The 43,463-nt window shown below is 73.3% G+C and carries 41 protein-coding genes and 1 pseudogene; 17 read left to right on the top strand and 25 right to left on the bottom strand.

What is annotated here, in order from left to right; all coding sequences use genetic code 11:
• Positions 1-19: 19 nt before the first annotated feature.
• The 4 genes from WN71_RS37860 to WN71_RS37845 all read right to left on the bottom strand — a co-directional run bounded on the left by WN71_RS37860 (position 20) and on the right by WN71_RS37845 (position 3,769).
• Positions 20-1,471, bottom strand: a complete 1,452-nt coding sequence (locus WN71_RS37860) for a hypothetical protein (protein WP_046592412.1) — start codon at positions 1,469-1,471, stop codon at positions 20-22.
• A gap of 133 nt (positions 1,472-1,604) precedes the next feature.
• A complete protein-coding gene (locus tag WN71_RS37855) occupies positions 1,605-2,426 on the bottom strand; it encodes an SAM-dependent methyltransferase (protein ID WP_046592378.1) in 822 nt (273 codons plus the stop codon).
• A gap of 222 nt (positions 2,427-2,648) precedes the next feature.
• Positions 2,649-2,900 carry a DUF397 domain-containing protein gene (locus WN71_RS37850; protein WP_046592379.1) on the bottom strand — a complete coding sequence of 84 codons (252 nt, stop codon included), beginning with the start codon at positions 2,898-2,900 and terminating at the stop codon, positions 2,649-2,651.
• Positions 2,897-3,769 carry a helix-turn-helix domain-containing protein gene (locus WN71_RS37845; protein ID WP_046592380.1) on the bottom strand — a complete coding sequence of 291 codons (873 nt, stop codon included), beginning with the start codon at positions 3,767-3,769 and terminating at the stop codon, positions 2,897-2,899. Before WN71_RS37845 ends, WN71_RS37850 begins: the two co-directional genes overlap by 4 nt.
• Positions 3,770-4,180: 411 nt before the next feature.
• On the opposite strand from WN71_RS37845, the gene WN71_RS37840 reads away from it, so the two are divergent.
• The 3 genes from WN71_RS37840 (at position 4,181) to WN71_RS37830 (ending at position 7,155) form a co-directional block, all read left to right on the top strand.
• Complete coding sequence (locus tag WN71_RS37840; protein ID WP_338058726.1) at positions 4,181-4,534, top strand: ATP-binding protein; 354 nt, start codon at positions 4,181-4,183, stop codon at positions 4,532-4,534.
• Between the two features lie 135 nt (positions 4,535-4,669).
• Complete coding sequence (locus WN71_RS37835) at positions 4,670-5,926, top strand: serine/threonine-protein kinase (protein WP_046592382.1); 1,257 nt, start codon at positions 4,670-4,672, stop codon at positions 5,924-5,926.
• A 251-nt stretch (positions 5,927-6,177) separates the two neighbouring features.
• Positions 6,178-7,155 (top strand): NAD(P)-dependent alcohol dehydrogenase, encoded by a 978-nt coding sequence (locus tag WN71_RS37830; RefSeq protein WP_046592383.1) that lies wholly within the window; start codon positions 6,178-6,180, stop codon positions 7,153-7,155.
• A gap of 41 nt (positions 7,156-7,196) precedes the next feature.
• Here the strand turns inward: WN71_RS37830 and WN71_RS37825 are convergent, their stop codons facing one another.
• Positions 7,197-7,853 carry a hypothetical protein gene (locus WN71_RS37825; RefSeq protein ID WP_143074933.1) on the bottom strand — a complete coding sequence of 219 codons (657 nt, stop codon included), beginning with the start codon at positions 7,851-7,853 and terminating at the stop codon, positions 7,197-7,199.
• Positions 7,854-7,898: 45 nt separating this feature from the next.
• Between WN71_RS37825 and WN71_RS37820 the strand changes: the two are divergent.
• Positions 7,899-8,369: pseudogene (locus tag WN71_RS37820) on the top strand (dihydrofolate reductase family protein); the annotation flags it as partial.
• Between the two features lie 272 nt (positions 8,370-8,641).
• On the opposite strand, the gene WN71_RS37815 reads toward WN71_RS37820, so the two are convergent.
• The 3 genes from WN71_RS37815 to WN71_RS37805 form a co-directional block, all read right to left on the bottom strand.
• Positions 8,642-10,504, bottom strand: coding sequence for a M1 family aminopeptidase (locus tag WN71_RS37815; protein WP_046592385.1), 1,863 nt, complete (start codon positions 10,502-10,504; stop codon positions 8,642-8,644).
• A 261-nt stretch (positions 10,505-10,765) separates the two neighbouring features.
• On the bottom strand, positions 10,766-11,479 hold the full coding sequence (locus tag WN71_RS37810) for a hypothetical protein (protein ID WP_046592386.1): 714 nt from the start codon (positions 11,477-11,479) through the stop codon (positions 10,766-10,768).
• Between the two features lie 118 nt (positions 11,480-11,597).
• Positions 11,598-12,803, bottom strand: a complete 1,206-nt coding sequence (locus WN71_RS37805; protein WP_046592387.1) for a cysteine desulfurase-like protein — start codon at positions 12,801-12,803, stop codon at positions 11,598-11,600.
• 473 nt (positions 12,804-13,276) lie between these two features.
• Between WN71_RS37805 and WN71_RS37795 the strand changes: the two genes are divergently transcribed.
• The 4 genes from WN71_RS37795 to WN71_RS37780 are packed head-to-tail and all read left to right on the top strand — an operon-like array spanning position 13,277 to position 17,301.
• Entirely contained in the window at positions 13,277-13,960 is a 684-nt protein-coding gene (locus tag WN71_RS37795) for a hypothetical protein (RefSeq protein ID WP_052743237.1), read from the top strand.
• Positions 13,957-14,526: a hypothetical protein gene (locus tag WN71_RS37790; protein ID WP_046592388.1), complete on the top strand. Its 570-nt coding sequence runs from the start codon at positions 13,957-13,959 to the stop codon at positions 14,524-14,526. The genes WN71_RS37795 and WN71_RS37790 overlap by 4 nt, the downstream gene beginning before the upstream one ends.
• Positions 14,526-15,896, top strand: coding sequence for an MAB_1171c family putative transporter (locus WN71_RS37785; RefSeq protein WP_046592389.1), 1,371 nt, complete (start codon positions 14,526-14,528; stop codon positions 15,894-15,896). The genes WN71_RS37790 and WN71_RS37785 overlap by 1 nt, the downstream gene beginning before the upstream one ends.
• Positions 15,889-17,301: an FAD-dependent monooxygenase gene (locus WN71_RS37780; RefSeq protein ID WP_046592390.1), complete on the top strand. Its 1,413-nt coding sequence runs from the start codon at positions 15,889-15,891 to the stop codon at positions 17,299-17,301. Before WN71_RS37785 ends, WN71_RS37780 begins: the two co-directional genes overlap by 8 nt.
• A 7-nt stretch (positions 17,302-17,308) precedes the next feature.
• Here the strand turns inward: WN71_RS37780 and WN71_RS37775 are convergent, their stop codons facing one another.
• Positions 17,309-17,764: a hypothetical protein gene (locus WN71_RS37775; RefSeq protein WP_046592391.1), complete on the bottom strand. Its 456-nt coding sequence runs from the start codon at positions 17,762-17,764 to the stop codon at positions 17,309-17,311.
• Positions 17,765-18,107: 343 nt separating this feature from the next.
• Between WN71_RS37775 and WN71_RS37770 the strand changes: the two genes are divergently transcribed.
• The 3 genes from WN71_RS37770 to WN71_RS37760 all read left to right on the top strand — a co-directional run bounded on the left by WN71_RS37770 (position 18,108) and on the right by WN71_RS37760 (position 21,785).
• The gene (locus WN71_RS37770) at positions 18,108-18,575 is read left to right on the top strand and encodes a hypothetical protein (protein WP_046592392.1); all 468 of its coding nucleotides are present in this window, start codon (positions 18,108-18,110) and stop codon (positions 18,573-18,575) included.
• Positions 18,576-18,792: 217 nt separating this feature from the next.
• Positions 18,793-19,953 (top strand): 4-hydroxybenzoate 3-monooxygenase, encoded by a 1,161-nt coding sequence (locus WN71_RS37765; protein ID WP_046592415.1) that lies wholly within the window; start codon positions 18,793-18,795, stop codon positions 19,951-19,953.
• Between the two features lie 143 nt (positions 19,954-20,096).
• Entirely contained in the window at positions 20,097-21,785 is a 1,689-nt protein-coding gene (locus tag WN71_RS37760) for a methyltransferase (protein ID WP_046592393.1), read from the top strand.
• 66 nt (positions 21,786-21,851) lie between these two features.
• Here the strand turns inward: WN71_RS37760 and WN71_RS37755 are convergent, their stop codons facing one another.
• From WN71_RS37755 to WN71_RS37745, 3 genes are all read right to left on the bottom strand, one after another.
• A complete protein-coding gene (locus WN71_RS37755; RefSeq protein WP_046592394.1) occupies positions 21,852-22,766 on the bottom strand; it encodes a hypothetical protein in 915 nt (304 codons plus the stop codon).
• Between the two features lie 336 nt (positions 22,767-23,102).
• Complete coding sequence (locus WN71_RS37750; protein WP_046592395.1) at positions 23,103-23,465, bottom strand: DUF952 domain-containing protein; 363 nt, start codon at positions 23,463-23,465, stop codon at positions 23,103-23,105.
• Between the two features lie 20 nt (positions 23,466-23,485).
• A complete protein-coding gene (locus tag WN71_RS37745) occupies positions 23,486-23,944 on the bottom strand; it encodes a MarR family winged helix-turn-helix transcriptional regulator (RefSeq protein ID WP_206300248.1) in 459 nt (152 codons plus the stop codon).
• 195 nt (positions 23,945-24,139) lie between these two features.
• Between WN71_RS37745 and WN71_RS37740 the strand changes: the two genes are divergently transcribed.
• The 3 genes from WN71_RS37740 (at position 24,140) to WN71_RS37730 (ending at position 26,699) form a co-directional block, all read left to right on the top strand.
• The gene (locus WN71_RS37740) at positions 24,140-25,108 is read left to right on the top strand and encodes an alpha/beta hydrolase (protein WP_046592396.1); all 969 of its coding nucleotides are present in this window, start codon (positions 24,140-24,142) and stop codon (positions 25,106-25,108) included.
• Positions 25,109-25,207: 99 nt separating this feature from the next.
• Entirely contained in the window at positions 25,208-26,032 is an 825-nt protein-coding gene (locus WN71_RS37735; RefSeq protein ID WP_046592397.1) for an MIP/aquaporin family protein, read from the top strand.
• A gap of 94 nt (positions 26,033-26,126) precedes the next feature.
• Entirely contained in the window at positions 26,127-26,699 is a 573-nt protein-coding gene (locus tag WN71_RS37730; RefSeq protein ID WP_046592398.1) for an Rv1733c family protein, read from the top strand.
• Between the two features lie 31 nt (positions 26,700-26,730).
• Here WN71_RS37730 and WN71_RS37725 read toward each other — a convergent pair whose 3' ends face one another.
• The 3 genes from WN71_RS37725 to WN71_RS37715 form a co-directional block, all read right to left on the bottom strand.
• Positions 26,731-27,441: a DUF998 domain-containing protein gene (locus tag WN71_RS37725; protein WP_052743238.1), complete on the bottom strand. Its 711-nt coding sequence runs from the start codon at positions 27,439-27,441 to the stop codon at positions 26,731-26,733.
• 171 nt (positions 27,442-27,612) lie between these two features.
• Complete coding sequence (locus tag WN71_RS37720; protein ID WP_046592418.1) at positions 27,613-28,281, bottom strand: response regulator; 669 nt, start codon at positions 28,279-28,281, stop codon at positions 27,613-27,615.
• Between the two features lie 50 nt (positions 28,282-28,331).
• On the bottom strand, positions 28,332-29,615 hold the full coding sequence (locus WN71_RS37715) for a sensor histidine kinase (protein WP_240529904.1): 1,284 nt from the start codon (positions 29,613-29,615) through the stop codon (positions 28,332-28,334).
• Positions 29,616-29,857: 242 nt separating this feature from the next.
• Here WN71_RS37715 and WN71_RS37710 point away from each other — a divergent pair, with 242 nt between their 5' ends.
• Entirely contained in the window at positions 29,858-30,463 is a 606-nt protein-coding gene (locus WN71_RS37710; protein WP_046592399.1) for a DUF4328 domain-containing protein, read from the top strand.
• Between the two features lie 90 nt (positions 30,464-30,553).
• Here the strand turns inward: WN71_RS37710 and WN71_RS37705 are convergent, their stop codons facing one another.
• Positions 30,554-31,069, bottom strand: a complete 516-nt coding sequence (locus tag WN71_RS37705; protein ID WP_046592400.1) for a hypothetical protein — start codon at positions 31,067-31,069, stop codon at positions 30,554-30,556.
• A 156-nt stretch (positions 31,070-31,225) separates the two neighbouring features.
• Positions 31,226-32,173 (bottom strand): helix-turn-helix transcriptional regulator, encoded by a 948-nt coding sequence (locus WN71_RS37700; RefSeq protein ID WP_206300246.1) that lies wholly within the window; start codon positions 32,171-32,173, stop codon positions 31,226-31,228.
• A gap of 248 nt (positions 32,174-32,421) precedes the next feature.
• On the opposite strand from WN71_RS37700, the gene WN71_RS37695 reads away from it, so the two are divergent.
• Both WN71_RS37695 and WN71_RS37690 read left to right on the top strand, forming a co-directional pair.
• A complete protein-coding gene (locus WN71_RS37695; protein ID WP_046592402.1) occupies positions 32,422-32,670 on the top strand; it encodes a hypothetical protein in 249 nt (82 codons plus the stop codon).
• A 225-nt stretch (positions 32,671-32,895) separates the two neighbouring features.
• The gene (locus WN71_RS37690) at positions 32,896-33,138 is read left to right on the top strand and encodes a response regulator transcription factor (RefSeq protein ID WP_046592403.1); all 243 of its coding nucleotides are present in this window, start codon (positions 32,896-32,898) and stop codon (positions 33,136-33,138) included.
• 98 nt (positions 33,139-33,236) lie between these two features.
• Here WN71_RS37690 and WN71_RS37685 read toward each other — a convergent pair whose 3' ends face one another.
• From WN71_RS37685 to WN71_RS43070, 8 genes are all read right to left on the bottom strand, one after another.
• Positions 33,237-34,373: an LLM class flavin-dependent oxidoreductase gene (locus tag WN71_RS37685; protein ID WP_046592420.1), complete on the bottom strand. Its 1,137-nt coding sequence runs from the start codon at positions 34,371-34,373 to the stop codon at positions 33,237-33,239.
• 13 nt (positions 34,374-34,386) lie between these two features.
• A complete protein-coding gene (locus tag WN71_RS37680) occupies positions 34,387-35,946 on the bottom strand; it encodes an amino acid adenylation domain-containing protein (RefSeq protein WP_046592404.1) in 1,560 nt (519 codons plus the stop codon).
• Entirely contained in the window at positions 35,943-36,851 is a 909-nt protein-coding gene (gene kamE, locus WN71_RS37675) for a lysine 5,6-aminomutase subunit beta (protein ID WP_063777746.1), read from the bottom strand. The genes WN71_RS37680 and kamE overlap by 4 nt, the downstream gene beginning before the upstream one ends.
• Positions 36,848-39,730, bottom strand: coding sequence for a lysine 5,6-aminomutase subunit alpha (gene kamD, locus WN71_RS42400; protein ID WP_206300245.1), 2,883 nt, complete (start codon positions 39,728-39,730; stop codon positions 36,848-36,850). Before kamD ends, kamE begins: the two co-directional genes overlap by 4 nt.
• Positions 39,727-41,121, bottom strand: coding sequence for a KamA family radical SAM protein (locus WN71_RS37665; protein WP_046592405.1), 1,395 nt, complete (start codon positions 41,119-41,121; stop codon positions 39,727-39,729). Before WN71_RS37665 ends, kamD begins: the two co-directional genes overlap by 4 nt.
• A gap of 188 nt (positions 41,122-41,309) precedes the next feature.
• A complete protein-coding gene (locus WN71_RS37660) occupies positions 41,310-41,804 on the bottom strand; it encodes a GNAT family N-acetyltransferase (RefSeq protein ID WP_046592406.1) in 495 nt (164 codons plus the stop codon).
• Positions 41,801-42,847 (bottom strand): pyridoxal phosphate-dependent aminotransferase, encoded by a 1,047-nt coding sequence (locus WN71_RS37655; RefSeq protein ID WP_046592407.1) that lies wholly within the window; start codon positions 42,845-42,847, stop codon positions 41,801-41,803. Before WN71_RS37655 ends, WN71_RS37660 begins: the two co-directional genes overlap by 4 nt.
• Positions 42,844-43,380, bottom strand: coding sequence for a cupin domain-containing protein (locus tag WN71_RS43070; RefSeq protein ID WP_240529903.1), 537 nt, complete (start codon positions 43,378-43,380; stop codon positions 42,844-42,846). The genes WN71_RS37655 and WN71_RS43070 overlap by 4 nt, the downstream gene beginning before the upstream one ends.
• Positions 43,381-43,463: the final 83 nt, after the last annotated feature.

The raw sequence follows: 43,463 nt of genomic DNA, 5'->3' as shown, positions 1-43,463 counted from the left end.
GGGTGGGGCGCCGCGGCCGTCAGCGGGCCATGGCGTGGCGCGGCCGGGAGCGCGGCACTTGGGCGAGGGTGCGGGCGCGGCGCCGGGGTGCCGGAAGGCGTACCCGCCGGGCGTCGGAGTACGTCAGTCCCGCCCTGAACAGGCCGTGGATGACGCGTCGTTCGGCCGCCGCCACCAACTCCTCGCGCAACGGCCCGTCGCGGAGCACCGCGTCGGGACCGAGCAGCCGTTCCACGGCGTCGAGCGCTCCGGTCACGTCTCCGTGGCGCAGGCGTTCGCGGACGTCGGGCAGGCAGTGCGGTGCGCGGAGGGCCCGGTCGACGGCCGCGAGGCAGGGCAGTTGCGGTCCCCCGAACGCCCTCAGCAGTTCCTCGCGACGGATCTCGTCGGGATGGTGGTCCGGTGCGGACAGCACTCCGTCGACCAGCCCGATCCGGTGCAGCGCGCCCTGGCACTCCACGAGGTACGGATCCGATTCGCCTGCCGCGGGTGGCAGTTCGGCGACGTGGCCCGGGGCGAGGGCGGCGGCGACGAGCGGATGCAGCCGGCCGGGCTCGATCAGCCCCGCGGCGAGCAGTTCGAGATCGGGCGGCAGCCAGGTGGCGGCGTCCGGCAGCACCGGCAGGCCGTCGGGCATGCCGTCCGCACGGGTGATCGTCAGGGCGGGCGGAACTCCGGGGTGGCCGGCGGGGCTCATGTCGTGGTCGCCGGGGTGCAGTTCCAGGATCAGCCGGTCACGGCGGCTCAGCCGTACGGCCACCCGGCGGGCACCGGTCGGCCCGCATGCGGGGGCGCGCCCGCGCTCGCGCTCGCGGGAGGGGCCTTCGGCGGACGCCTCGGCGCGCAGCAGGATCAGCGCCTCCTCGGCCCAGCGGTCCACCGCGGGACACGGCTCACCGTCCGGGATCCCCGCGTTCGGGTCGAAGTCCCCCGCACGCAGGCGCAGTTCGTGCGCCCGGCCGGCGTCCCACAGATGTCGGTGCAGGTCGAGGCGGAAGCGCCGGCTGGGATTCGGGTGCGGATGGGCGCGGTCGGCCGGAGTGGAGCGCGAGCCGTCCCGGACGGTGAGGCTGACGCGCTGCCCGCCGTCGGCCCAGGCCGGTGGGGTGCGGACGACGAGGTGCACCGGGCGGGTGCGGTCGCCCTCGATGTCGTAGCGCGCGAGGGCGATGGTGAGTTCCGGGCGCAGCAGTCCGTCCGGGGCGATCCTCGGCAGGTGCCAGCGCAGCAGGTCCGGTGCCAGGCGGCGCAGGTCCGCGCGGATCCGGCCGGCCAGGTCCCGCCCCCAGGTGCGGGCAACCGTACGCAGGTCGAGGTCGACGTCGAGACGCGCGGCGGCGCAGGCCCCGGCCCAGTCGCCGACTGTCCGCCGGGCGGTCGCGGTCTCGATCATGGAGGGCGGCACGGCGAACTCGCGCACGCGCAGCCAGCGGGTGAGACGGGTGTCCCCGTTCGCGACGGGAGTGCTCATCAGCACTCACCTTGCGCGGACGGGACCCCCATTCCTTGAGCGGAGTGAGTGGTCATCGCGGCGAGCGTAGCGCCCGCCGCCCGGCCGTGTCGTGCGGTTTTCCGCCCGTGACCACTCCGCGCCGTCCGCGCCGCTACGGCTTGATGCCCACGCCCACCCACAGGCTGACGTGCGCGTCGCTCGGGGAGTCCGGGTCGTCGACCGGGTCGGTGTCCGGACGCCAGCGGTGCGCGACGGAGACGCCGGGCTCGATCAGGTTGAGTCCGGAGAAGAAGCGGGTGACCTCCTTCTTGGTCCGGAACTGCACCGGGGTCCCGGCGCCGGTGTAGATCTCGGTGATCTTCCCCCAGGCGATCGGGTCGAAGTCGGGGGTGCAGTGGCTGAGCGCGAGGGCGCTGCCCGAGGGCAGGACCTCGAGGAACCGGCTCACGATGCCGTACGGGTCCTGGTCGTCCGTGATGAAGTGCATGAGGGCGTTCATCGACAGGGCGACGGGCTGGTCGAAGTCGAGGATGTCGGCCAGCTCGGGCGCCTCGATCAGCGAGGCCGGGTCGTTGACGTCGGCCTCGATGTACGTGGTGCGGCCCTGCGCGGTGCTGCGCATCAGACGCTCGGCGTACTTGAGCACCAGGGGGTCGTTGTCGGCGTACACGACCCGCGCCTCGGGCACCACGGACTGGGCGACCTGGTGCAGGTTGGGCTCGGTGGGGATGCCGGTGCCGATGTCCAGCCACTGCCGGATGCCGTGCTCGCGGGCGAGCACCCGCGTGGCCCGGTGCATGAAGGCCCGGTTCTCCCGCGCGGCCACGTAGACGGCCGGGAACGCCTGGGCGGTGGCCTCGGCCGCCAGCTTGTCGACCTCGAAGTGGTCCTTGCCGCCCAGGTAGTAGTCGTACATGCGGGCGGAATGGGGCTTGCTGGTGTCGATCTCCCGCGCGGCCCGGGTGCTGGTCATCCTGTCCCCTTCAAGTGAAGTACACGGAATCGGTGGGGGGGTGTACATCGGTGCGAGGGTCAGGCCGTGGCCCGGGGGCCGGGTCCTTCCCGCTCTGGTGCGGCCCGCCGGGTGGCGGGCCATCGGGTGGCGGGCCGCCGGGTGACGGAACGCCGTTTGGCGGGCCGCCGGTTGGCGGATCGCCGGGTGACGGCCCGCCGGACGGCGGGCCGCCGGTGCGCCTCAGCCGACCATGAGATGGTCCGCCAGGCCTCGCTTGACCCCGAGGACGAAGGCCCTGATCTCCTCGGGTGTGTAGATCAGGGCCGGACCCGCGGGGTCGGTCGACTGCCGGAGCGCCACCCGGCCGTCGGCGAGTTGCTTCGTCTCCACGCACTGACCTCCGTTGGGGCCGCTCCACGGGCACTCCCAGCCGTGTTCGCCGAGGTCCGAGGCGGGCATGCCGTTGTAGAAGCGGCCGTCGGTGGGGGTCATGAGTACTCCTTGCGCATACGGTTCAGGAGTGCCTTGCTGTCCGCCGACGAGGTCAGCAGCGACATCCGGTTGTGCGCCTCCAGGTGAGCGACGACATCGGCGCGCTCGTCCAGATATACGGACGCGGACAGGATTTCGCTGTAGACGATGTCGGGCAGCTCCGGCTCCTCGAACCGGAAGTAGGTGAACGGGGCGCACGCTCCGACGTGGGCACCCGCGGTGAACGGCACGATGTCGACGCTCACGTGCTCCAGTTCCGAGACGGCCAGCAGCTTGTCGATCTGCTCACGCATCACCTCGGAACCGCCGACCACCCGGTGCAGCACGGCTTCTTCCATCACCACCCACAGGGTGGGGGCGTCCGCTCGTTCCAGCAGACTCTGGCGGCGCAGCCGCAGGTCCACGCGCTTCTCCAGCTCCGCCTCGCTGCCGTTGGGGAAGCCGCCGCGCAGCACGGCGCGGGCGTACCCGTAGGTCTGGAGGAGGCCGGTCACGTAGTGGGGTTCGTACGTGCGTAACATCCGCGCGCCCGTCTCGAGGCTGACGTACGCGGTGAACCAGCTGGGCACCACATCGCGATAGGCGTGCCACCAGCCGGGCTCGTTGGCGCGCTCGGCGAGCTCGACGAACTCGTCGATCTCCTGCCGGCCGGCGCCGTAGGTCTCCAGCAGTTTCTCGACGTACAGCGGCTTGAGACCGACCTCCGCCTTCTCCAGCCGGCGGATGGTCAGGGGCTTCACCCGCAGCGCGCGGGCGGCGTCGTCGAGCGACACGCCTGCGGCCAACCGCATGTCCTGGAGCCTTTTGCCCAGGATCATGCGCAGCACTGTGGGGGCACTTGTACCGGCACCCGGACGGGCCTCGCTCACACCCACACCTCCTGAGTGACCGTCATCAGTGCGCGCGGTCACGCGACTTGATGATGCCACCATGCGGACATCTTCTCGATGAAATTATCAGGGAGACGGTTGCATCGTGAACTCCCCTACGAGCATAGTTACTTCTGTGAGCGATCCAACCGAGCGCGCGCACTTCGTCGACAACTCCCGTGACATTGGGCGTAGTTGGCGTGATCGGTCGCTCCTGAGCGGGGCCTCCGCCCGGAGGCGTCCCGGTCGGGTCCATCGCCCGCCGTCGCCACCCGGCACTCCCCCGTCTCGAACCGCGCCCGATGGAAGGCGAACACCTTGACCCCCCACACCGCTTCGTCCCTGCTGCCGTTAGCACCCGCGCACCCCGGCCGGTCGCACTGGCTCGACCTGCCGACGCACCGGGCGAGTGTGAAGGCCGCGCGGGACGCGGTGCGGGAGCGGCTGTTCGCCTGGGGGCAGCCGGGTGATCTGTGCATGGACGCGGTGCTGCTGGTGTCGGAGCTGGCCACCAACGCCGTGCTGCACGCCGCCGGCGGCACCATGCTGTGCGGGCTGGTCCTGACGGGGGACGGCTGCCTGCGCCTGGAGGTCCACGACGAGGAGCACGAGCGCATCGCTCTTCCCGACGGACGGCCGGACCGCGACGCCGAGAACGGCCGCGGACTGCTGCTGGTCCGTCAGATAGCCACCGCCTGGGGGGTACGCCGCTCCACACGGACGACGGGGAATGCCGTGTGGGCGGTGTTGAGGGCGGGGGGGTAGGAGGCGGGCACCGGGGCCGCGTACACGTGAGCGCGATCCCGGTGCCCGCCGGGGCCCTCGGGCCCGTCCTCCGGATCGGGTGCCGCGGGCAGCCGCCCCCGCTGACCCGGAGCGACCGGTCGTCATACTGGGCGCATGGAACGCATTGGGGGGTATCTCGTCGAGCGCAAGCTCGGTGAGGGCGGGATGGGAACGGTGTTCCTGGCCCGCACACGGGGCGGACGCGCGGTGGCCCTGAAGGTCGCCAAGCCGGAACTCGCGGAGGATCCCGTCTTCCGCGAGCGGTTCCGCACCGAGGTGGCGGCCGCCCGCTCCGTCGGCGGTTTCCACACGGCGCCGGTCGTCGACGCGGACGTGCACGGCAATCCTCCCTGGCTCGCCACCGCCTACATCGCGGGGCCGACCCTCGCCGCGCGGCTCGCCGCCGAGGGGCCCATGGACGAGCCCCGGCTGCGCGCGCTGGGTGCCGCGCTCGCGGAGGCGCTGGAGTCCATCCACGCCTGCGGGCTGGTGCACCGCGACCTCAAGCCCGGCAACATCATCATGGCCGAGGACGGGCCGCGCGTGCTCGACTTCGGCATCGCCCGCGCGGTCGAGTCCACCCGCCTGACCGCGACCGGGTCCGCCTTCGGCACGCCCGGCTATCTCGCCCCGGAACAGGCGCTGGGCGAGGACGTCAGCGGGGCGACCGACGTCTTCGCGCTCGGCGTGGTGCTCGTCGCCGCGGCGGGCGGCGCCGCCTGGGGCGAGGGCACCCCGATGGGTCTGATGTACCGCGCGGTCCACGAGGCGCCGGACCTGGCGGCCGTCCCGGCGGCGCTGCGGCCCACGGTGGCGGCGTGCCTGGCGAAGGACCCGGCCGCGCGCCCGACGCCGGCCGCGCTGCTGGACCGGCTGGCCGGGGCGCCCGCACCGTACCCGCCCACGCTGCTCGTGCCTCCGCCGCGACCCGACGTGCCGCCGCGGCCGGTCGCTCCGCCGGGGTTCCTGCCGGTGGGCCCACCCGCCGACGCGGTACCCACGACGGCCGACATGATGACCACGACGGCCCACGCGGTACCCACGACGGCGCACGCGGTGCCCTCGACCGCCGACGCACCGCCCACGACCGTCGAAGCACAGGAGCTCGTCATCGCCGACGGCACCGCGAGTCTGATCGCCGACGGCGACGGGATCGTGCTCGAAGTCGACGGGGTGGAGGCCGACTTCGACTGGCCGGAGATCGCCTCCCTGCACTATGCGGCGGCCCGCCGCGGCCACCGGCTGACGGTGACCGTGGCCCTGACCGACGGCACCTGGTACCCGTGCGAGATCAACGCCCGCCGGGCGGAGGTCCTCCACGAATGGATGTGGCAGCTCGGCCATCTGGTCGCCCGGCGCTTCGGCCGCTGACCCCCGCGCCCCGGTCCCGGCCCGACGCAGCCCCACCCGGCTCCACTCCTTGGCGCGGCCCGACCCGGCCCGGCTCGCCCCCTTGGCGCGGCCCGCGCCGGGCGGCATCCTGGCAGCACGCCGCCGCGCCGACAGGGCCCGGCCGCGCGGATGTTCAGCGTCAGCCGCCCGTCGGGCGCCGCACGTGGCTCCGGCGCCGCATGGCAACTCCGCACCTCCACCGCGCTCCACCCCAGCGGGAGGCAACCGCCGTGAAAGCCGTCGTACAGGACGTCTACGGGGACGACGTCCTGGAGCTCAGGGACATCGAGCGACCGGTGCCCGGCCCGGACGAGGTGGTGCTGCGGGTGCACGCGGCGGGCGTCGGTCCGGACGTGTGGCACCTGGTCACCGGGCTGCCGCTGCCCATGCGGCTCGTCTTCGGACTGCGCAGGCCGCGCAACCCCGTCCCCGGGTGGGACGGCGCCGGCGAGGTCGCGGCGGTCGGCACGAAGGTCACCCGCTTCAAGCCCGGTGACGCGGTCTTCGGCCAATGCCGGGGCTCCTTCGCCGAGTTCGCCCGCGCCAAGGCCGCCAGGATCGCGCCGAAACCGGTCGGCACCACCTTCGAGCAGGCCGCCGCGCTGCCGGTGTCCGGCGTCACCGCCCTCCAGGCGCTGGAGGGACACGGCCGCATGACGGACGGTCAGAAGGTGCTGATCGTCGGCGCGTCCGGCGGCGTGGGCAGCTTCGCCGTCCAACTCGCCGCGGCGCGCGGGGCGGAGGTCACCGGTGTCTGCGGTACGGCCGCGGTGCCCTTCGTGCGGTCCCTGGGCGCCCGGGACGTCATCGACTACACCAGGGACGAGATCACCGCGGGGCCCGGCCCCTACGACATCGTCCTGAACGCGGCCGGCAACCGTCCCCTGGCGACCCTGCGCCGCGTCCTCGCCCCGGACGGCACCCTGGTCCACGTCGGCGGGGAGACCGGCGGCCGCTGGAACGCCGGCGTGGGCACGCAGCTGCGGCTGGCCCTGCTGTCGCCGCTCCAGCGCCAGACACTTCGCGGTCTCGTCGCCTCCGTCCGCCACGAGGACCTGCTGGCGTTGAAGACACTCGTCGAGGAGGGCGCCGTCGCACCGGTGGTGGACCGCACCTTCCCGATGGAGGAGGCCGTCGCGGCGGTCCGCCACCTGCGCACGGGACACCCGCGGGGCAAGGTCGTGCTCGGCATCCCGCTGGACGGCTGAGGGGGCCGGCCGGGCGGCTCGGGGGCAGCGGGTCCGGCAGTTCAGCGGCGCGGCGTCACGCCCGGCGGCAGCGGCCCGCGCCATCCGCCGCCCAGGGCGCGCGGCCGTCGCCGTGCCGGGGTGACCCGGTCCGGCGGGCAGCCCGTGTGGGTCACGAACGCCTCGGTCACCTCGGCCGCCGGCCGGTGCGGCGCCACCGCCAGCAGGACCGCGTCGTAGCCGTCCGGCAGCGGGGCCGCCACCAGGGCGACCTCGTCGCCGGAGCGCAGGCGCAGGACGACCGCGCGCAGCCCGTGCGGATCGTCCGGCACGGTCCGCAGGCGCGCGTGCAGCACGTCCTGGCTCGGGGCGCGCAGCCGTACGTGGGCCAGCGGGGTGCCGCAGCGGTACGCGTGCCACCGGTCGAGGCCGAGCGCGCGGTACGGCGGCTCCGCCCAGGGGCGCAGCGCGTCCAGCCGCGCCAGCAGACGCCGCAGGAACTGCCGTACGGACGCGGCGTCATGGGGCTGCCAGGCGAGGTCCCGCTCCCAGTCGTCCGTCGCGAGCGCGGCTTCGAGGTCCGCGTACTGCTCCTCGGCGGTGAGGTCGGAGAACGGGCGGTCGAGGACGGTCCGGGCGATCCGCTCGACCTCGGCGTCGCCCAGTTCCCGGCTGAACTGGAGGCAGTACAGGACCGCCGTGAGCACTCCGCGTGACATGGGCCCAGTATGACCGCGCGGTGGCACCCCTCACCGACGAGCCTGGTCGACTTCGTCCCCGAGTCGTTCGAGATCAAGGGCCGGGAGCAGGCGGAGGCCGGCGCGATGCTCATGGGCCGGGTCAGCTACGAGGCGTTCAGCCCCGTGTGGCCGGCCATGGAGGAGTTCGCGCAGTACAAGGTCATGCCGAAGTACGTCGTCTCCACGACCCTCACGGAGGACCGGCTGGTAGCGGACTGGGGCGGGACGACGATCCTGCGCTCGCTCGACGACGTCGCGGCGCTCAAGGAGACCGAGGGCGGGCCGATCATCGTCCACGGGAGCGCGTCGCTGAACCAGGCGCTGTCGGACGCGGGGCTGATCGACCGGTACCACCTGCTGGTGTTTCCGCTGCTGCTGGGGGCCGGGAAGCGGATGTTCAGCGTGGCCGATGTGGATTCCGTGGCGCTGGATCTGGTCGAGCACGAGGTGTACGGCAACGGGGTGCAGAAGCAGGTCCTCGACGTCCGCCGGTGAGCGGAGCGGGTCGGCCGGCGCCGGGCGAGGGTGCGTTGCTGCTGTCCGCGCGCGTGCGGGTCGAGTGGGGCTGGTCGCGCAGTTCCCCGCGCCCCTTGGGAGTGGCGCCGGACGTCAGCTTCACGCCGAGGCCCCTCGGAGCTCGCTCGACCGCCACCCCCTCAGGGGCGCGGGGAACTGCGCGACCGGCCCCACGCGACCCGCAGCCGAACCGGCGGGGCCGCCCCGCGAGGTCCGGCCGGAACCGGCAGGGTTCCGGCCGGACCGCGGCATCAGCCGTCGATACGGTGCGTCGTCCAGAACGACGTCAGATCCGTGCTCGTCGCGGCCTGCGCGGCCGCCTTGAACTCGGCCGTCGTGGAGACGCCGTACCAGTGCGCCGAGGCGTAGTTCTTCAGGAGCGTGGTCATCGCGGTGTCACCGATGGCCCGCCGCAGGTCGTGCAGCGCGCACTTGCCGTACGTGTAGACGACGGTGGAGTAGCGCGAGGAGTGGGCGTCCCAGTAGGCCATCGAGTTGGTGATCTTCTCCGCCGTGGAGGCCCAGGAGACGCTGTTCCAGCAGTTGGTGCCGGTGATGCCCTGCGCGAGGTCGGTCGCGTAGTCGGTGAACGCCTCGTCCAGCCAGGGGCTGTTGTACTCGTCGTCGCCCACGATGCCGTACCACCACTGGTGTGCGATCTCGTGCGTCAGCGCCGTGGTGCTGACGAGGTCGAGGACGAAGCCGGGGTACTCCATGCCACCGAACCAGTAGTTGTTGTCGATCACGGCGTCCAACTCGCCGTACGGGTAGGCCCCGAAGCGGCCCGCGTGCGCGTCGACCGCGGACTTCGCGGTACTCAGCATGGACTGGGCGCTGGAGGAGCTGATCCCCGTGACGGAGTAGATGTTCACCGCGACACCGTTCGGCGAGGTGCCGGAGATCTTGGTGAACGGCCCCGCGGCCCAGGCGAAGTCGCGCACCTTGGTGGCGGTCGCCGTGGTGACGGTGCGCCCGCTGGAGCCGGCGGCGTCGGTGGAGGTGCCGGTGGCCGGGACCAGGAGGCTCGTCGGGTGGTCGAGGGTGACCTTGAAGTCGGCGGCCAGGGAGTAGAAGGACTCACCGTTGTTGGTGTACGGGTCCAGGTGCCAGCCCGACCCGTCCTTCACCGCGAGCACCGGAAGGGCGTTGCCGATGTTGACGAACGACCCGTCGTAGCCGAACCGGTCGGCGCCGCTCGGCACGGTGATGCCGAGGTCGAAGCCGATCGTGGTGCTCTGCCCCTGTGCGAGTGGCGAGGACAGCGAGACCTGGAGGGCCGTGCAGGACACGGAGAGCGAACCGGCGGTGCCGCCGGTGACGTTGGTGACCGTGATCGGCATCGCCGAGCAGGTGCCGTGGTAGTTGTCCCACAGCCTCAGGTACACCTCGCTCAGCGCGGTGGAGGAGGCGTTGGTGAAGGTGACGCTCTCGTGTCCGGTCCACACGGTGCCGCTGGTGTTGCTCGTCAGACTGACGGTGTACGACGGCGAGGCCGGGGTGCGGGTGGAGTCGGCCGGCGGGGTCGTGTCGCCCGAGGTGTTCAGGGCGATGTCGTCGAGGACGAAGCTGGTCTGGAGGCTGGAGTCCTCGGTGCCGGTGAAGGCGACGGTCACCGTCTGCCCGGCGAAGGAGGAGACGTCGAACGTCTTCTGCACGTACCCGGTGTTCTTGTTCAGGTTCGAGTACGTCGCGAGCGTGGTGCTGCCGATCTTCGCCGTGAGCTTGTCGTACGCGGTCGACGTGGTCGTCTCGGCGGTGTCGATGTGCAGCCAGAACGTGAGGCTGGCCGAGGCGCAGCCGGTGGGGATCGTGACGCTCTGCGAGAGCGTGTCGGTGTGGGTGCTGCCCACCCCGTCCAGCCAGGCGTAGCTGCTGCCGGCGTGGGCGCTCTGGCCCGTGCGGCTGGTGATGACGGTGGACGACGACTGCGTCCACGGTGAAGTGCCGCTCTCGAAACCGCCGTTGGTCACGGCCTGGGCCGGGGTGCAGGCGGCGGCCGCCTGGGGGGCGGCCTCCGTCCGCGCCGACGCCGGGGTGGCGGGCAGGGAGACGGCGGCCAGCGCGAGGGCGGTGATCGCACCCATCGCGAAGGCCTTGTGGGGGATGGATCTCACGCAGAACTCCTTTACGGCGACCGGGGTTCCGGTCTGCTCGGTGACCGCCCCGTCGGCTGGGGTCGCGTCGGCGGGCGGTCGCGGGATGCGCGATCGGCCAGGCGATCGCTGGGGTGAGATGTCCGCCGCGCCCTCATGGGGTCAGGACGTGGCTGCGGGAAGCGTGCCAGATTTGACACGCTCATGCCATGAGGATGAAGAAAACGGCCGTGACCTGCCGTTGTCCGGAAGATGACCTTCCCCTGGACGACAGCCGTCGGATCAGGCGTCCTGCACCGTGAAGACCGTCAGCCACTCACCGTCCGCCGCGTGATAGCCGAGGGCCGTCAGGGCCTCGCTCGCCGCCCGCATGTGGACGGCTCCGTAGACCACCCCGACGGTGAACGGCACCTGCCGGTGTCCGTGCGCCCGGTGCTGGTCGGTCAGGGCCTTCACCAGCAGCTGGTCGCGGCGGCGCACCAGCAGGTCGTCGAGGCCGGGCCAGAAGTCGGCCGCCGTCTCCTCGGCCTCGCTCAGCAGGTCCTCGGTGGCCAGATGGCGGGCCACCCAGTGCCGGGTGCCCAGCAGCCGCATCCCCGCGGTGATCGCCGGGACCACCGTCGCCACCAGCGCCCGTTCCTTCAACGGCAGCCGCTTGAAGCCGCGTTGGAACTCCGCTCCGGCCATGTCGGGGTTGACGACGGGCACCCCGAGCGCGTCGAGGTCGATGTCCTGGACGACGAGCCCCATGCGTTCGTTGCCGCTGAGCCGCTGGTACGACGCGACCAGGGCGTCCGCGCCGGCGGAGCCCTCGCCCACCCCTTCGGCGATCACCAGGTCGCAGCCGCGCAGCCGCGCCCCCACCTCGCGATAGAACTCCGCCTCGCCCAGGTGGATCATCGGGAAGAGCAGGAAGGCGAGTCCCGTGCCCGGCCTGGTGAAGCGGATGACCGCCGACCGCACCCCCGCGAGCCCCGTCACCTCGATGAACTGCACACCGACCGCCTCCCCTCGCGCCGCGGCGGTCGCACGGGGCGCCGCTCACGGCGCCCCGCCGACAGGCCCCTTGCCGACCATCACGCACACCGGTGGGCGGGAGGTTGCACCCGGCCGGTCAGGAGCGGAGAAAGTCCGCGAGACCCGTCAGGAGGCGGTCGACGTCCGAGGTGTCGTTGTAGGGCGCGAGGCCGACACGCAGTCCGCCGGTGTCTCCGAGACCGAGCCTGCGCGATGCCTCGATGGCGTAGAACGACCCCGCGGGCGCGTGCACTTGGCGCCCGGCGAGGAAGTGGTAGGCGTCGGCGGGCGCACGGTCCTCGAAGGTCAGCAGGACGGTCGGCGTGCGGTCGGCGGCACGGGAGTGCACGACGACGCCGTCCAGTTCCGCGAGCCCCTTGTCGATCTGCGCGCGCAGCACGGCCTCGTGCGCTTCGAGCGCGGCGGAGCCCGCGACGAGGCGCGCGCGGCGCGAGCCGGTGGCGTCGGCGTCCAGTCCGGCGAGGAAGTCGACGGCGGCGCGCGTTCCGGCGAGGAACTCATAGGGCAGGGTGCCGAGTTCGAAGCGCTCGGGGACGGCGTCGGTGGAGGGGAGCAGCTTGTCCGGGTGGAGGGTGGCCAGCAGCTCCGGCGCGGCGGCGAGGACGCCGTGGTGCGGGCCGAGGAACTTGTAGGCGGAGCAGGCGTAGAAGTCGGCGCCCAACGCGCCGATGTCGACCGAGGCGTGGGCCGCGTGGTGGACCCCGTCGACGTACAGCAGGGCACCCGCGTCGTGGACCAGGCGGGAGATCTCCCGGACCGGTGGGCGGGTGCCGATCAGGTTGGAGGCGGCGGTCACGGCGACCAGCCGGGTGCGTTCGCCGAGCACGGCGCGGATGTCGTCGGCGGTCAACTCGCCGGTCGCCGGGTCGAAGTCGGCCCACCGGACCGTGGCGCCGGCCTGTTCGGCGGCCTGCACCCAGGGGCGGATGTTGGCGTCGTGGTCGAGCCGGGTGACGACCACCTCGTCACCGGGCGACCAGTCCTTGGCGAGGGTGCGGGAGAAGTCGTAGGCGAGCTGGGTGGCACTGCGGCCGAAGACGATCCCCGCCGGGTCGGCGGCGAGCAGGTCCGCGACGGCCCCGCGGGCCTCGGTGACGATCGCGTCCGCGTTGCGCTCCCCCGCGACCTCGTGGCCACGGTTCGACAGGGGCCGCGACATGGCATCGGAGACGGCCCGGACGACGGACAGCGGGGTCTGCGTGCCGCCGGGCCCGTCGAAGTGGGCGATGCCCGCGGTCAGGGCGGGGAACTGGGCGCGAACGGCGGAGACGTCGTAGCTCACGGGGCTCCTGTCGGGGACTCGGGGGTGGTACGGCCGTGCGCACGACGGTAGCCGAGGCCGAGGGGGCGCGCCGCGCCGGGTGACCTCGGGCGGGGCCTCGGGCCGGCGCCACACGGGGGCGGTCGGGGGCGGTCGGCAAGACGCGTGGGCGATCGGCCGGTCCTCCGGCCGGCTCGGCACGCGGGCGGTCGGCCGGGACGCTTGGGCGGTCGGCTGGGACGCTTGGGCCGTCGGCCGGAACGCTTGGGCGATCGGCCGGGACCTCCGTAAGGACGCCAGGTGACCGCGGGGCACGGTTTCAGGGAGCCGGGGGGAACCCGGTCCCGGGAGTCCGCCGAACACCCCGCGCTCCGACGATCGTTCGTTCCCGGCGGCAAGGAACGATCGTTCCCGCTCGCGGCGCTGGCACCCGAACAGGCAAGGCAATAAGGTCTGTCCGTGCCTCGCCCCCTCGGAAGACAGGAGGTCTGTCCGTGAGCCACTTGCCGCCGTCGTCCCAGCCGCTGCCCGAGGCGACGCTCGCGACCCTGGACCGGCTCGGCCACCCGGGTGAGCCGCTCAAGGCGCTCGACGTCGCGGACCTCGCCCGACGCTCGGCCCTGACGCCGCACCAGGTGCGGTCCCTGCTCGAAGGCAGGACCGTGCGGGAGCCGAAGACGCTGGAGGAACGGGTCGCCCGGCGCATCAAGCAGGTCTTCGACCTTCATGTGAAGGAGACGGCACAGACCGAGGGCGCCGTCCGCAAGGAACTGGCACGGCATCTGAAGATCTCCGAGAAGTGGGCGGCGGCCCTGTGCACGGGGCGGAATCTGCCCAACGTGCGCGCCCTGTACGAGCTGGAGCGGTTCTTCGACGTCGGGCGCGGCTTCTTCACCCTGACCGCGGCCGAGGCCCTCGATCTCGCCCTGGCGCCGGTGCTGCGGGAACTGTGCCCCCCTGCCTTACCGGAGTCCGGGCCGCCGCCCGAGGCCGACGCGGCCGAGACCCTGCAGGCCGTCCTGCGCCGCTTCCGCGACCTCCCCGAGGACGAGCAGCTGCGTGCCCTGATGCAGCAGCTTCAGGTCGACCCCCAGACGGTCGCCTTCCGGGGGACCAAGCGCCCCTCCTCCAGCCAGATGGCCGCGCTGCTGATCCTCGCCCTGGGAGACGACGAATGAGCCAGAGAAAGCCGAAGGCCTTCATCGACCGGCTGTTACGCAGTACCGCGCCGACACTGCCCCGGGCGTCGAACCCGCGAGACGTCCTGCAGGCCGTGTGCACCACCCTCAGCCCCCAGCTGGACCGGCCGATCCGGCTGAAGTTCGTGGAGTTCCCCGTCGGCATGGACGTATCGGGGATCACTCTGGCCAAGGACGACGAGTACATCGTCGTCGTCGAGCGGAACGCCCCTCCGAAGCACCAGTTCGTGATCGCCGGACACGAGTACGGCCACTGCTACTACCGGACGCTCAACGTGCACTACCCCGGAAGCCTGCCCACCGCCGCGCGCCGGCTGCTGGACCAGGCCGACGACGACATCCCCTGGGACGAGGTCATCGCCATGGCCACGCGGTCGGCCGACGCGCTCGACCCGGCCGCCGAATGGGAGGCCGAGCAGGTCGGTCTCCACCTGGCGTCGAAGTTTCCGAAACTGGTAGGCCCGCAGGCCGGAAGGGACCCGCTGGCACAGCAGACGCTCTCGGACCGGCTGTCGTCGTCACTGGGCCCCCTCGGCGGCCTGTGATGCCCCACGACATAACCGGCTCCTTTCTCGCCTACGCCATCCCCGCGGGCCTGCTCGGCACCGCGTTCGTCATCAAACTGCCGGTGCTGAGGCGGGCCTGGCGCGATCCGATTCTGCGCGCCACCGCCCTGCTGCTCGCCATCGGTGCCGTCGTCTTCGCCTCGCTGCCCCCGAGCAATCTGCACCGCATCAACGAGATCACCGGCGTGCCCAACTTCGCCGGTGTGTGGGTCTACTCGCTGCTGTCGGCGTACTGCGGGGCCTGTCTGTGGCTCATCATCGTGTGGCGGGAGCCGCCCTCACCGGCCCGCGCGCGGCGCACGCGGATGGTCTGGATCGTCTACGGCTTCATCATCCTCGGCCTGTGGGTGACGTTCGCCCTGGGCCACCCGCGCGTCGAGCGGCTCCGTGACCTCGACACCTACTACGCGAACACGCCGTGGATGCGCGAGCACACGATGCTCTACCTCGTCGCCCACATGATGTCCGCCGTGGTCGCCGCCGCCATCCTGTGGGCCTGGTTCAAGGAGCTCACCCACAACAAGTGGCTGCGGCGGGCCGTGGTGTCGCTGCAGACGGCCTACGCCCTCGGCTTCGTCTTCGACGTCTGCAAGATCATCGCGGTCGTGGCGCGCTGGACCGGCCACGACCTGGACTGGCTGTCCACGTACGTGGCTCCGCCGTGGGCCATCGCCGAGGCCGTCCTCGTCGCCGTCGGCTTCATCGCGGGGCAGGCCGGACCCGTGGTGGAGACGTACTGGAGCGAGCGCCGCAGTCACCGCAGGCTGGAGCCGCTCTGGAGCCTGATGGCGACGGTCTGCAAGCCCCCGGCCACCGGCCGGATCAGCGGCGCCTCGCTCAAGCTCGAACAGCGCAAGGCGCACATCAACGACGGACTGCTGCGCATCTCCCCGCAGTTGAACGGCGCCCGCCGGGACACGGCCTACCGCGACGCCCTGGCCGCCGGGCACTCCGAGTGGGACGCCCGGGGCATCGCCGGTGCGGTGGACATCCTGGTCGCCGTCGACCTCCTGAACAACCGGGCCGTGAACCACCAGGCCCTGAGCCATCGGGCCGTGAACCACCAGGACATGAACCCCAAGCCCCTCGAACACCAGGCCGTGAACCACCCATCCCTCGACCACCAACCCCTGAACCACCAGGCCGTGAACCACCAGGCCGTGAACCACCAGGCCGTGAACCACCAGTCGGCCGACGACGCGGCCAAGGACGCCAGGCATCGCGAAGAGGGACTCCTGCCCGACAGCGACCTGGAGGCCGTGGCCCACGCCCTGCGGGCCCACTCCCACACGATCGACCCGTTCCGCCGGCAGGCGGCCGCCTCGGAAGGTCTTGCCTCCCATGTCTGACGGACTTCACGACCGCCCCAGATCCGCCGTCGTCATCGGCGGCAGCACCACTGGGATGCTCGCGGCCTCGGTCCTCGCCACACGCTTCGACGAAGTGACCGTCGTCGAACGCGACCGCACACCCTCGGGAGCCGAACGACGCAAGGGAGTACCGCAGGCCCAGCACGCCCATCTGCTGTGGTCCGGTGGGGTCGACGCCCTCGACGACATCCTGCCGGACATCACCGGGGCCCTCGTGCGCGCGGGCGCCGAGCGCATCGACGTCATGACGGATCTCGTCAGCAAGGCCCCCTCGGGCCAGTGGTTCCGCAGGTTCGGCCACTCCCGTCACCCCGTGATCACCTGCAGCCGGGATCTCCTCGACGCGGTCATCCGCGGCGAGGTGCTGGGCCGCCCGGGCATCAAGGTCATGGACGCGACGGCGGTCGACGGTCTGCTCGGCACCAAGGAGCGCGTGACCGGTGTCCGGGTGTCCGCCGGCGACGGCACGGCCGGCACGCTCGCGGCGGACCTCGTCATCGACGCCGGCGGCCGCGGCTCCCGCTCCGGCACCTGGCTGGTCGAGCTGGGCCACGCCCCGGTCCTCGAACGGACCGTGGACGCCGGTGTCGTCTACGCCAGCCGCATGTACGAGGCACCCCACAAGACCAGGTCGATGCGCTACCCGGTCGTCAACGTGCAGGCCGATCCGCGCAGCGCTCCCGGCCAGGGCGGCATCATCGTGCCGATCGAGGACGGCCGCTGGCTGGTGACCCTCTCCGGGACGCGCGGCGGTGAACCCACCGCCGATCCCGACGCGTTCCGGACCTTCGCCCTCACGGGCCTGAAGGACCCCATCATCGGGGAGCTCATCGGACGGGCCACTCCGCTCACCGACCCGGTCCTGAGCCGGAGCACCGCCAACCGGCGGCGGTACTACGAGAACGCCTCCAGTTGGCCGGAGGGTTTCGCCGTGCTCGGCGACGCCGTGGCGGGCTACAACCCCGTCTACGGCCACGGCCTGTCGGTGGCCGCCCAGAGCGTGATCGCCCTGCGCAAGGTCCTCGACCGGCACGGCCCGCTCGCCACCGGCAACGGACGGCGTATCCAGCAGGCGGCCGCCAAGCCCGTCTCGCACGCCTGGAACCTCGCGGTCGGCCAGGACTCCTTCTACCCCGGAGCGGCCGAACAGCCCCCCACGGCCCTCGAGCGCGCGCTGTCGTCGTACGTCGACCGCGCGGTCGCGGCGGGTTCGGAGAACCCGCGGGCGCTGCGGGGGCTGCTGGACGTCATGAGTCTGAAGACGTCTCCGGCCCGCCTCTTCGGCCCCGACATGCTGTGGAACATCTTCTTCGGCAGCCGGAAGGGTCCGCTGGCCGGCCCGCCCCTCAGCCAGGAGGAGCGGGAGGCCGCCGGTCTGACCTGACGGATGCTCAGGCGCCGTCGAAGGCGATCGGGACGCAGCGGACGCGGTCGTCGAAGATGAGGTCCGTCTCGGCCATCGACTGCCACGGCGCGATGATCAGGCCGGCGGCGCCGCCGCTGCGAACTGCCGCGCGCCAACGGCTGCTTGTCTCCATCGTGCCCTGGTAGAGGATCTGCCGGTCGGGGCGGCGGATCAGCAACGCGCCCGACGGCAGGTCGAGTCGGCCGGACCAGCCCGGTACCGGCCGCAGGGCGACGGCCCCCTGCCAGATGGCGCGGTAGGCCACCGCCGCCCGCTCCCACTCGTCCAGGGCGGCTTCTGGCGCCTGCGCCGACGGCGCAGGCGCCAGAAGCCGCTCCGGCAGCATGATGAGGGGGTGCAGGGGAGGATCGGGCGAGCGCCGGGATAACGGGCCGCATGCCGTCAGGACGACCGCGATCGGGCCGTCCACGCAGGTGTGCACGGGAGTACTCCTTCTGCCGGGTCGCTCAACCGGCGAGCCGGTGCCGTATTCCCATGATTGTCGCCGATGGCCCGGCCGATCGAAAGATCGGCCCCGGCGGCGATCGAGACACCCCCGTGACCGCCCGCCTCATGCCCGCCACGCCTGCCGCGCGCCCTCCTCTCGCACGCCTCACGACCGCCTCTCGCCCGCCGCTCACCTCCCCGCATGCGGGCGTGAGGGGATCCGGCGTGCGCCGGGCGTTTTGAACCTGTTGCGCCGTACGGGTGGTGTTGACCGTCTCGAACCTTTAGCGTTTCAGTTGAAAAGCCGCCAAGCGGACATCAAGCGGCCGGGAGCACCTATGTCACGACGCACTCTGGCGACCGCCGTCGCCCTCACCACCACGGCGCTGCTGACGGCAGCCATGACGACGGCCGCGCCGGCGGCGACGCGAACCGTGCCCGCGGCGCACCCCGCGGCCCGGCAGAGCGGCCCGACCGTGCTCGTGGACTGCGCCTTCCACCCGAAGGTCAAGCCGGCCCAGTTCATCCTGGCCTGCGGCGACGGAAACAGCCGCCTCGGCTCCCTGCACTGGTCGCACTGGGGCCGGTACTCGGCGTCGGGGTCGGGCGTGAACGTGGTGAACGACTGCAAGCCCTACTGTGCGGCGGGCAAGTTCCACTCCTACCCGGTGTCGGTGCGGCTCGACAGCCCGCGGCCGTGGAAGGCGCACCCCAGGGAGCTCCAGTACAAGCAGCTCACGCTCACCTACACGCACGGAAAGCCCCCCGGTTTCCCCCGCGTGCTGACGCTGCCGCTCTGGAGCTGACCTCGCCCGGCCGGACCCTCCCCGCCGCGCCGCGGAGAAGCGTTTTTCTCCGCGGTGCGGCATTCGGGTGACTGCTGCCGGTTCACGTATTTTCCGGTGATTAAGATCCACTTCCGTGACGGAAGGCCACCATCTCCGGGCTGCCGACGACGGCTCCCCCACGTCCACCTCCACTTTCACCTCCACCCCGGGCTCCGACCCCGAGGTCGCCGACGTCGTGATCCTCGGCGCCGGGCCGGCCGGGCTCGTGCTCGGCAATCTGCTCGTCGCGGCCGGGATCGACTGCGTCGTCCTGGAGCGCGCGAGCCGCGACCGGGTCCGCACCCGCGCGCGGGCCGGGTTCCTCGCCGCGCACACCGTGCGGATCCTGGAGCGGCACGGCCTCGCCGAGGGCCTGCGCCGGCACGGCCGGCCCCACGCCACCTGCGAGTTCCGCACCGACGACGGCCGCTTCGTGCTGGACTACGGCGCCCTCGGCCGGGGCGAGCGGCACACCGTCTACCCGCAGCAGGACCTGGTAGCGGACCTGCTGGGGCGGTACCTGGCGGCCGGCGGGCGGATCCGCTTCGAGACCGAGGCGGTGGCCGTACGGGACGCGGACGGGCCGCGGCCCGAGGTCGCCGTGCGCGACGCGGAGGGACGCCCCGGCCGGTGGCGGTCCCGCTACGTCGCCGGATGCGACGGACAGCACGGCGCCGCCCGGCGCTCGCTGCCGCCCGGCGCGGTCCGCCACCACCGCGACCACGGCGTCTCCTGGCTCGGCCTGCTCGCCGAGGCACCGCCGAGCCTGGACGCGGTCGGCTACGCGACGCACACGCGCGGCTTCGCCGGGCACATGGCCCGCACTCCCGAGATCACCCGCTACTACCTCCAGTACGCCCCCGGCCGCCCGGCCGACGCCTGGTCCGAGGAGCGGATCTGGGACGAGCTGGAGCTGCGGATGCGCGCCGCCGAGCACGGCCCGCTGCGCCGCGGCCGTATCGTCGGGCGCCAGGTCGTCGATCTCCGGTCCGACGTGCTCGAACCGCTGCGCCACGGGTCGCTCCTGCTCGCGGGCGACGCGGCCGGGCTGATCAGTCCGTCCGCGGCCAAGGGGGCGAACCTCGCGGTGCTGGAGGCGGAGATCCTGGCCGAGGCCCTGATCGACGATCTCACCCACGGTGACAGCGTGGGTCTCGACCGCTACTCCGCGCGCTGCCTGACCCACATCTGGCGGGCGCAGGAGTTCTCGCAGTGGATGATCCGGCTGCTGCACAGCCCCTCCGGCGCCGGTGGCGAGGCGTCGTTCCACGATTCCCTGCGGCGGGCCCGCATCGATTCCCTGCGCACCTCGCGCAGTCAGCAGGACTGGTTCGCCGAGCACTACGTCGGTGTGTGACCGCGAACAGCACGCCTGCGGACGTACTCGGGCACCGAGTCGTGCCCTCCCTCCGGCCGGCGGCACGCCACCGTGCCTTCCGCCGGTGCGCGCGCACGGCCGCGCTCGTCCCCTCCCCGTACCGAAATGAGGATCCCCCCTCGATGATGACCACGATGGCAGGCGACACCGCGCGTCTGCGCGCGACGGTCGACTTCGTCCGCGAGCAGGACAGTGCCACCCTGCTCTCCCTCCTGCTGCCGGGCCTCGACGGCCCGGAGCTGCGGATGCTCACCGACCGCTGCCGCTTCGCGCACGCCGCGGTGCTTCTCTGCCCGCCCGATCAGGGGGCGCTGCGCGCCGCGCTCGCCGACTGCGGGCTGTCTGCCGACACTCCGGTACGGCCGAGTGTCGTCGTCCGGGACCGGCTGGCCGCGCGGCACGGGCGCGCGGCCTCGGAACTCGACGTGGGGATCCTGCGCCCCGCGGTGGTCGGCCCGGACGGATCGCCGCGCACGGTCGAGGTGTTCGCGCTGGCCGTGCCACCCGGCTCGCCGCTCGCCCCGGTCGCCGAGCGGGAACGCGCCCGGCAGCACGAGTCGCATCTCGCGTTCGAGGTCGACCGGCCCGACCCGCTGACGCTGCGCGGGCTGTGCGCACTGTTCGCCGCGCACGGCGCGCTGCCGGACGGCGGCGGCTACAACCCGCACGAGGACGGCACCGTCTTCTACTTCACGGCGCCCGCCGACTCCAAGTCCGGTTACGGGCGGGTGGAGTTGTACGTTCCCGGCGACCACCAGGACGTGCTGGCCGCCCATCTCGACGAGCACCGGGCGCGCATGCCCGCGGAAGCCCTCCTTCGGCTGCTGACCGGAGCCTGGACCACGCAGGCTCTGGCCGCCTGCGCGCAACTGCGCCTGCCCGACGCCCTGTCGGAGGACACCGCGACCGGAGTCGCGGCGCTGGCGCGGGAGGTGGGCGCCGTCCCGGACCACCTCGCCACGCTGCTGCGCCATCTCGCGATGCTGGGCATGGTGGTGGAGGAGCACGACGGTTTCCGTCTCACGGGGACCGGGGCGCTGCTGCGGGCTGACGCGCCGGGGTCGATGCGGCCCCTGGCGCTGCTGTACGGCGGGCCGTTCTACGAGTCCTTCGCCGGGCTCGGGCACACCGTGCGCACCGGGCAGGTCGCCTTCGAGCACCGCTTCGGCGAGAACCACTTCGACCACTTCGCCCGCCACCCCGAACTGGCCGCGCTCTTCGACGAGTCCATGGCGGCGAGTTCCCCCATGTTCGAACCGCTGCCCGCGCACCCGGCTCTGGTGGCCGCGGCCGAGGGGCCCGGTCCGCGCACGGTCGTCGACGTCGCGGGCGGCAACGGGGAACTGCTCGGCCGTGTCCTCGCCGCCCATCCGGGTCTGCGCGGGGTGCTGTTGGAGCGCCCGCACGTCGTCGAGTCCGCGCGCAGGTCGCTCGACGCGGCGGGCGTGGGTGACCGATGCGCCACGGTGGCGGGCGACTTCGCGGACGTACCGCCAGGCGGGGACGTCTACGTCCTCTCCCGTGTGCTGCACGACTGGGACGACGACCGCTGCCGGGAGATCCTGCGCCACGTCGCGCGGGCGATGCCCGGCCACGCCGACCTGCTGATCGTGGAGCGGGTGCTGCCGAGCGACGGCTCGGCCTCGCTGGCCACCGCGTGGGATCTGCACATGATGTGCAACGTCGGTGGCCGGGAACGGCGTTACGAGCACTTCGCGCGCCTGCTCGGCTCCGCGGGGCTCGTGCTCATGGGCCGTACGCCGCTGCCGTTGGACGGGAACGTGCTGCACGCACGCCGCGCGGCGCGATAGCGGACCGCGCCGGACGGCATCCCGGGTCCGCGCCGCCGCTTCGGCGGCGCGGACCCGGGAGTTCGGTCAGGCGCGGCGCTTGCGGGTGGACATCCACACGGCGCCCGCACCGGCGACGACGACGGCTCCCGCGACGCCCCCGATCAGGCCGAGCGGGGCGCCGGCGCCGGTCTCGGCGAGCGGCTTGCTGCCACCGTTCGCGGAGGGCGACGGGCTGGCCGACGGCGTCGAGTCGAGCGGCGGCACCTTGGAGGTGGTCGTCGGCGTCGAGACCGGCGTGGGCGTCTTGGAGGCCGTCGCCGGGGTGGACGGGGCCTCGGTGGTGGGCGTCGCCGACGCGCCGCCGGGGGTCGACTCCGACGCGCTGGGGCTCGGGGAGTCGGAGGCGCCGGTCGTGCACGCCTTGTCGCCGCCGTTCCAGGCCGCGATGAGGTGGTAGGGGGTCAGGACGTTGTCGGGCTGGGAGGGCGCCGGGCCGTGGCCGTCGCCCGTCTTGCCGTCGTAGGTGACGTCGTCACCGTAGAGGTCGATCTGGCCGTAGCAGTCGGGGGACTTGACGGACAGCTTCTGCCAGGTGTGCCCGGAGTCGTCGTTGCCGGCGACGTCCGCGGAGGTGAGCCGGACGGTGGCCTTGTCGACCAGGGTCTGGTGGCCGGAGGTGTTCCAGTTGGGGCCCTCGGTGGTGTACTCGGCGAGGGAGACGGGGTAGGTGCAGCCGTCGGCGACGGTCTGGCCGGGGGCCAGCCGGACCTCGACGGTGCCGGGCACGGTGTCCCAGGCGTGGAAGCCGCCCTGCGAGGTCCAGTCCTGGCCGACGACCTTTCCGTCGGAGTCGACCAAGCGGTACTGGACGGTGGCGGACTGGCAGCCGCCGGACGTCTCGGCGCTTGCCTGGGCCGCCCCGAGCAGGGGTATGGCGGCGCCGGCCAGAGCGGTCACGGCGAGCGCGGAGAGGGTTCTGGTCTGTTGCGAACGCGACAAGATGTGCCTCTGTCAAGGTGGTGTGGGAGGTGGCAGAGCGCGTGCGACCGTCACGGGGCAGACGCCAGGGGGACGTGTGCGGCGAGGTCACGCGCGCAGCTTCGCGCGCCTCGGCCGATGTGACGCACACGGCCGCCGCAGGCACGGCGTAGCAAGCGGAATTCTTGTCACCTTTCACAACCCCCGTCAATCCTGCACCAGTTGAGCACACAGTGCGGGATTCACCGGGGCGCACCGACCGGCCCGCTGGACGAAACTCCAGCGAGGAAAGGCAAGTTGGCCGACCTGGCGATCATACGACGGTGCCTGTCGGCCTGTTCGTCCGCCCCCACGCCGTCACCCGGCGTCCCGCAGGGCGACGGCGCGTCCGTCCGCGCCCCACTGGACCTCCTGGATGCGGACGACCGCGTCACGGTTGACGGGACCGAGGACATGGGGGAACAGGGCGCCCGCCGCGACCCCGGGCGGCGGCACGGGCGCGGCCTCCTCCCAGACGCACTGAGCGGTGAGCCGCTCCTCGTCCAGGAGCAGCGCGAGCAGCGGCCGGGGCGCGTCCCGGTAGAACGCGTTGACGACGGCGAGCGTCACCTCGGTGTCGGGCGAGCAGTGCACGAAGCCCTCCTCCTCGAGGGAGGCGGGGGCGTACGGGCGGTCGGGGGCGGCGGCCCATTCGGCGAGGGGCACGACGTGGTAGATCATGGCCGCATTGAACAGCAGTGTCAGCCCGTGGACACGTTGGCGGTGACGAGTCGCAGCAACTCCTTCGCCGCGGTGTCCTGTTCGGCCGTCAGTCCCATGGCGTCGCCGATCGCGCAGGGGACCGCGCGGGCCCGTTCCCGGAGGGCGGCGCCGGCCTCGGTGAGGCGGATGGCGACGGAGCGCTCGTCGTCCGCGCGGCGCTCACGGCTGAGCAGGCCGCTCGCCTCCAGGCGCTTGAGCAGCGGAGAGAGGGTGCTGGACTCCAGCTGGAGGGCGGCGCCCACCTCGCGCACGGAGACGGCGTCCCGCTCCCAGAGCACCAGCATCACCAGGTACTGCGGATAGGTCAGCCCGAGCGCGTCCAGGAGCGGCCGGTAGCGGGCGGTGACCGCGCGGGAGGCGGCGTAGAGGGCGAAGCAGAGCTGGTCCTGAAGGAGCAGGGAGCGTCCGGCGGTCGGCTCGGAGTCGTTCGCGGTCATGTCATCCTCCCGTTGCCCCGGCGCGGCTCACCGGGCAACGGGGCCAGCCTACCGTTTCGAGTCTCTCCGACTCCATCGAACACGAATAAGTTGTGCACGACTTAATCGAGCGCTACTGTTACGTCCGTGCCGCCGCCTCCGGCGCAGGCCCCACCCCGCCTGCCCCGCGCGGCGCCCGACGCGAGGAGAACCGTCATGACCGACGACACCACCCGGCGCCCCGTCCTCGAACCCGCCGCCCAGGCGTTCGCCGACGCCACCGCGCATCCGCCCTACCTCTTCGACCTCGGCCCGGTCGAGGGCCGCAAGACCGTCGACGAGGTGCAGTCCGGCGAGATCGAGAAGCCCGCCGTCGACGAGGAGTGGATCACCGTCGCCGGCGGCCCCACCGGCAGCGTCCGCGTCCGCGTCGTCAAGCCCGCCGGCACCACCGGGAGCCTCCCGGTGATCCTCTACATCCACGGCGCGGGCTGGGTGTTCGGCAACGCCCACACCCACGACCGCCTGGTGCGCGAACTCGCCGTCGGCGCGGGCGCCGCGGTCGTCTTCCCCGAGTACGACCTCTCCCCCGAGGCCCGCTACCCCGTCGCCATCGAGCAGAACTACGCCGTGGCCCGGTGGATCGTCACCGAGGGCGACGCGCACGGCCTGGACGGCGGCCGGCTGGCGGTGGCCGGCGACTCCGTCGGCGGCAACATGAGCGCCGCGCTCACCCTCATGGCCAAGGAACGCGGCGACGTGCCGCTGGTGCAGCAGGTGCTGTTCTACCCGGTGACCGACGCGAGCTTCGACACCGGCTCCTACCACGAGTTCGCCACCGGCTACTTCCTGCGCCGCGACGCGATGCAGTGGTTCTGGGACCAGTACACGACCGACCCCGCGGCCCGCGCCGAGATCACCGCCTCCCCGCTGCGCGCCACCACCGAGCAGCTCACCGGACTGCCCCCGGCGCTGGTCGTCACCGCCGAGGCCGATGTCCTGCGCGACGAGGGCGAGGCGTACGCGGCCAGGCTGCGCGAGGCGGGCGTACCCGTCGTGGCCGTGCGCTACCAGGGCGTGATCCACGACTTCGTCATGCTCGACGCCCTGCGCGTGACCCACGCGGCCGGCGGCGCGATCGCTCAGGCCGTGGCGGTGCTGCGCGACGCGCTCCACGCCGGCTGAGTTCGCTCCAGTTGACGCCGCACCTCTGGACGTCCAGCATCAAATCAGCAGACTCGTAGCCAATGCGCCCATCCTCTAACAAGTGGAAGGCGGTGCCACATGGCAGGCGGGACGCCCAGACGGCAACTGATCGGCGAGCTCCTCGCGGAGTTCCTGGGCACCATGGTTCTGATCCTCTTCGGCGTCGGCGTGGTGGCCCAGGTCGTCGCCGCGGGGATCGGAGATCACGACAGCATCACCTGGGCCTGGGGCTTCGGTGTGACCCTCGGTGTGTATGTAGCCGCACGCACCAGCGGCGCTCATCTCAACCCGGCGGTCACCGTCGCCCTGGCCACGTTCAAGGGTTTCTCCTGGAAGAAGGTCGCCCCTTACTGCGTGGCCCAGACGATCGGCGCGTTCGTCGCGGCGCTGCTGGTCCGCTGGAACTACAGCGAGGTGCTGGCCAAGGCCGACCCGGGTCACACCATCAAGACCCAGGGAGTCTTCTCGACGCTGCCCGGCAACGGAGCGCTGCCGATCAGCGAGTGGGGAGCTCTGCGCGACCAGATCATCGGCACGGCGATCCTGCTGATGCTGATCTTCGCCATCACGGACCTTCTCAACACCCCGCCCGGCGCCAACCTGGCCCCGCTGATCATCGGGTTCCTGGTGGTGGCGATCGGCATGGCCTGGGGCGCCGACGCCGGGTACGCGATCAACCCCGCCCGTGACTTCGGCCCCCGGCTGGCGAGTTATCTGACCGGATACGGCACGGCCTGGCGGGACCAGTACGGCAATCTGTATTTCTGGGTGCCCATCGTCGGACCGTTCATCGGCGGTGTGATCGGTGCCGCCGTCTACCGGCTGGTCATCACGCCCTACCTGCCCAAGCCCGGGGACGAACTTCAGGAGCCGGGCCGTGTCCCGGCCCCCGACCGGGAGTAATCGGATCCCAGCGGCACCATGCGGAAGCCATTGATCGCCGGGAGGCGCACACTGGTCACTGAGGGCCGTCGGTACTCACGAGGGGGTGTCGAAAATGGCACGTCGTACGGGAGTCTGGCTGTGGCGGTGGCGGCGCAATCCACTGCGGCGGCGCAGTGACGTCGTCGAGGGCTGGATCGTGGCGGTGGCCTGCCTGCTCGCCTTGGCCGGTGCAGTGTTCGCGGGGATGCTCACGGCGGGCGCGATGGAGCACAGCTTCGATCGCGCCCGCACCGAGAGTCACGCCGTCTCGGCCGTGATCGCCAAGGACGCGGCCAAGCGGTCCGCCCAGTCGGCGAGCGGAGCGGTGGTCTGGGCCTCGGTGAACTGGACCGACACGCACGGTACAGCGCACAACGGCCGGGTCGAGGTGCCCGCGGCCGCCGCGCCCGGTTCCCATGTGACCGTGTGGACGGACGCACACGGGAACCTCACGGCCAAGCCCTCCTCTCCCGGCGACGCGGCGATCCAGTCCGCGCTCGGCGGGGTCTGGTCCGCCGCGGCGACCATCGCCGTGGTGTTCGGCCTGGCCCGGATCGCACGGGCCCGGCTGGATCACCGGCGGATGCAGCAGTGGGCCGAGGAATGGGCGACGGTCGGGACACGCTGGGGCCGCAAGACGGGCTGAGGCGCCCGGCGGAAGCCGCCGGCCCACGAGGTCAGCGGGTGCCGGCCGTACGGCGGCGGATGCCGACGGCCAGCGCGCAGAAGGCCGCGGCGCCCGCCGCGGCGAGCAGGCGCTCGGCGAGTCCGTCCAGCTCGACGGCGTTCGACAGTCCGTCGAGGAGGAGCAGCGCGAACAGGCCCGTCGCCACCCACCGGGTGGGGCGGGCCCAGTCCTGCCAGGCGGGCAGTCGCCGCATCGCCGCGGCCAGGAAGAAACCGGCCGCGATCAGCGAGAACACCCCGGCCGTGCTCAGCACGTTGTCGAGCGTGCCGCCCGCGTTGGCGAGCTGGTCGGAAGCGCTGCACCCGGCGTCCGCCTGACGGCACGCCTCGCGCTCGAACGGGGTGAGCAGGTCGCCGAGGCCGTAGATCGAGGTCGCGAGCAGGATCGTGCCCACGAGGGCGGGACGGCCGGCTGCCCGCAGCGCCGGCCAGACCGACAGGCGGACGAACAGCAGGGTCGCGGCGCCGCACAGGGTGATCACGACGACGAGGAAGGCGCCGCCGGGTGCGTGCTCGGCGTACATGTCGCTGATGGTGTGGGCGGTCACGCTGTAGCGCGCCCCCTGCCAGGACGCGGCGAGCAGCCAGGACGCCACGAAGGCGATGTTCGCCGCGACGACGACGGCCGCCCAGCGCCGTATGCGGGCCGTGCGGAGGGGCGGGGTGTGCGGTGCGGCTGACACGGCGACGGGGTCCGACACGATGACGGGTCCTTCCTCGGAAGTGCGGCCCGCTGGGGCGGGCGCGCGGTGCATCCGCACGCTACGAGCCCACGGCACCGCCGCGCCGCCCCCCGGGGTGGGCAGTGCGCTGTAGCTCGCACGGGGGACACCCGCGGTCCGGGTCCCCCTGACCGGGACCCTTGTCCGCCGTCAACTCCCGCCGTCCGCCAGCCCGGTGCGGTAGGCGAGGACCACCGCCTGCACCCGGTCCCGCAGATCGAGCTTGGTCAGGATGCGGGACACGTACGTCTTCACGGTCTCCGGGCTGAGCACCATCGCCGCGGCGATCTCCGCGTTCGACAGGCCGACGGCGATCAGCCGCAGCACCTCGGTCTCGCGGGGCGACAGCGCGGCGAGCGCGGCCCCCTCCGGCGCGGTCCGGTCGGCGTGGGCGGGCCCGGCCGGGGCAGGTGCGGGCGGGCTCACCCGGGAGGCGAAGCTGCCGACCAGACGCCGTGTCACGGCGGGCGCGAGCAGGGCCTCCCCCGCGGCCACCGTCCTTACGGCGCCGACGAGTTCGGCGGGGCCGGCGTCCTTGAGCAGAAAGCCGCTGGCACCGGCCCGCAGCGCCTCGTAGACGTACTCGTCGAGGTTGAAGGTCGTCACGACGAGCACCTTCACCGGGTCCGTGACACCAGGCCCGGCGAGCAGCCGGGTGGCCTCGATCCCGTCCAGCCTCGGCATCCGTACGTCCATGACGACGACGTCCGGGCGCGCGGCCGCGGCCAGGTCCACGGCCTCCCGGCCGTCCCCGGCCTCGCCGACGACCTCGATGCCCGGCTGCGCGCCGAGGATCGTGGCGAAGCCCGCGCGCACCATCGCCTGGTCGTCGCAGACCAGGACCCGGATCGGGGTGGTGGGCGCGCCGGTCACCGGTCCTGCCCCAGCGGCAGCCGGGTGTGCAGCCGGAAGCCACCGCCTGGACGGGGGCCCGCGGTGAGTTCTCCGTCGAGTACGGCGACGCGCTCGCGCAGTCCGGCGAGACCGCGGCCGCCGCCGGCGGGGGTGGGCGTGGATGCGGGGGCATGGGCGTGGGCGGATGTGGGTGCGGGCGTGGATGCATGGGCGTGGGCGGATGTGGGTGCGGGTTGGGGTGCCGGCGTGGTGAGCGCGCCCTCGTTGCTCACGTCGATCTCGATCCCGTCGGCGTCGTAGCGGATGCGCACCTCGGTGGGCCGGCCGGGCGCGTGCTTCACGGCGTTGGTCAGCGCCTCCTGGACCACGCGGTAGGCGGCCGCGGTCAAGCCGCCGTGCTCGGCACGGGGTTCGCCCTCCTCGACGAACTCCACGGGCTGACCGGCGGCCCGGGTCGCCTCCACGAGGTCCGCGGGGTTGCCCGGCACCGGTCCGGTCGGCGCGGGGCCGCGTCCGGTGGGGGTGTCCAACACGTCGAGCAGACAGCGCAGTTCGACCAGTGCGCGGCGGCCTGTGCGGCCGATCGCGGCAAGCCCCTCGGTCGCCCGGTCCGGGCTGTCCGGGAGCAGGAACTGCGCCGCGTCGGACTGCACCACCATCGCGGTGACGTGGTGCGTGACGACGTCGTGCAGCTCGCGGGCGATCCGCGCACGTTCCTCCGCCACCGCCAACTGCGCGCTGTGCAGGCGCCGTTCCTCCTCGCGCGCCTGCCGGCCGCGTATCCACGCACCGGCCGCCCAGCAGCCCGCCAGCACCATCCAGAAGGTCACGAAGTCCATGGGGCGTTCCGGTGATCCGCGCAGCCGCAGGGCGAGCGCGAGGACCGCGTACGCCGTGCTCGCGGTGACGGCGGCCGCGGTGCGGTGCCGCCCGCCGCGGGAGCCGGTCGAGTAGAGGGCCACCACGAGACCCTCGCTGCCGAATGACGGCGGATAGCCGATGAGCTGGTCCACCGAGAACGCGGCGGCCACCAGGGCCAGGCAGAGCACGGGCCGCCGTCGGCGCAGCACGAGGGGCAGACACTGGGCGAGCCCGAGGAACACCCCCCAGCCGTCGAGCGGGCGACGGGGCAGCAGGCCCAGCGCGATCCCGTTGGCGGCGAGACCCGGCAGGAAGGCCGCCGCCGCGAGGGTCAGCGCGAGGATGATGTCCTGCGTGAGCGGGCCGCGGGCCCGCCACCGATCCGACACCGGGCGCAGCGCGCGCTCCAGCGAAGCTTCCCGTCGTTCTCCCGGCACGGGTCCAGCCTAGAGCCAACTCCCTTTCGGGCGGGCGGCGTCGGGATGCCGACCGGAGCGGGAGACCCGGCCGCGGGGCTCGGCGTGCCCGTGCCCCTCGGCGTGGCCTACGATCCACACGCTCGCCCCTGCCGTCCCCGAGATCTCTGCCGTCTCCGCCGTCTCTGTCGTCCCTCCCCTCCCTGCCGTGCACACCGCACCGCCCCGGCGCCCGCCGGATGCGAGAAGAAGGTTCCCCCGACGTGAACAACCCCGCCATCCAGAGTCCCCGGCTCCTCGCCCGCCTTGCCCAGGTGGCGGTGGCCGCCGCCGCGGTCGCCGAGGTCGGCCGCGCGGTCTACCTCCACCAGCACCGCCTGCTCTCCGGTGACGACTCGTCCGGCGAGCCCCGCCTCACGCTGCTGCTGTACTCGTACGCCCTGATGGCGGCGATCGTGCTGTTCCTGCTGTGGTTCGCCCGCTGCCGCGACAACGCGGCCGCGCTGGCCCCCGAGAGCATCAAGGGAACCGGTTTCCGGGCCGTCGTCTGCTGGCTGATCCCGGTGGTCAACCTCTGGATGCCGCGACAGCTCCTCCTCGAACTGCGGCGGGCGAGCGCCGCGGCCGACACCGCGGCGGGCCGCGCGGAGGCGGTCGTCAACCTGTGGTGGGTCGCGTGGGCCGCGCACATGGTCCTCAGTGTGGCGCTCCAGGCGACCGGGGGGACGTCGCCGCCGCTGCTCGCCGCGGCCCAGGTGGCCAACCTCGCCGCGGCGGCCCTGGTGCTGTGGCTGATCGAGCACATCACCGGCCTTCAGAGCGAGCGCGTCGCGGAGGCACCGGCCGCGGAGGCGCTCTCCGAGCCGTGACGGGAGGCGCCTTCCGAGCCGTGACGGGGGGCGCCTTCCGAGTCCTCACGGGGGCGCTCACGAGGCATGACGGAGGCGCCCCGCGCGCCGTCACCAGGAGGGCGGGTGCAGCGCGAGGACGAGCAGCGTGCAGGGTGAGCGGGTCCCGGCGAGGGTGTAGCCGAACCCCCGGGGCACGTAGAGGGCCTCGCCCACGCGCAGCCGTACCTCCAGGGCGCGGGTGAGCGCGGCGCGGGCGCGGCCGGGCGGTGCGGGGTCGACCCGGCCCGCGCAGCCGCCGAGCACGGGCAGCACCACGAGGTCGGTGGCGGCCGTCGCCGGGCCCTCCGCGCCCGTGGGCAGCGTGACGTAGCGGCTGCCGACGCGGCAGCCGAGCAACTCCCCGAGCCCGGTGGTCAGATCAGCCGTTCCGGCGGCCACGCCGGGCAGTTCGGCGTCCGCCCGCTGCCGCGGCACGCCGCGCATCCCGGCCAGTACGGTGTCGACGCCGTCCGGCCACACGAGGGCCGGGCTCCGGTCGCGGTGCACCGACAGGCACAGGGCCAGGTCCCTGACGAAGAGATCCAGGCCGGCGCCGTCCTCGACCCAGGCCCATCCGTTGTCCACGTCCGCTCCCGCTCCGCCTCGCACCGGGCGAGCGGCGCCATCGCCCCGCCCCGCGAGCGTTGTGCGCAGAACTCTGCTGCACGGGCGGGGGTTTGCGGTAGTCCCGAGTTCACGGTACCGAGACGGATGACGGCCTGTCGCCCGAACTCCCGCAGCTCACGCGCCCGTCGCGGCCTCCGGGCTTCCCGGCGAGTCGTCGAGCAGGCCTTGCTGTGCGGCGAGCACGCCCGCCTGGAAGCGGCTCTCCGCGCCCAGCGACTCCATGATGTCGGCGATGTGCTTTCTCGCGGTCCGCAGCGACATGCCGATCCGGCGGGCGATGCTCTCGTCCTTCAGACCGGCCGCGAGCAGCCGCACGATGGTCCGGTGGATGTCCTTGGCGACCAGTTCCAGGCCGTCGGCCGCCGCGTCGGAGAAGGGCGCGGCCTGCGTCCACGCCTGCTCGAAGACCTCGCAGAGGTAGTGCACGACCGAGGGTTCGCGGATCACCACCGCACCCCAGGTGTCGCCGCGTTCGGGTACGAAGGCCGTCTTGCGGTCGAAGACGATGAGGCGGCCGAACAGTTCGTGGGCGGTGCGGTACTCGGCGCCGAGGGCGGAGACGGTCGCGACGTACGCCTGGCTGGGGCCGTTGAAGCGGGCCGTGTGGTGGTAGAGGGTGCGCATGCGCACGCCGCGGGAGAGCATCGCGGTGTCGCGGGCCAGGGCCTCCTGGAGCACCTCGGGCACGCGGTTGCCGCCGGGCTGGCTGGTGAGCATCTCCTCCGTGCACTCCGCTCCGGCCCGGTTGAGGGCGGCGCGCACCTCCTCCACGCCGGGGATGACCTCGAAGTCGACGGAGCCGCGGCTGAGGCTGTCCAGGTAGTGACCGCGCAGCCCGGCGAACTGGTCGCGGATGTGGTGCAGTTCCGCCTGCTGGGAGCGGATGGCCGCCTCCATGGAGGTGGTGACCACCGTGGCGACCAGATCCGGGTCGACCGGGCGCAGTCGCGCGGGGTCGTGTAAATCGGGCTTGAGCAGCCCGAGTTCGGTGAGGGAGGCCACGGCCGCGTCGAGGTCCGCGTGATCCAGACCCAGTTCGTCGGCGGCCCGCTCCGGGTCCATCCGACCGTTGACGGCGACCCATCGATACAGAGCGACTTCCCTGTCACTGGGCCGGGCGGGCGAGTCGATCGCCCGAGTTTGGTCCGATATGAACACTCTCGTCCCCTGTTCGTTTTGCTGCGCTACAGCTTGGTGAGCCCCGACATGCCTGGCCAGAGATGTCTTCGCAAGCGACTCTAGAAGCAACGGAGATTCATTCGTTCGACACTGAACCACCAGAAGAAAATCCAGAACCAGGAGCGCCTCACATGACTTTCTCCCGTGCCGCCGTCGCCGCCACCGCAATTTTGTGCCTGCTGTCCGGCACGGGTGCGGCCGCCGCCCGGACCGGGTCCGCGCATCCGGCCGGTACCTCCTCGACATCCGTGCGTACCGGCACGAGCGTGACCGCGGGAGACAGCGGCTGGGGCGGGCGCCGCATCAACGACACGACGACCGCGGCGATCGCGGTCCCGCTCTCCGACGAAGACAGCGGCTGGGGCGGCGCGGCCGTCTGAGGCCGACGCCCTCACGGGCGGACGCCGTAGCGGGCCGACGCTCAGCACCCGGTCAGCACCCCCACCACCGTGTCGTCCGTCGTCCCCCGCCCACGCGCGCACCCTAACCCGCCTCACCGGCCGACGGCCCGGCGGCGCGCGCAAGGTCCGAGCCACCGGCGCCGGGCCGCACACATCGGCTTCGGCGTCCGCCCCACGGCCTCGCCCCCTCGAAAGGCACACAAGATGAGTCCGTTCGCCACCGACACCCTGAACCTGCTCAGCGATCGCGAGCTCGAAGTGCTCGGGCACCTCGCCGAGGGCCACACCTACACCTCCATCGCCCGCCGGATGAACCTGAGTCCGCACACCGTGGACACCTACCTGCGCCGCATCCGCGGCAAGGCGGGCGTCAGCAACCGCGCCCACCTCATGCTGCTGGCCCTCCAGGCCACCCGGCTCCCGGAGTTCGGCCTGACCCAGGTCTGACCGCCGTACGAGCGACGTCGGAGGGCGCCGGTGGAAGTCTCCACCGGCGCCCTCCGACGTCGCTCGTGCCCCGCCTCACCCGCGAGGCGCCACACCCCTCATCCGGTGGCTCCGGCGGCCCCGGCGGACATCGCGGTCCGCGCGCGCCGCGCCGCCTCCTCGCGCACCATCGGCAGGAGGGTGCGCCCGAACTCGGCCGCATCACGGACCGGTTCGTAGCCGCGCAGCAGGAACGTGGTCACACCGATGTCGACGTAGTCCAGGAGCGCCTGCGCCACGGTCTCCGGAGTGCCCACCAGGGCAGTGGAGTTGCCCGCGGCGCCGGTGGCCGCGGCCGGCGCGGTCCACAGCGCCCGGTCGTGCAGCTCGCCCTTCGCGGCCGCGGCCAGCAGCCGCTGTGATCCGGTGTTCTCGGGACGGGCCGACGGCCCGAGCGGCAGCGGCGGACGGCCGCGGTCGAAGAACGAACCCGCGGTGCCGCGGCTGCGGATGGCGTCCAGGACACCGTGCGCCCGCCGCCAGGCCTCCTCCTCGGTACGGCCGAGCACGGGCCGGAACGACACGCTGATCCCGGGCGGTTCGGTGCGTCCGGCCGCGCGGGCCGCCGCCCTCACCGCGGCGATCTGCTCGGCCGTCTCCGCGAGCGGCTCGCCCCACAGCGCGAAGACGTCCGCGTGCCGGCCGCCGACCCGCAGGGCGGCTGCCGACGAGCCCCCGAAGTACAGCGGCACCCGCGGCTGCTGCAGGGGGCGCACCTCGGAGCGGAAGTCGTCGAACCGGTAGAAGCGGCCCTCGTGCCCGAAGCCTTCCGGCTCGCTCCACGCCCGCTTCACCACCTCAAGGAACTCGTCGGTGCGGGCGTACCGGTCGTCCTTGTTCAAGTAGTCCCCGTCGCGCCGCTGTTCGGCGTCGTTGCCGCCGGAGATGACGTGGACGGCGAGGCGGCCCGCGCTCAGGTGGTCGAGGGTGGCGAAGGTGCGCGCGGCCATGGTGGGGAACACCGCTCCCGGCCGGTGGGCGAGCAGCAGGCCGAGGCGTTCGGTGCGTGCGGCCACGTACGCGGCGAGCTGTGCGCCGTCGGGCGAGCTGGAGCTGTGCCCGATCAGCACGCGGTCGAAGCCCGCCTCCTCGTGCACGCGCGCGAAGCGCAGGGTGAACTCCGGGTCGACGGCGGGCCCGGGTGCCGCGCTGTCGGAGTCCTTGGCACCGATCATTCCGATGAACTCGACGGACATGGTGGTCACCGCTTCATGTGCTGGGGAGGGCGGGGGCGGTGGCGGGTGCGCCCGCCGTGGTGGGTCCGGCGGTGTGTGCGGCGGCCAGCGCGGCCCGGTCGAGCTTGCCGTGCGGGGTGACCGGCAGCCGGTCGAGGTGGTGCAGGCGCTGCGGCAGCATGTGCGCGGGCAGCCGGCCGGCCAGCCGTTCGCGCACCAGGGACGGCGGCAGCGCGTCCCGGTCGGCGACCACGAACGCGGTCAGGGCGGGCGTACGACCGCTGTCGTCCACCAGGCAGGCGGCTCCGCTCACCCCGGGCAGGGCACGCAACTCGGCTTCGATCTCCCCCAGTTCGATGCGGAAGCCGCGGAGTTTCACCTGGCCGTCCATGCGGCCCGCGTAGTACAGGCGGCCGTCCGCGTCGGCCACGGCCCAGTCGCCGCTGCGGTAGCGGCGGCCCGAGCCGTCGGGGGCCTGCGGGAAGCGTTCCGCGGTGAGTTCGGGGCGTCCCAGATAGCCGTGGCTCAGGCCGGCCCCGCCCACCCACAGTTCGCCGGGTTCGCCCGGGGCGACCAACCGGCCCTCCTCGTCGCGCAGTTCGACGTCGAGGTGTCCGAGGGGCCGTCCGATGGGGGTGCGTCCGGGCGTCGCCTCGCTCAGCGTCTCGGGCGTGAGGACGCAGTGGGTGACGTGGACGGTGGTCTCGGTGATGCCGTACATGTTGGTGACCGTGGCGCCCGGCGATATCCCCGCGGCCCACCAGCGGCGGATGTCGTCGGGCACGAGCGCCTCGCCGCCGAGGACGACATGGCGCAGCCCCGGCAGCCGCGCACCGCTCGCGGCCGCCTCGGTGACGAGGTTGCCGAAGGCCGACGGGACCTGGTTGAGGACGGTCACGCGCTCCGCCGCCAGCAGGGCCGCCAAGGCGTCGGGGTCGGCGGCGGTGTCCCGGTCGACCACGACGGCCCGCCCGCCGTGCAGCAGCGGGCCCCAGATCTCCCAGACGCTGAAGTCGAAGCTCCAGGAGTGGAACAGCGTCCACACGTCGTCGGCGCCCGTGCCGAACAGCGGCAGCGCCGCGTCCAGCAGCGCCAGGACCTGGCCGTGCCCGACCACACAGCCCTTGGGGGCGCCGGTGGAGCCGGACGTGTAGATGGTGTACGCGGTGTCGGCCGGGAGGACGGGCGCGCCGGGTGCGGGTGGCCGGGAGGCCAGCCGGAGCGGGCCCAGTTCGGCGAGCGGTGTCTCGTCGGGCTCCAACGGGCCGTCGGTGAGGACGAGTCGGGTGCCGGAGTCCGCCAGCAGATAGTGCCGGCGCTGCTCCGGGTAACCCGGGTCGACCGGCAGGTAGGAGGCGCCTGCCCCCAGGATGCCGAGGAGCCCGGCCAGCGCGTGCCGGGTGCGGCCCGCGCGGAGGGCGACCGGCTGCCCGGCGGCCGTCCGGCCGCGCAGGGCGTGGGCGATGCCGTGGGCCGCCGCGGCCAACTCGCCGTAGGTCATGGCTCCTTCGGCGTCGGTGACGGCCACGCGTGCGGGTTCACGCGCGGCGGCCGCGCGGAAACGGGTGTCGAGCCGGTCGGCGGGGGCGTTCATACGGCACTCCCGTTCCGGGCGACGGCGCCGACGGCCGCGTCCACGTCCACGTCCACGTCAGTGTCCGCGTCCGCGTCCGCGTCCCGCGAGGGCGCGGTGCCGGGCTCGTCGGCGACCCGCACCGGCGCGCCCCCGGCCGCATCAGCCCCCTCGCCCCTCGACGGCCGTACCGCGTGGGCGAGATAGCTCGCCACGTCGTCGGGGGTGGTGCCGCGGCCGAAGACCCGGTCGACGCCCAGTTCGGCCGCCATCGCCGGGTCGAAGCGGGGCCCGCCGACGACGAGCAGCGGCCGGGTGCGGCCCGCGTAGGCCAGGTCGAGTTCCGCGCCGAGCTCGCGCACGTTGGTCAGGTGCGCGTCCCGCTGGGTGACCGCCTGGGAGACGAGGACCGCGTCGGCGCCCTCGTCGACGGCGCGGCGCGCGAGGTCGGCCACGGCGACCTGGGCGCCGAGGTTCACCACCCGCATGGAGTGGTAGTACTCCAGGCCCTTCTGGCCGGCGAAGCCCTTGATGTTGAGGATGGCGTCGATGCCGACGGTGTGGGCGTCCGTGCCGATGCACGCGCCGACCACGACCAGATCCCGGCCCAGCCGGGCGTGCAGGGCCTCGTCGACCTCCTGCGCGGACAGCAGCGGGTACTCCCGCTCCACCACGTCGACGTCGCCCGGTTCCACGCGGTGCACGACGGGGCCGTAGACCACGAAGAAGCTGAACTCGGTGCCGACGGGGCGGGCGTGCACCAGCAAGGGGCGCTCCAGGCCCATCTGGCGGGCGAGTTGGAGGGCCGTCGCCTCGGCGAGGGATCCGTGCGGCAGGGGGAGGGTGAACGACAGCTGGACCATGCCGTCGTCGGTGGTGTCGCCGTAGGGGCGGACCGCGGACGGCGGTCCCGCGGGGGTGGTCATGGCTGGTCTTCTCCTTCTCGGTCTCGGTCTCGGTCTGGGGCTGGAGCTGGGTCTCCGTCCCGGTCGGGATGCGGGGAGGCTTCGAGCAGTTCGATCGCCGGATTGCGGTAGCCCGGGGCGCGTTCGGCGACCCCGTCGCGGCCCCGGCCGCCGTCGACGGGCCGGCACATGCCGCCGAAGGTGCCCGCGGCGATCGCGTCGAGGAGGCCGCGGTCGGTGAGGCGCTCCAGCAGGCCGACGGCCTCGCGCAGCACGTGGTCCGCGCGCCGGGTGATCAGCCCTCCGGGCGCGGGGCGGAAGTCCTCCTCCAGCGAACCGGCGGCGTCCATGACGTACCGGACGTTCTGGAGCGCGAGGTCCCGGTCGGACAGGAACGGCGTGACGACGGCCTCCGTCATCATGCCGACCAGCAGGATGTTCTGCTTGGTGAGCGCACCGGCCAGGTTGAAGAAGCCGTTGAGCAGATAGCCGCGGAAGACGTCGCCGGTCATGTGGCGGGTCGGGGGCATCCACTTCAGCGGCGCGTCGGGGAAGAGTTCGCGGGCCAGCAGCGCGTGGGCGAGTTCGAGGCGGAACGAGTCCGGCAGGTCCGGGTCGATCTCGAAGGCGTGGCCCAGGCCGAGTTGGGCGTCGGTGAGGCCGGCCTCCTTGCCGAAGTACTCGTTCAGCAGCTGACTGGCCGTCACCGTGTGAGCGGCCTCGACGGCGTCGGCGGTGGTGAGGTAGTTGTCCTCGCCGGTGTTGATGACGATGCCCGCGCGGGCGTGCAACTGGCGTGAGAAGCGCTGGTCCACGAAGGTGCGCACCGGGTTGATGTCGCGGAAGAGGATGCCGTACATCGAGTCGTTGAGCATCATGTCGAGGCGTTCGAGGCCCGCCAGGACGGCGATCTCCGGCATGCACAGGCCGGACGCGTAGTTCGTCAGGCGTACGTAGCGCCCGAGTTCGGCCGACACCTCGTCGAGCGCGGCCCGCATCAGGCGGAAGTTCTCCTGCGTGGCGTAGGTGCCCGCGTAGCCCTCCCGGGTGGCGCCGTGCGGCACGTAGTCGAGCAGCGACTGCCCGGTGGAGCGGATCACCGCGATGACGTCGGCGCCGCCGCGGGCCGCGGCCACGGCCTGCCGTACGTCCTCGTGGATGTCCCCGGTGGCCACGATCAGGTAGACGAGCGGCCCGGTGGGCTCGCCCCAGGTGCGGATGAGGCGTTCACGTTCGCGGCGGCGGGCGTCGATCACGCCGAGGCCGCCGGCCATCGCCCGCCGCGCGTCCCGTACGGCCACTTCGGCGTCGGCACCCTCGGGCAGCCGGAAGTCGACGTCGCGGGCGGTGGCCCGGGCGGCGAGCTCGGCGAGGTCGCGTGTGCCGCCGCCGCGCAGGGCGTGCCACACCGGCAGCGCCACACCGTGTTCCAGACCGACCTGATCGCGTACGGCGTCCACGAGCCGGTTGGCCCAGGGGATGCCCTCCGCGTCGGCCCCGGACAGACCGGCCAGGCGCAGCGCGGCCCGCTCGACGGCGACGGTGGTGTGCGAACGCGCGAGGTCGACGACGGGGCGCCCGGCACGCACGGCCAACTCGCGGGCGCGGCGCACCAGATCGGGGTCGAGGCCCAGCTTTCCGGTGGGGGTGGGGTCGGTCCGCGGGAGCGCGTCCGTCGGAGCGCCGTGCGGGGCCCGGGTGGTCTGCGGCGTCGGTGCGAGCCGTCGGTCGAACAGTGCCCGCACCCCGGCGTCGGTGCGCACCAGGTCCAGGGCCGTCTCCGCGTGCCCCGGCTGGTAGCCGTTGCCGATGAGGAGGGTGACGTCGGCGCGCAGGCCCTCGGCACCGAGCGCGGCGGCCGGGAAGGACGTGGCCATCGAGAAGAAGAGGACCGTGCCGCCGTCGCGGGTGACGAGGATCGCGGGGTGCTCGCAGCCGGGCACGTCGGTGCAGACGACGGTGATGTCGGCCGGTCCCCCGCACGCGTCCAGCCGCTCGGCGAGCGCGACCGCGTCGCGGGCGTCGGCCCGTACGACCGTGTCGGCCAGCGCCGAGGCGGTCAGGGCGGCTTCCTCGGCCGCGTCCGGGACCACGCCCACGAGCCGTCCGGCACCGGCGCGGCGGGCGGCGGCGAGGGCGAGACTGCCGGACTTGCCGGCCGCGCCGAGGACGGCGACCGAGGGCGCGTTGCCGGTGCGGGCGGCGTGCTCGGCGACGGTCCGGGCGGTCAGGGCGGGCGCCCCGCACACGTCCAGGACCGCCAGCGACAGTTCGTCCGGCAGGTCGGCGGGGAGCGCCGCGGCCACCGAACGGCCGAACAGCACCGCGTGGCCCCGGGCCGGGACCCGCTCGCCGAGGCCGTCCCAGTCGCGCAGCCCGTCCGTCAGGGCCAGCGGGGTCAGGGTGAGCGAGACCAGGCTCGCGACCCGGTCGCCCGGCGCGAGACCGAGCGGCGAGCGGGGACCGGCCTCGGCCACCGTGCCGATCAGCATCCCGCCGGAGCCGGTGACCGGGTTGTGCATCTTGCCGCGCTCGCCGACGATCCGGCACACCGCCGCGCGCACGGCGTCGCCGTCGCCGCCGTGCTCCTCGTGCAACTGCCGGTAGGAGGCGGCGTCGAGGTTGAGGTACTCGACGTCGACGCGGACCTCGTCGTCGCGCAGCGGGGAGTGGGGGTCGAGCCGGGTGGCGGCCTGCGGGAGGACCCCGGCGGGTTCGAGGACCCGGTGCAGTCCCAGCGGCGAACCCGGCACCTCCGGCGGGGCCTGCCTGCTCTGTGCGGTGCGCGGGGCCTGCCCGCTCTGTGCGGTCCTCGGGGCCTGCCCGCTCCGTGCGGTCAGCGGCGCGCCCGCGGTGGGTAGGGCGCGCGGCGCCTGCGTGGTCCGTGCGGTGCCGGTCATCGCTCGTCCCCCGGCTGCCAGTCGGCCCAGTACGCCTGCCCGGTCTCGGGGAGGGTGTGCAGCGGGTCGTAGTAGTGGTGGACGCGGCGCAGCGCCTGCGGGTCGTCGTGCTCGACGGAGGTCAGATAGTTCTTCGACCAGTCGGAGACGCCGAGTTCACGGTCGTAGGCGTCGGCCTGGTGGACCCAGCGCTTGCCGACGTAGGGCACGTCGCAGACCAGGCGGGGCGTGGCGAAGCCGGGCAGGTAGCCCATGATGGCGTGCTGGAGCCGCTGGGCCTCGGCGAGCGGCAGCCGCCAGTGCTCGGCGCCGGGCACGATGTCGCAGAGATAGAAGTAGTACGGCATGATCTGGGCGCTGTCGAGCAGGGCGAAGCACAGGTCGAGCAGCGCCTCGGGGGTGTGGTTGACCCCGTGGAGCAGCACGCCCTGGTTGCGTACGTCGCGCAGGCCGGCGGCGAGCAGTGCCCGGGAGGCCTCGGCGACGAGCGGCGTGATCTGCTGGGCGTTGTTGGCGTGGGTGTGCATCGCGAGGGAGACACCGCGTGCGGACGCCTTGGCGGCGAGTGCGGCCATGCCGTCGAGCACGTCGGGCGCGAGCCAGTGCTGGGGCAGTCCGATCAGGCCCTTGCTGGCGAGCCGGATGTCGCGGACGCTGTCGATGTCCAGCAGCCGGTCGAGGAACGAACGCAGGCGCGGCCAGGGCACGTTGGCGACGTCCCCGCCGGAGACCACGACGTCGCGCACGGTGGGCGTGGCGCGCAGATAGGCGATCATCCGGTCGAGGCGGTCGGCCGGGCGCAGCACGAAGCGGTACTTGTCGACCTGCGGGGTGGAGGTGCCGACCAGGTCCATGCGGGTGCAGTGGCCGCAGTACTGCGGGCAGGTGGTGACGAGTTCGGCGAGGACCTTCGTCGGGTAGCGGTGGGTGAGTCCCTCGACGACCCACATCTCCGCCTCGTGCAGCGAGTCGCGCGAGGCCAGCGGGTGGCTGGGCCAGCGCGGGTGGCGGTCGCTGGCGACGGGCAGCATGTAGCGGCGGACGGGGTCGGCGTACCAGGTCGCGGCGTCCGGCGCGGAGTTCGGCCCGATCGTGTTGAGGACCTGCGGGGTGAGCAGGATGGGCATGGTCGCGAACTGGCGCTGGTCGGCGTCGAGATCGTCGTAGAAGGTGTCGTCGAGGCCGGGGCCTGCCACCTCGCGCAGCTGTCGTGCTCCCTTGACGCAGTGGGCACGCTGCCACTGCGGGTCGCGCCACTCGGCGGCGGTGACGTGCCGCCAGGCGGGGAAGCGCCGCCAGTCCGGCTCGATCGCCTCGTGGCGCCGGTAGCCGTAGGGCTGGGCGAGCGCGTCGGCCGCCTCCCGGACGAGCGGCGCGGGTGCGGTTTTCACGGGGTGCCTCGGTTTTCTCCCGGCCGCTGACGGCGGGTGGGTCGGGGAGGGACGGGGCGGCGTACGGCCGCGGTGCGGGTGCGGGCCCGACGTGCGAGCCGAGGCCCGAGGTGCGGGTGCGGACACGACACAGGCGCGGGCGCAACGGCCGTACGACGCCACCGGATCGACTGTTGCCTGACGGTCCGTCAGTCGGTGAGGGTGTAGAAGAACATGCCGTCGCGGTCGGGGCCGCGGTCGAACCCGGCACGCTCCATGACGCGTTGGGAGGGCGTGTTGTCGGCCGTGGTGGTGGCGACGACCGTGCCGACGGCCGGGTCGCGCAGCGCCCAGCGCGCCAGGGCCACCAGGGCCTCGGTGGCGTAGCCGTGGCCGCGCGCCTCGGGGTGCAGGTCGAAGCCGATCTCGACGGAGTCGTCCTGCGGCGGGCCGTGGAAGCCCATGCCGCCGACGACCACGCCGTCCTCCTGCCGGACCAGGGCGTACATGCCCCAGCCGGGCCGGTGCAGGCCCGCGCCGTGCGCGGCGACGAGCAGCCCCGCCGCCTCCCGGGAACCCTCGCCGGGTGCGCCGCCGAGCCAGTCGAGGCCCGCGCCGCGGCCCTGCTTCAGCTCCTCGGCCTCGGCCGGCTGCACCTCGCGCAGCCTCAGGCGGTCGGTGTCGACGGAGGTGGGGCTGATCATCGCTGCTCCTTGGGGGTGGGGAGGGGAACGCCGACGGGGGCGACGGCGTCGAGGGCGTCGAGGAGGCGGCTCCGCGCCGATGCCTCGCCGACGGAGATCCGGAGGTGCCCGGCGAGGCCGAACCGGCCCGCGTCGCGGACGAGGATGCCGTGGTCCCGCTCCAACAGCCGTTCGGCCTCGGCGGAGTCGGGCACCGGCACGGCGAGGAAGTTGGTCACGGACGGCAGCGCGAGGCGGCCGCGTGCGGCGAGTTCGGCGCGGAACCGCTCGCGGGCGGCCGCGTTCCCCTCGCGCACCCGCTCCAGGTGCGCGCGGTCCGCGAGCGCGGCGACGGCCGCGGCCTGGGCGGCGCGGTTGACGCTGAACGGCATGGTGCCCTGGGCGTCGCGCAGCCGGGCGAGCAGGCCCGCGTCGCCGACGGCGTACCCGATGCGCAGTCCGGCCAGGCCGTGCGCCTTGGAGAAGGTGCGCAGGGCCACGACGGGCGCGCCACCGCCGATGTGGTCGAGCACCGAAGGGGTGCCGGGCGGCGCGAAGTCCAGATACGCCTCGTCCACCACGAGCGGGGTGCCGGTGGCGGCGGCCCGCTCGACGAGGAGGTCGAAGGAGGCCCGGTCCAGGGCACCGCCGGTGGGGTTGTGCGGGTTGCAGACGTAGGCGATCCCGGCCGTGGCGAACGCGTCGGCGAGAGCGCCGACTTCACCTGCGGGGACCTCGCGGCAGCCGCGGCCGACGTTCTCCAGGCAGATCCGGTAGCCCGGGAAGGTGCCCGCGGTGGTCACGCCGGGGCGGCGCCGGTCGCCCAGCGACAGCGCGCTGAGCAGGACGAGTTCGTCGCTGCCGTTGGCGACGGCGACCTGGTCGGGGCGCACCCCGAGCAGGTCGGCGATCGCGTGCGCGGGCGCGGTGCGGGTGGGGTCGGGGTAGGTCCCCGTGGCGTCCACGGCCTCGTGCGCGGCGCGCAGGGCGTGCGGGCTCGGGCCGTAGGGGCTCTCGGAGAGGTGCAGCCGCAGCAGGGTGCGGGGCACGGCCGGCGCGGTCATCGGGCATCACCGAGCAGCAGACCGAAGCAGTAACTCCCGGGCTCCGCCTCCAGGGTGAGGAACCGGTGCTCGGCACCGGCCGGCACGCGCAGCAGGGCGGGCGAGGCCAGCTCGTGCCGGTCGCCGTCGACGAGGACCTCGATGCGGGCGCCGCCGGGGTTCGGCGAGACGAGGAAGTAGATCTCGTCGACCTGGTGCCGGTGCGGTTCCGCCACCGGGCGGCCGACGAGGTGGTCGATGGGGCCGCCGGCCAGCTCGACGGGGACGCCGCCGAACATGTCGGCGGTGAGGTAGAAGGGGGCGGGGGCGTGGTGGCCGGCGACGGGGAGGAACCGGGGGATGTCGGTGCGGACCTCCGCCCGGTCCGGCCGGCCGGCCGACGCGCTCCCGGCGCCACCCGCCGGGCGGCTCCCGCCGCAGGGTTCGCGGACGGTGCCGCCGGTGTTGTCGCCGCGGGGTTCGCCAGCGTTGCCGCCGGGGCTCTCCCCGCTGATCTCAGGTGCGACTGTGCCGGCCGGCGTCTCGGTGGTCATGTCGGGGCCTTTCATCGGTCGAGGGGGGCGAGGGTGCCGCGGGGGCGGTCGGGCAGGGCCCGACCGTGAGGAGGGCTGGGGGG

Source organism: Streptomyces mangrovisoli, assembly GCF_000974985.2.
Taxonomy (GTDB): Bacteria; Actinomycetota; Actinomycetes; order Streptomycetales; family Streptomycetaceae; genus Streptomyces; species Streptomyces mangrovisoli.
This window is presented reverse-complemented; position numbering and strand designations above follow the sequence as displayed.

Coding starts and splice junctions, on each gene's coding strand:
- WN71_RS37860 (WP_046592412.1), bottom strand. CDS start 1,471: ATGAGCACTCCCGTCGCGAACGGGGACACCCGTCTCACCCGCTGGCTG.
- WN71_RS37855 (WP_046592378.1), bottom strand. CDS start 2,426: ATGACCAGCACCCGGGCCGCGCGGGAGATCGACACCAGCAAGCCCCAT.
- WN71_RS37850 (WP_046592379.1), bottom strand. CDS start 2,900: ATGACCCCCACCGACGGCCGCTTCTACAACGGCATGCCCGCCTCGGAC.
- WN71_RS37835 (WP_046592382.1), top strand. CDS start 4,670: ATGGAACGCATTGGGGGGTATCTCGTCGAGCGCAAGCTCGGTGAGGGC.
- WN71_RS37825 (WP_143074933.1), bottom strand. CDS start 7,853: ATGTCACGCGGAGTGCTCACGGCGGTCCTGTACTGCCTCCAGTTCAGC.
- WN71_RS37790 (WP_046592388.1), top strand. CDS start 13,957: ATGAGCCAGAGAAAGCCGAAGGCCTTCATCGACCGGCTGTTACGCAGT.
- WN71_RS37785 (WP_046592389.1), top strand. CDS start 14,526: ATGCCCCACGACATAACCGGCTCCTTTCTCGCCTACGCCATCCCCGCG.
- WN71_RS37780 (WP_046592390.1), top strand. CDS start 15,889: ATGTCTGACGGACTTCACGACCGCCCCAGATCCGCCGTCGTCATCGGC.
- WN71_RS37770 (WP_046592392.1), top strand. CDS start 18,108: ATGTCACGACGCACTCTGGCGACCGCCGTCGCCCTCACCACCACGGCG.
- WN71_RS37760 (WP_046592393.1), top strand. CDS start 20,097: ATGATGACCACGATGGCAGGCGACACCGCGCGTCTGCGCGCGACGGTC.
- WN71_RS37750 (WP_046592395.1), bottom strand. CDS start 23,465: ATGATCTACCACGTCGTGCCCCTCGCCGAATGGGCCGCCGCCCCCGAC.
- WN71_RS37745 (WP_206300248.1), bottom strand. CDS start 23,944: ATGACCGCGAACGACTCCGAGCCGACCGCCGGACGCTCCCTGCTCCTT.
- WN71_RS37740 (WP_046592396.1), top strand. CDS start 24,140: ATGACCGACGACACCACCCGGCGCCCCGTCCTCGAACCCGCCGCCCAG.
- WN71_RS37735 (WP_046592397.1), top strand. CDS start 25,208: ATGGCAGGCGGGACGCCCAGACGGCAACTGATCGGCGAGCTCCTCGCG.
- WN71_RS37730 (WP_046592398.1), top strand. CDS start 26,127: ATGGCACGTCGTACGGGAGTCTGGCTGTGGCGGTGGCGGCGCAATCCA.
- WN71_RS37720 (WP_046592418.1), bottom strand. CDS start 28,281: ATGGTGCGCGCGGGCTTCGCCACGATCCTCGGCGCGCAGCCGGGCATC.
- WN71_RS37700 (WP_206300246.1), bottom strand. CDS start 32,173: ATGGACCCGGAGCGGGCCGCCGACGAACTGGGTCTGGATCACGCGGAC.
- WN71_RS37695 (WP_046592402.1), top strand. CDS start 32,422: ATGACTTTCTCCCGTGCCGCCGTCGCCGCCACCGCAATTTTGTGCCTG.
- WN71_RS37690 (WP_046592403.1), top strand. CDS start 32,896: ATGAGTCCGTTCGCCACCGACACCCTGAACCTGCTCAGCGATCGCGAG.
- WN71_RS37685 (WP_046592420.1), bottom strand. CDS start 34,373: ATGTCCGTCGAGTTCATCGGAATGATCGGTGCCAAGGACTCCGACAGC.
- WN71_RS37680 (WP_046592404.1), bottom strand. CDS start 35,946: ATGAACGCCCCCGCCGACCGGCTCGACACCCGTTTCCGCGCGGCCGCC.
- kamE (WP_063777746.1), bottom strand. CDS start 36,851: ATGACCACCCCCGCGGGACCGCCGTCCGCGGTCCGCCCCTACGGCGAC.
- kamD (WP_206300245.1), bottom strand. CDS start 39,730: ATGACCGGCACCGCACGGACCACGCAGGCGCCGCGCGCCCTACCCACC.
- WN71_RS37660 (WP_046592406.1), bottom strand. CDS start 41,804: ATGATCAGCCCCACCTCCGTCGACACCGACCGCCTGAGGCTGCGCGAG.
- WN71_RS37655 (WP_046592407.1), bottom strand. CDS start 42,847: ATGACCGCGCCGGCCGTGCCCCGCACCCTGCTGCGGCTGCACCTCTCC.
- WN71_RS43070 (WP_240529903.1), bottom strand. CDS start 43,380: ATGACCACCGAGACGCCGGCCGGCACAGTCGCACCTGAGATCAGCGGG.